Genomic DNA, 56806 nt, shown 5'->3' on the forward strand with positions numbered 1-56806 from the left:
AGAACATGTTCATGAGAACGGCGGCGACCTTCGCCGCCGTCGTGGCGACGTCGGCCGTGCTTTCCACGGCCGCCTTCGCTCAGCAGCAGGACGGCACCGCCGCTCACAGCCCGATCGACCTCGGCAAGACCACATTCGCGCAGAAATGCTCGCGTTGCCATGGCCCGAACATGGTGACCTCCGGCACGGTCACTCCCGACCTGCGCCGCTTTCCCGACGATCAGCCGCGTTTCGTCACCACGGTAAAGCAAGGCAAGAACGGCCGCATGCCCCCCTGGGGTGACATTCTCAGCGATGACGAGATCACCGCGCTTTGGGCCTATGTCTCGAGCCGGAGAGCGCAGTGATGCACCGTCTCGTCTATTGCGTGGCGGCATTCATGATGCTGACGGCATCGACAGCGGCCAAGGCCACTGACGATGTCCTCCGACTCTGCCTCGACGAAAATCTTCCGCCGCTGTCGCTCCATCATCGCGGCAAACCCGGCAGCGGCTTTGACGTCCTGCTGGGCCAGGCAATCGCTGACCGTCTCGGCAGGACGCTCGAAATCCAGTGGTTCGAGAGCAAGCTGGACGAGGACTCATCTCCGGCACTGGAAGCGAACGCGCTGCTGTCGGACGGACGCTGTTCACTGCTGGGGAGCTATCCCTTCACGCAGGACGGGCTGGTCGCGCCTGGGGTCAAAACGGCGAAGTTGCCGGATTTCGATGGCGCGACGCGCGACGATCGCCGGCGCCGCGTGGCGCTCGACAAGCTGATGCCGAGCAGGCCTTACCTGTTCTCGAGCTTGACCGTCGTTCTCGGCCCGGCCGCCAAAGCGCGTCGGATCAGTGATATCGGCGATCTGGCCGGGCTGCGGCTCGCGATCGAAAGCGGCACGTTGGCGGACGCGATCCTGATGACGTTCGACAAGGGCCGCCTGATCGACGACATCACTCATCTGATTCCGACGCGGGATGATCTGCTCGGCGCTCTGGAACAGGGAAAGTTCGAAGCAACGCTGCTTGATGGCAGACGCTTCGATGCCTACCGGGCCGCTCATCCCGACAGCAAGCTCGTCGCCTCCGGCTACAATTATCCGATCGGCGCCAACCGGGGTTATGTCGCACTGTCCGGTTCGGCGGAACTGCTGGCGGCGGTCAATAAGATCCTGGCGGAGTTGGAAGGGTCTGGAGAGCTTGCCAAGCTGGCAGGGACTGCCGGCCTGACCTATCTGCCGCCCCGCGCGCCAATCATTCTGGGTGATGCGTTCCAGAAAATCATCCGGAGCGGCGCACGCTAGAGCATGATCCGGAAAAGTGCGCAGCGGTTTTCCGAAAAGATCATGCGCAAGCAACAATCTAAAGCGCGATGACGATTCGTCCTGATCTCATCGCGCTTTAGCGCGGCTGCATATTCAATCCGCGCGCGCTGCCGTCTTGTGAACCGACGAAGGCACCACACCGAAATACTTCCGGAACACGCGACTGAAATGCGACGAGCTCGAAAAGCCCCATGAGAACGCGACGTCCGTGATGGTCTTGCCGGTCTGCGTCTCCAGCTCCTGGCGGCAATGCTGCAGCCGGGCGCGCCAGATATAGTCGCTCACGGTCATGCCACGGTCGCTGAAGACCATATGAAGATAGCGCTTGGTACAACCTAAGGCTGCCGAAATCTGATCGATGCAGAGGTCGGGATCGCGAAGGTGCTCGCGGATGAAAGCCTGTGCCCTGATGTAGACGGCCTCGGGTCCGGCACGATCCAGCATCCGATCGGCTTCGCGGAGCGGCAGCAGCAGCAGATCGATCAGCGACTCGGCGACGCTGGCCGCCGAGTTCGGAGACAGCCGGGTCGCCTCGTCGAAGGCGGCATGCGTCACGTCGTGCGCGATCCGGCCGGTGCCGCTGCGCGCCGACAGCTTGTAGGCCGGCATCTTCTCGGACCGGAAGCCGCGCTCCTGCAGCAGCTCCTTGGGCACGATCACGACGTCATGGCGCGTCAGCGCAGGGCTGATGATGGTGTGCGGCGACGAGACGTCATAGGCCAGGCAATCGCCGGGGCCGATCTCGATCTGGCGGCCATCCTGCTCGAAATAGGAGGTTCCGTAGGTCTGGAACAGAATCTTGATGTAGGGATGCGCAACCTTCTGCGCACGGGCATAGGTATGCGCAATGCGGTGCTGGCTGGCCTCGATCTGGCACAGCTTCAGCCGCGACACCGTGGTGAAATTGATACGGCCCTCGAACGAAGCCCCCTCGAGAGGGTCGACATCGAAACGTCCGCAGAGATCGGTCAGTGCATCTGACCAACGCTGTATCTGGCTCCTGGGCGAAAACCCCGAGGTAGTAAGCGAGCGGATCGTATCGGACATATTCATCCACCGATTCAAGATCGAGACGCAACGGGTCCGCCGCAGGACGGCGGATGAGAATGCTGCAAGATTACTCCGATTTTAAGGCCGCGATATCCCTCGCGACGCATCAGTTCCATAAAACGCCCGCAACGATCCTCCGCCTTCATCCCTGTAAGGTCAAGAAAAACATCAACCTTCGGTGGAACCCGCATGCTGTGAATTGATGCTCTGCAACAAGAATGCGCCCGATGTTGCGGACCAGCAAAGCAAAATCTCCTGCAAAAACTTCGATTCGCTTCACTCTTGAGCAAGCTCTTTTCTCTTTTGGGCAAGTTTCCCGATCGGGAAGTGGATAATCAATGATGCCGAAAACGAATACTGGGCCGCTTTCTGCGGAACCTCAGTTGAACCCGGGAGGAAAGACGATGCGAAGAGTGCTACTCGCAACATGTCTGACGTCAGTCGCGGCGCTCGCCGCGGGTGGCGCATGGGCCAGCGAAGAACTGGTCAAGATGTCGGCCAACCCGAAGGACTGGGTGATGCCGGCGGGAGACTACGCCAACACGCGTTACTCCAAGCTCAACCAGATCAACGCGCAGAACGTCGGCAAGCTGCAGGTCGCGTGGACCTTCTCCACGGGCGTGCTGCGCGGCCATGAAGGCGGACCGATCATCGTCGGCAACATGATGTATGTGCATACGCCGTTCCCGAACAAGGTCTACGCCATCGATCTGGCGAACGACAACAAGATCGTCTGGAAGTACGAGCCCAAGCAGGATCCGAACGTCATTCCGGTGATGTGCTGCGACACGGTGAATCGTGGCGTCGCTTATGGTGACGGCAAGATCTTCCTGCACCAGGCCGACGACAAGCTGGTGGCGATCGATGCCAAGAGCGGCCAGCAGGTCTGGACCGCCGTCAACGGCGATCCGAGCAAGGGCCAGACCGGCACCTCGGCGCCGCTCGTCGTCAAGGACAAGGTCCTGGTCGGCACCTCCGGCGGCGAGTTCGGCGTCAACTGCCACCTGACGGCGTACGATATCAAGACCGGCAAGCAGGCGTGGAGAGCACATTCTCAAGGTCCGGACGACCAGATCCTGTTCGATGCGAACACCACGTCGCTCGGCAAGCCGGTCGGCAAGGACTCGAGCCTGAAGACCTGGCAGGGCGACCAGTGGAAGACCGGTGGCGGCTGCACCTGGGGCTGGATCTCCTACGATCCGCAGCTCGACATGGTCTACTACGGATCGGGCAACCCCTCGACCTGGAATCCGAAGCAGCGTCCCGGCGACAACAAATGGTCGATGACGATCTTCGCGCGCGCGGCCGACACCGGCGTCGCGAAATGGGTCTATCAGATGACGCCGCACGACGAGTGGGACTATGACGGCGTCAACGAGATGATCCTGTCGGATCAGGCGGTCAACGGCCAGCCGCGCAAGCTGCTGACCCACTTCGACCGCAACGGTCTCGCCTATACGCTCGATCGGTCCAATGGCGAGCTCCTGGTCGCCGAGAAGTACGATCCGAAGGTCAATTGGACCACGGGCGTCGACATGGACAAGAACTCGGCGACCTATGGCCGCCCGAAGGTCGTCGACCAGTACTCGACCGACAAGCAGGGCGAGGACGTCAACACCAAGGGCATCTGTCCGGCGGCGCTCGGCACCAAGGATCAGCAGCCGGCCGCCTACTCGCCGGAGACGCAGTTGTTCTATGTACCGACCAACCATGTCTGCATGGACTACGAGCCCTTCAAGGTGAGCTACACCGCAGGTCAGCCCTATGTCGGCGCGACGCTGTCGATGTATCCGCCTGCGGGTGACACCCATATGGGCAACTTCATCGCTTGGGACGGCAAGACCGGCAAGATCGTCTGGTCGAACAAGGAGCCGTTCTCGGTGTGGTCGGGCGCGCTCGCAACGGCCGGCGGCGTGGTGTTCTACGGAACACTCGAAGGCTACCTCAAGGCTGTCGACGCCAAGACGGGCAAGGAGCTCTACAAGTTCAAGACTCCGTCCGGCATCATCGGCAACGTCACGACCTATGAGAATGGCGGCAAGCAGTACGTTGCCGTGCTCTCGGGTGTCGGCGGCTGGGCCGGTATCGGTCTTGCAGCGGGCCTGACGGATCCGACCGCCGGTCTCGGTGCCGTCGGCGGCTACGCGGCGCTGAGCAACTACACCGCGCTCGGCGGCACGCTCACCGTGTTCTCGCTCCCGCAGCAGTGAGCTGAGCAATCTGCTTCCGGCGCATGGATGTTGTCCATGCGCCGGTTCGCCTGCCTCGAAAATTTGGGGATGACGCCCTTGCGTAAGATTCTGATTGCGGTCGCCGCGGCCCTGTGCGCGGCAGCCGGCACCATGAGTGTGGCCGGGAACGCCTGGGCGGAAGGCCCGGGAGATCCAACGGCCGTCAAGTCCGAAGACGGGAAGTATTTCGATAAGGATGGCGATCCAACCTACAAGGTGGGCGCCGATGGATCGGTGGACTGGTACACCTACTCCGGATACCGCCGTTATCATTCCGAATGCCACGTCTGCCACGGCCCCGACGGCATGGGCTCGACCTACGCGCCGGCGCTCAAGGACTCGGTCAAGAACATGAGCTATGGCGACTTCATCGGCGTCATCGCCAGTGGCCGCAAGAATGTCAGCTCGTCCCAGGAAAACGTCATGCCGGCCTTCGGCGACAATCCGAACGTGGCCTGCTACATGGACGATCTCTACATCTACCTGCGCGCCCGCGGCAATGACGCGGTGGGACGCGTCCGCCCGGCCAAGCATGAGGGCAAGCCGCCTGCCTATACGGAAGCGGAGAACTCCTGCATGGGCAAGAAATGATCGACGATGGGGACCGCGAGCTGGGCAGCGTCGCGGGCCCGAGAGACTGAAACAGGAGTTTGAGACATGAAGACGCGCGCCGCGGTCGCTTTCGAAGCCAAGAAACCGCTGGAGATCGTCGAGGTGGACCTCGAAGGGCCGAAGGCCGGCGAGGTGCTGGTCGAGATCATGGCGACCGGCATCTGCCATACCGATGCCTATACGCTCGACGGTTTCGACAGTGAGGGTATCTTCCCCTCGATCCTCGGCCATGAGGGCGCCGGCATCGTGCGCGAGGTCGGCCCCGGCGTCACCTCGGTGAAGGCCGGCGATCACGTGATTCCGCTGTACACGCCGGAATGCCGGCAGTGCAAGAGCTGCCTCAGCCGCAAGACCAATCTCTGCACCGCGATCAGGGCGACGCAGGGCAAGGGCCTGATGCCCGACGGCACCTCGCGCTTCAGCTACAAGGGCCAGACGATCTACCACTACATGGGCTGCTCGACCTTCTCGAACTTCACGGTGTTGCCCGAGATTGCGGTGGCGAAGATCCGCGAGGACGCACCGTTCGACAAGAGCTGCTACATCGGTTGCGGCGTCACCACGGGCGTCGGCGCCGTGGTCAACACGGCCAAGGTCACGCCGGGTTCGAACGTGATCGTGTTCGGCCTCGGCGGCATCGGTCTCAACGTCATCCAGGGCGCCCGGATGGCGGGCGCCGACAAGATCATCGGCGTCGACCTGAACGACGGCAAGGAGGAATGGGGCCGTCGTTTCGGCATGACCCATTTCGTCAATCCCAAAAAGGTCACCGGCGACATCGTCCAACATCTGGTCGCGCTGACCGACGGCGGCGCCGACTACACCTTCGACTGCACCGGCAACACCACCGTCATGCGTCAGGCGCTGGAAGCCTGCCATCGCGGCTGGGGCGAATCGATCATCATCGGTGTCGCCGAAGCCGGCAAGGAAATCGCCACCCGCCCGTTCCAGCTCGTCACCGGACGCGTCTGGAAGGGCACGGCGTTCGGCGGCGCGCGCGGGCGCACCGACGTTCCCAAGATCGTCGATTGGTACATGAACGGAAAGATCGAAATCGATCCGATGATCACCCACACGCTCACGCTCGAAGAGATCAACAAGGGCTTCGACCTGATGCATGAGGGCAAATCGATCCGTTCCGTCGTCGTGTTCTGACCCCAAGCACGCAAACATGAGGAGGATTGCGCCATGACTGTCCACATCCATCCGTCCGTTGACAACGGCGTCAAACAGGGAAGCGGCCACTTCGCCGGCGGCACGCTGGTCTGCAAGTGCCACGATCGGCCGGTGAAGGTCGGCATCACCGGTGACGTGGCTCACAACCACGCCTGCGGCTGCACCAAGTGCTGGAAGCCATCCGGCGCGACCTTCTCCGTCGTGGCCGTCGTGCCGCGGCAGAACGTCGCGGTTCTGGAGAACGGCGACAAGCTGAAGATCGTCGATCCCTCCGCCGTCATCCAGCGCTATGCCTGCACCGGTTGCGGCACGCACATGTATGGCCGCATCGAGAATACCGGTCACCCGTTCTACGGCCTCGACTTCATTCACCCCGAGCTGTTCCAGGAGCAGGGCTCGGCCGCACCGGGCTTCGCCGCCTTCGTTTCCTCGGTGATCGAATCGGGCGTGAAGCCGGAGCAGATGGGAGAAATCCGGGCGCGGCTGAAGGAGCTGGGGCTGGAGCCCTATGACTGCCTCTCGCCGGCCCTCATGGATGCGATTGCCACCCATGTGGCGAAAGCAAAGGCGGCCTGACGGCCGCAACGTACCAAGCGTACCAACTGAAGCGTTCCTTCCTGAAGACTTGGTGCCTCGCCTGCCTATGTGCCGGCGAGGCATTCTTTCTTTTGGCCGGCCCTCCGTCGACGCCCTTGCCGACGTTGTATCCGGTCTCGCGATGCGCGAAGGCACGCCGCCAATGCCATCGCTTCGAATTGCACCGCACGGGACCGCGTACAGCTGGTGGCAGCGCCTGCAACACACGCGCCTGTGTAGACCGGCATCCCTCCCGGTCTGCTATCATGAGTGGCTTTCCGACAACTCAATTGATCCGGCGCGTGCACCAGGGACATGTGGTCCCGCGCGCGTCCACCAACGATCAGAACCAACGACCATTGGTCCGACAGAGCGAGGGCGAACATGATCAAGGTGAAAATCAACGGACAGGAGCAGAGCTGGGATGGCGATCCGAGCCTGCCGCTGCTGTGGTATCTGCGCGATGAGCTCGGGCTCACGGGGAGTAAATATGGCTGCGGCCAGGCGCTGTGCGGCGCCTGCACCGTGATGGTCGACAAGGAGGCCGCGCGCGCCTGCATCACCGCGGTGTCGGATGTCGCGGGCCGCGAGGTCACCACCATCGAAGGCCTGCATCCGACCGGCGACCACCCGGTGCAGAAGGCGTGGCGGCAGGTCAACGTCCCGCAATGCGGCTTCTGCCAGGCCGGGCAGATCATGCAGGCGGCGGCGCTGCTCAACCAGAATCCGAAGCCCTCGCATGATCAGATCCGCGACGCGATGGCCGGCAACATCTGCCGCTGCGGTTGCTATCAGCGCATCGAGAATGCGGTCCATCTGGCCTCGACGGGGGTGTGATCATGAGCATCATCGCAAATCCCGAGATCGCAAAGCCCGCATCGCGCCGCGGCTTCGAACGGCATCTCAAGGTGGAAAACGTTTCGCGTCGCGCAATTCTGCAGACGCTGGGACTGGCCGGCGGCTTCGTGCTCGCCGCCCCCTTGTTGTCGCGCCCGGCGTTCGCCGCCTATGAGACCGGCGCCGGCAAGATGCCGCATGGCACCGTGGTCGATTCCAAGATCTTCGTGTCGATCGCACCCGACGGCATCGTGTCGATCCTCGCCCATCGCTCTGAGATGGGCACGGGCGTGCGCACCAGCCTGCCGCTGATCGTCGCCGAGGAGATGGAGGCCGATTGGTCGCGCGTGCGCGTCGTGCAGGCGCCCGGCGACGAGGTGAAGTTCGGCAACCAGGATACCGACGGCTCGCGCAGCACGCGGCACTATCTCCTGCCGATGCGCCAGATCGGCGCGATGGCGCGGGCGATGCTGGAGGCGGCTGCCGCCAAGAAGCTCGGCGTGCCCGTGGGCGAGGTGAAGGCGGTCAACCATGAGGTCGTGCACAGCGCCAGCGGCAAGCGCCTCGGCTTCGGCGAGCTCGCGGCCGACGCCGCCAGCCAGCCGGTGCCCGCGGTCGACACCATCCAGCTCAAGTCGCCGAAAGACTTTCGCTATCTCGGCAAGGGCCAGGTCAGCATCGTCGACCTGCACGACATCACCGTCGGCAAGGCGCATTATGGGGCCGATGTCCGCCTGCCCGGCATGAAGTACGCGGTCATCGCCCGGCCGCCGGTCACCGGCGGCAAGGTGAAGTCGTTCGATCCGGCCGAGGCGCTCAAGGTGTCCGGCGTCGAGAAGGTGCTCGAGGTCAAGGGCTGGCCGTGGCCGTCGAAGTTCCAGCCGCTTGGCGGCGTCGCCGTGATCGCGCGCAACACCGGTGCGGCGATCAAGGGCCGCGACGCGTTGAAGGTCGAATGGGACGACGGCCCCAATGCAGCCTACGACTCCGTCGCCTACCGCGCCGAGCTCGAATCGGCCGCGCGCCAGCCCGGACTCGTCGTGCGCCAGGAAGGTGATGTCGAAGCGGCGCTGAAATCGGCCGACAAGGTCATCACCGGCGAGTACTATCTGCCGCATTTCGCCCATGCCAGCATGGAGCCGCCGGTCGCGGTGGCCGACGTCAAGGGCGACAAGGCCGAGATCTGGGCGCCGGTGCAGAGCCCCGGCGGCACCCGCGAGGATGTCGCCAAGACGCTGCAGATCCCGATCGAGAACGTGACGGTCAACGTCACCCTGCTCGGCGGCGGTTTCGGCCGCAAATCGAAATGCGACTTCGCGCTCGAAGCCGCCCTGCTCTCCAAGGAGCTGGGCGCGCCCGTGAAGGTGCAGTGGACGCGTGACGACGACATCCAGCACGACTTCCTGCACACCGTCTCGGTGGAAAGGATCGAGGCCGGGCTCGACAAGTCCGGCAAGGTGGTGGCGTGGCGTCACCGCAGCGTTGCGCCGACGATCCTGTCGACCTTTGCGGCGGGCGCTGATCACGCCGCGCCGTTCGAGCTCGGCATGGGCCTCGTCGACATGCCGTTCGAGATCGCCAACATCCAGTGCGAGAACCCCGCCGCCAAGGCGATGACCCGCATCGGCTGGTTCCGCTCGGTCTCGAACATCCCGCGCGCCTTCGCCGTGCAATCGATGATGGGAGAGATCGCCGCCGCCACCGGTCGCGACCAGAAGGACATGCTGCTCGAACTGATCGGCAGTCCGCGCATCGTCAAGCTCGCTTCGGTGAAGGATCTCTGGAACTATGGCGAGCCCTATGAGAGCTACCCGATCGATACCGGGCGGCTGCGCCGGGTCGTCGAGTTCGTCGCCGAGAAGGGCAATTGGGGCCGCAAGGTCGGCAAGGGCCGTGGCCTCGGCATCGCCGCGCATCGCAGCTTCGTCAGCTACATCGCCACCATCGTCGAGGTCGAGGTCGACGACAAGGGCAAGCTGACGGTGCACCAGGTCGACAGCGCGATCGATTGCGGTGTCTTCGTCAATCCCGAACGCATTGCCTCGCAGCTCGAAGGTGCCGCGATCATGGGACTGAGCCTCGCCAAATACGGCGAGGTCAGCTTCAAGAACGGCCGGGTGCAGCAGCGCAACTTCGACGACCATCCGGTGGTCCGGATCGACGAGGCGCCGCTCATCACCAACGTCCACATCGTGCCGGCTGATCCCGACACGCCGCCGAGCGGCGTCGGCGAGCCGGGCGTGCCGCCGTTTGCGCCGGCGCTCGCCAACGCGATCTTTGCCGCCACCGGCAAGCGTCTGCGCGCGCTGCCGATCGGCAAGCAGCTCGCGATCTAAGACGACGAGCCCGTCATCGGCCGGAGCGATCCGGCCGATGATCGCTTCAACAGAACGGCAACGAGCTATCGGCCGTAGCGCACCGAGGCATAACGGCCGATCACGGCGCCGCGGGCCTGTCCCGGCGCACCGGCCACGCCATGAGGCGTGCTGCCGCAATCCTGGCGCAGCGGTGCCGGCGCGACCTTCGGAGCAACGGTGGCATTCGGCTGCCCCTCGACGAGCTTGGTCACCAGCGAGCGCAGCCGCTGGTTCTCGATCTCCAGCTCCTTCAAATGGCGCAGGGCAGGACTGGTGAGACCGCCATAGCGCTGGCGCCAGCGATAAAAGGTGCGCAGCGACACGCCGGCCGTGCTGCAAATTTCGGCAATCGGAACACCCGACTCCGCCTCGCAAAGCAAAACCAAAATCTCGTGCTCGGTGTGCAGGGAACGTCGCATGCTCACAGACCCCTACGCGGCCAACGGGTCTATTCTCGCATGAATTCCATGAGCTTGGTAGTACCCCGGCGCATGGCCCTCGCGACCGCGCGTCGCCGATGCGCACGGCGGGAACGGTCAAGGGCGACGGCGTGGAATCGCCGGGGCCTGCCGGCGCCACGTCGCCGATTGGCAAAATTGACATCAGCGGAAGACGTCCCGTCGATCTGCCGGGGCCGTGAGCAAAGCTGACCAGTTTTTGGCATTGCCGCCCGCCGCATCCTGCCTTGTTATCAGCGCCGAGACCCGAGCCCGACGGAGACAGCCCATGTCCAAACGCCACGAGATTCCCGCGACGCATGAGAGCATGGTGTGGGGCTATCTCGACAGCACGACCCCACCGGTCCTCGAGGTCGCCTCCGGCGACACCGTGACGCTGCATTCGTTCCCGGCCGGCGGCAAGGAAACCCTCCCCGAAGACCGCAGCATCGTTCCGCCCGCCTATCTCACCGCGCTCGACACCATGATCCAGGGGCCGGGCCCGCATTTCATCACCGGGCCCGTCTATGTGAAGGGCGCGCAGCCCGGCGATACGCTGCAGGTCGACATCCTCAGCTGCAAGGTCAGCCAGGATTGGGGCTTCGTCTCGATCCTGCCTTTGCTCGGCACCCTGCCCGAGGAATTCACCGACTACGAGACCATCCACCCGAAGGTCGATCACGAGCGCCAGGTCTGCATCATGCCCTGGGGCACGGAGATCGCGCTCGATCCGTTCTTCGGCATCATCGCCACCGCGCCGCCGCCGGGGTGGGGGCGGTGCGGCTCACCGGTGCCGCGCAGCTTCGGCGGCAACATGGACAACAAGGAGCTGCGGCCCGGCACGACGCTGTATCTGCCCGTGTTCAACGAGGGCGCGCTGTTCTTCGCCGGCGACGGTCACGGCGTGCAGGGCGATGGCGAAGTCTGCATCACCGCGCTCGAGACCGGCGTCACCGGCAGCTTCCGGCTCACCGTGCGCAAGGACATGGATGTCACCTGGCCGTTCGCCGAGAATGCCACGCACCTGATGTCGATCGGCCTCGACGAGGATCTCGACGACGCCGCCAAGCAGGCGGTGCGCGAGATGGTCAAGCACGTCTGCGCCCGCACCAACCTGTCGCGCAACCAGGCCTACATGCTGTGCTCGCTGGCCGGCAATCTGCGCGTCACCCAGCTGGTCGACGGCAACAAGGGCATCCACATGCTGCTGCCGAAGGCGTATCTCTAGGCCCTCTCTACCGGTTGACGAAGTGGTCGTGCGCGCTCAGCACGACCTGCCCGGTGGCATCGACGGCCTGGAAGGTGACGTCCGCATCCACGGGCGCGGACATGGTCAGCGTCACGCGCAGCGTCTCCGAGCCGTCCGGCTCGACCTCGATGGCATCCGCGGCCACATGGCCGATGATGGCGAGCGCCGCTTCGACACCGCTGACGCCGAGCGTGAAGCTCTGCACCGCCGAAGACTTGTTGAGCAGCTTGACGGTGTAGGCGTTGCGCACCGAGCCGTCCGACAGCCGCACCGACAAGGGATCGCGATCGTGCTGGACCGACAGCACCGCGGTGGTCTTGGTCACGAACGACACCGCGATCACCGCCGCCAGCGTGACACAGGCGAGCGCAAGCCCGATGGTCTTCGGCCGGACCAGCCGCGAGACGCGGGGCTCGGCAGCGCGGCCACGTTCGATGTTGCGCCAGCTCTCGTAGTCGATCAGGCCGCGCGGCCGGTCGAGCTTGGCCATCACGCCGTCGCAGGCGTCGACGCACAGGCCGCAATTGATGCAGGCGAAGCTCGGCCCCTGGCGGATGTCGATGCCGATCGGGCAGACCGCGACGCAGGCGCCGCAATCGACGCAGTCGCCGGCCGGCTCGCCCAGCGCGCGCGCCTCGGCCGCCTTCTTTGCCGACATCCGGACCTCGCCGCGATAGTCGCGGTAATTCACGGTGAAGGCCTCGGGATCCCAGATCGCGCCCTGCAGCCGGGGCCACGGGCACATGAAGGTGCAGACCTGCTCGCGCGCAAAGCCGGCGAGACCGTAGGTCGTGCCCGCGAACACCAGCGTCCAGGTCAGCGCCGTCGCCGACATCTCGCCATGCAGGACATCGCGCACCAGTTCCGGCGCATCGGTGAAGTAGAAGATCAACGTGCCGCCGGTGCCGAGCGCGATCATGATCCATAACGCGTGCTTGGTCGCGATCTGCGCGATCCGCTTCGCCGTCAGCGGCGCGCCGATGTTCTTCAGCCGCTGCCGCCGGTCGCCCTCGACGAGGCGTTCGACCAGCAGGAACAGGTCGGTCCAGACCGTCTGTGGGCAGGCGAAACCGCACCACAGGCGGCCGGCCAGCGCGTTGACCAGGACGAGGATGAAGGTCGCGAGCAGCATCGCCGCGGTGATGAGATAGAGGTCCTGCGGCCAGATCTCGGCGGGGCCCAGATAGAGCCGTCCATGGGCGAAATCGAGCAGCACCGCCTGCTCCGGCGCGTTCGGGCCGCGGTCCCAGCGCAGGAACGGCGTGACGTAATAGACGCCGAGCGTCAGCACCAGGATCAGCCATTTGAGCCGACGGATCGGTCCCTTGACGCCTTGCGGAGCCACGGGACCGCCGACCTGGCGTGGCGACCGTGCCGGCTTGCGCACGGGCGCCGGGCGGTGAGCCGGGGACTGGCTTTGGCCCTTCTCCTGCGCCATGCGGCGCGTCCTGGCGTGATCGATCTCGATGGTGATGGCCACGTCTGCCCTCGTTCGCTTGCCTGTTGCAGGCGACGATAAAGGGCGGTGCCCGACGGCTCTTTGTCGGCCCACAAACTTGCGAACGGCTGGCAGCGGCTGTTTGCGCGGGAACAACGATGACCGGTGGCCGGCAGGCGATGAGGGGCACGGCGCCGCGAGCGCCACGGCGGCAGGCGCGGCATCCGGAGGGATGATGGCGGCTGCCGCCCTTTGGGATAACAGCACGCACGGCGACGCTCGCTGCACGCCTCTCCCCGCGTGCGGGGAGAGGCCGGATTGCATCGAGAGGTGCAATCCGGGTGAGGGGGGCTCTCCGCAGGGCCGGTGCGCGTGGCTGCCCCTCACCCCAACCCTCCCCGTGAAGGACGGGGAGAGGGAGCGCACCATCCGTCGCGGCGACCAGCTTCATCTGATTTGACAGGAGTAGATGCGCAGCAGGTTGACCTCGTATCCTCCTCCCCTCAAACGATCTTGATCGACATGTCCGGCAGGCCCTCGAGCTTGCACAGCAGCACGTCACCCTTGACCACCGGGCCGACATTTTCCGGCGTGCCGGAATAGATGATATCGCCCGCCTTCAATTCGAACGCTTCCGACAGCTTCGCGATCTGCTCGGCGACGCTCCAGATCATCTTGGTGAGATCGGAGTTCTGCCGGACCGTGCCGTTGACCGCGAGCGAGATCGCGCCCTTGGTGAAATGGCCGACCTTCGCCACCGGATGGATCGGTCCGAGCACGGCGGCATGATCAAAACTCTTGCCGATCTCCCACGGCTTCTTCTCGGCCGCCATCCCGTTCTGCAGGTCGCGCCGCGTCATGTCGAGGCCGAGCGCGTAGCCATAGACGTGATCGAGCGCCTGCTCGGCGGGGATGTTGGTGCCGCCGGATTTGAGCGCCGCGACCAGCTCGACCTCGTGGTGATAGTTCTTGGTCAGCGACGGATACGGATGCTCGGCGACCTCGCCGATGCTGACGTTCTGGATCGCGTCGGTCGGCTTCTGGAAGAAGAACGGCGGCTCGCGATTCGGATCAGAGCCGCGCTCGATCGCATGCGCCGCGTAGTTGCGGCCGATGCAATAGATGCGCCGTACCGGAAATACGCCTTGCTCGCCGACGATCGGAATCGTGGTCGCCGGCACGGCAAAGATCGGCTTCGGTCCCGCCTGTGCAGCAGCCGGTTGTGTCTCCGCCATGATCGCGGCCGCCGCAGCCATGCTGCCGGCGCCAGCAAGAAGATTGCGGCGTGAGGTGGGTGCCATCTGGGTTCCTCCTGGATTCAGCCGTTGAGACCGGCCGAGATGCTCGTGGTGAGGCGTCCGCTTCGACGCCCGCGAACTAATAAGCATATCCAGTATGCCAGCGCTACCGGGCGCGCAGGCGTCATTGCTCTCGCGGCGCAACACGCGCCCGAAGGGATGATCGAGACCCTCACGGACAACGCGAGGGCGCAGGGAAGGCCGGACCTCGACTGAGGCCCGTGGCCCGCCTGCGAAAAAAATGCAGGCGGCAGGTACCACAGGTCCAGCCGGACAGACCCGGCCCTCCCTGCGCGATGGCTTTACGGCTTACTCCGCGCTCTCCCCAGGGACCGGCTGTCTTGCCCCTGTCATCCGCACCATCGTCGGCGCGAACTTGATCTCAGCACCGGGAGACCAGGACCACACGGCTTGACCGTGCGCATCGAACCGTTCGTCGGCGCGATTGCTCACGCTGCGGCCCGACACGCCCATCGCATCCCGCATCAACGCTCGTGACGACCGCGATACGCCCCTTAATCGAGGCGGGATGGTTGCATACAATCATACTTTCTATAAAAAAGAAATACTTTTCGTATAAGGCGACGACATTTCCTTTGAGCCCGCCGCGACGGTCGCGGTTAACGGGGGTGCTCGCGAGAGGCCGTAGGGTAGGCAAAGCAGCCGCCCGCAGGGCGGTCGCGTGCCCACCCGTCCATCTACGAACGCGCAGACACAATGGTGGGCACGGCCCGCGAGACAAAGGCGAAAGATGCAGACACGGCACGGACGCGCCTTTGCCCACCCTCCGGCTATCAAGTATCGCCGCGCACTGCACCCGGATGACCGAGGTCATGCCGAGACGCCATCGCAAGCCCACCTCGACAAAGCTCGCGCTTTGCGTCACTTTAAATCAACCCATGGTAGATTGAGACTCATTATGACGACCGCTAAAGACGAGATCAGCAGGTTTCGCTACATAGATGGCAGCTTCAAGAATGAGTTCGAACAGGAGGAGGAAGCGAGAAAATTCGCTAGCGATCAGCGAATGCGTTGGATCATAGTAATCGATCAGCTTATCAGCGTCGGAATTTTTGATTCCAACCTGCTCGCGCCGTATCGAGATTTTGTGAACACACAATCGCACGAACAATTTCTAGTAACGCAGGGTCGAGACGGCTCTTACGCGGTAACGTCTAGCCTTCCCTTGCTCGGCGAAATGCACCTTCCGCAAATTCATGAGGACAAATGGAGCTGGCTTGCGGCTTTATTGGCTTGGTTCAGCCCGTTTGCTTCCATCAATCGCCCTAGGTTCTGTACTCATAAATGGATTCCGTTAGCTGACGGACGGTGATTCACTCCCCTTAGGTGATTTGGGGGGTGAAATGGCGCGGTTTGACCTGAGCGATCGAGAATGGGCTTTGATCAAGCCCTTGCTGCCGAATAAGCCGCGCGGTGTCGGTCGGGTCGACGACCGGCGGGTTCTCAACGGCATCTTCTATGTGCTGCGGACAGGCTCGCCCTGGCGAGATCTTCCGGAACGCTATGGCCCTTACACGACGGTCTATAACCGCTTTAACCGCTGGGCCAAGGCAGGCGTTTGGGTCCAGATCTTCGAGGTGTTGGCAGCTCGCTCGCCGCAGTCGATGGCGCTGATCGACAGTTCTATCGTCCGCGCCCATCAGCACGCCGCTGGGGGTAAAAAGGGGGCGAGGATCACGCCATTGGCCGTTCTCGTGGAGGACTGAGCACCAAGATCAATGCGGTCGTCGACGAGAACGGACTGCCGGTCCGGCTGATGCTAACCCCGGGGCAGGCCCACGATCTGCGTGCTGCGCCATTTCTGCTCCAAGGGCTCAAATGCCGTGATGTTGTGGCCGACCGTGGTTACGACGCCGATGCCCTCCTGCACATGATCAGAGCCCACGGAGCTAGGGCTCATATTCCCTCCACCAGCCAGCGAGTGGTCCAACGCTCCGTCAGCCGCCGCATCTATCGCAAGCGAAATCTGGTTGAGCGCTTCTTCTGCAAGCTCAAGCATTTCAGGCGCATCGCGACCCGTTTCGACAAGCTCGCTCGCAACTTTCTCGCGGCTGTCGCACTCGGCTCAACCCGCCTCTGGGCCAGGGCTTATGAGTCCACGCCCTAGTCCAGCCTTTGCAGACCCTCGATTGATTCGAGCCATGGTCGAACTTCTCGGCCCACCACGCGAGCCATTCGACAGGCTTTTGGCAACTGTAAGCGTAAAATCAAAAAACGCAAAAGAACTACTTGATCACATTACTCGTCGTTCTGAAGAAGCAGACGCGCTGCTTTCGGGACTTCGCCTAAAAACAACTTTCTCCGTGGCGAGCAGTGTATGGCAGGAAAAGTCCCGTCAACACCGACTGCAATATCTTGCAGGCTTTGTCGCTGCCTCCGCGTGCGCGGTCTTGATTGCGACTTGTCTCGTCGTGTTCGGCTCTCACATTTGGACCAGCCTTCCTCGGACCAAGGAAACCGGAGAGTTTACCTATCTCGCCACACTGATCGTCGCCTTGTCGTTCGTCGCGCTGGCCTGGATTTTCCGGATGATCGGGCGCTTCATTACCGAGAACTTCTATTTGGCCGAGGACGCGCGACAGCGCCAGACAATCTTGCAAACGTTTTTGAATCTCATCGGCACCCCGGAGACGCAGATGCGAGATAGCGAGCGCGTGGTGATCTTGAGCGCTCTATTCCGACCTGCACCCGGCCAATCAGCGGACGATCCTGCACCGTCCAGTCTTGCTGAACTCATCAAAGAGGGAATCAATAAGAAGTAACAAGACACCATCCGAATTCATCTTTATCGGTGTTACCCCGAGCACACGGACGACGGGACGAGGCTTGCGCCCCTCGACCTCGCGCGCCGACAGATAGGGCAAGCGGATCACGCAGCCGGTGCGAAGCAGATCGAAGCTCACCGATCCTCAACCTCACCCTCGTAGGCGGCAACGGCCTTATCGACCTCGTCGAACAATTCGTCCGTCATGGTCTCGATACGGCCGACACTGCGCGTCTGGGCCCTGGCGACGAGCTCGCGATAGTCTTCAATGCTGAGAATGACCAGCCGCGGCTTGTTGCGTTGGGTGATCGTCACGGGACGGCGCAGGGCCTCCGCAATGATGTCACCCGACTTTCGCGACAGGTCGCTGGTCGAAAATTCCGCCATACCGCACCTCCATCAATGATGGAAAATACAGCAATGCTGTATACGCTGCAATCCTGAAGCGCTCGGCGAGAAGGTTCTCGACGCCTCTTATGACCATGGATCACCGCGTTTCGGCGGGATGACCGCACCGCGGTGGCATAGTCTCGGCCTGGAATGTCTGCCCATCCCCGCGCAGGCGGCCCGAGTTCTTGTCAGCGATCTCGAAGCGGAATTTGCAGATGAACCCCGAGCATTGCCGCTGCTCAGACGCCGCTCACGGCGTCACCCGCATTATCCGCAACACGACAATGACGTGGAACCGCAGGGCCACAGAACTGTTGCTCCGCTGTTCCACCCAGCAAAGCGAGAATAAGTTGAACCGCCGTCAGTTCATTCAATCTGCGGCTGCGATTCCGGTCGCCGCATCACTCGTGCCGAGCGCGGGAGCCGCAGCGCCAGCTGCTCAGCCGTTCAATGCGGCCTATGTGCGCGATCTCGCGCGCAATCTCGCCGCCAAGCCATATGCCGCGCCGGACAATCAGCTGCCGGACGCGCTGGCCAAGCTCGACTACGACGCCTATCGCTCGATCCGCTTCCTGCCGGATCACGCGCTGTGGCGCGGCGAGAACCTGCCGTTTCAGGCGCAGTTCTTCCATCGCGGCTCGATCTACAAGGACCGCGTCGACATCTACGAGGTCACGGACGGACAGGCCAAGCCAGTGGCCTATCGCCCCGAGGACTTCGCGTTCGGTCCGCAGGTGGCCGCGTTCGCGGCGGCGGATCTCGGCTTTGCCGGCTTTCGCATTCACGCGCCGATGAACCGGCCCGACTATTACGACGAGGTCTGCGTGTTCCTGGGCGCGAGCTATTTCCGCGCCGTGTCCAAGGGCGAGCTCTACGGGCTGTCCGCGCGCGGGCTGTCGATCGACACCGGCGAAGCGAAGGGCGAGGAGTTTCCGGTCTTCAAGGCGTTCTGGCTGGAGAAGCCGACGGGCGGCGCCACCGCGATGGTCGTGCATGCGCTGCTCGACAGCAAGAGCGCCACAGGCTCGTACCGCTTCACCATCCGTCCAGGCGAAACCACAGTGTTCGACGTCGAGGCCTCACTCTATCCCCGCGTCGAGATCGGTCACGCCGGACTGGCGCCGATGACCAGCATGTTCTTCTTCGGTCCGAACGACCGCAACGAGGCCGATGACTTCCGGCCCGCGGTGCACGATTCCGACGGACTCGCGATGTTCAACGGCAAGGGCGAGCAGCTCTGGCGTCCGCTGAGCAATCCGCGCGACCTTCAGGTCAGCGTCTTCAACGATCTCAATCCGCGCGGCTTCGGCCTGATGCAGCGGGAACGAAAATACACCGCCTACCAGGATCTCGAGTCGCATTTCGAGCAGCGGCCGAGCCTGTGGATCGAGCCGATCGGCGATTGGGGCGAAGGCGCCGTGGTGCTGTTCGAGATCCCGACCAAGCAGGAGATCCACGACAACATCGCCGCATTCTGGCGGCCGAAGACGCCGCTCGCCGCCAAGGGCGAGCACAACATGACCTATCGGCTGCATTGGGGGCCGGACAGGCCGAAGCCACACGCGCTGGCGCGCTTCACGCGCACCGGCGTCGGCGCCCGCGGCGAAGGCCGGCTGTTCGTGCTCGAGCTGGAGGGCGACGCCTTGAAGGGCATCGATCCGGCGACGGTCAAGGGCGTGGTCAGCGCGGCGAAGTCCGAGGTGACGAACGTCGTAGCGCAGCCCAACCCCGAAACGGGAGGCTGGCGGCTCAGCTTCCAGTGCGCGGTCAGCGACGCTCCGGTCGAGCTCAGGGCGGAGCTGGTCGCCAACGACAAGCTCATCTCAGAGAGCTGGATCTATCGGTGGACGCCATGACCGCCACCCAGCTGCTGCGCTCCGATCAGGCCGCGGGTTCGGGCTTTCTCCCGGCCGAGGCGCCGCTCGCGATGGTGCCGAAGCCGCTCAACGATCGCGCGCCCCCCAGGCGCGATGTCACGAGCGGGCCGCGCATCGCCTTCCGTCGCAGTCTCGTGTTTCTTGGTACCGCCGCCCTGACGCTTGCGGGCTGCACCAAGATGTATGAGGTCGTCGAGGTTGGCGGCGTGACGGTGCTCGAGAGTCTGGTGCTCGTGCTGTTCTCGATCCTGCTCGCCTGGATCGCATTTGCCTTTGTGTCGGCGCTGGCCGGCTTCGGCGCGATGTTCGCACGGCGGCGCGACACGATCGCGATCGACGTCGACGGTCCCCTGCCCGCCCTCGCAAGCCGTACGGCGATGCTACTGCCGACCTACAACGAGGATCCGCACGCGGTGATGGTGCGGCTGCGCGCCATGATCGAGTCGATCGCCGAGACCGGCCAGGCCGAGCGCTTCGACTGGTTTCTGCTCAGCGACACCACCGATCCGGACATCTGGATCGGCGAGGAGGCAGCGTTCCTGGCTTTGCGCCAAGTCTGCAGCAGTGCCCGCGTGTTCTACCGGCACCGCGCCGACAATGTCGCGCGCAAGGCCGGCAACATTGCCGAATGGGTCCAGCGCTTCGGCGCCGCCTATGACCACATGCTGATCCTCGATGCGGACAGCCTGATGAGCGGCGCGACCGTGGTGCGGCTGGCGCATGCCATGGAGCAGGCACCTCAGGCGGCGCTGATCCAGACCCTGCCCGTGATCGTCAACGGCACCAGCCTGTTCGCGCGGCTGCAGCAATTCGCCGGGCGGCTCTACGGACCGCTGATCGCCGCCGGCAATGCCTGGTGGTACGGCGCCGAGGGCAACTACTGGGGCCACAATGCGATCATTCGCGTCGAAGCATTCGCGCAGGACGCGGCGCTACCGGAGTTGCGCGGGCGGAAGCCGTTCGGCGGCCATATTCTCAGCCACGACTTCATCGAGGCCGCGCTGATGCGCCGGGCTGGTTGGGGCATCTACATGACCGTCGACCTCGACGGCAGCTACGAGGAGGTGCCGCCCTCGTTGATCGACCATGCCGCGCGCGACCGGCGCTGGTGCCAGGGCAATCTGCAGCATCTGGCGGTGCTGCCGGCACGCGGCCTGCATTGGGTATCGCGGCTGCATCTGTTGATCGGCATCGGCGCCTATGTCACTGCGCCGCTGTGGTTCGCCTTCCTCGTGCTCGGCATTCTCATCTCGCTGCAGGCCAACTTCGTCCGCCCAGAATACTTCCCCAAGGGCTTTGCGCTGTTTCCGACCTGGCCGGCCCAGGATCCCGTGCTCGCCGCCCAGGTTTTCGCTGCGACGCTCGGCCTGCTGATGATTCCGAAGCTGCTGGCCTGTATCGCAACGCTGTTCCGCCGTCACAGGCGCCGCGGCTTCGGCGGCGGGTTGCGGTTATGCGCTGCCGTGCTCGCCGAATCGGTGCTTGCAGCGTTGATCGCACCTTCGATGATGATCTTCCAGTCGATCGCGGTGATCGAGATCCTCCTCGGCCGCGACGCCGGCTGGCAGGTGCAGCGCCGCAGCGACGGCGGGGTCAGCCGGCGGGAGATCTATCGCAAGTTCGCGCTGCCGACATTGTGCGGCCTCGCGATGGCCGCCAGCGCCTATGCGGTGTCGTTGCCTCTGCTGGCGTGGATGTCGCCGGTGATCGCCGGCCTCGTGCTGTCGATTCCGATCGGCCTCCTCACCGGCGGACGCAGCACCGGCGCGGGCCTGTTCACCACGCCCGAGGACCGCTCTCCTCCCGCGGTACTGGTCCGCGCCCGACAGCTTGCGGATGAGCCGGAGCCGCGCCGCGCCCCCGCGCTGGTCGCGTTGCAGCGGAATGCCGAACTGCGACGGCAGCACGTCGACGCCTTGCCTGCCACGCCGCGGCGCAAGCCGGGCGACATCAATGTCGAACTGGCGACGGCGAAAGCCCGGATTGCCGACGCGACCAGCTTCGACGAAGCGACAGGCTTCCTCTCCCGCCGAGAAACGCTCGCCGTGCTCAACGACCGCGCGACGCTGGAACGGCTGGTTGCGCTGCCTGCCGCAAAGGCCTGAGCCTCCGCCCTACTTCGTCAGATGCGCCGAGGCGATGGCCTGCTGGAACAGCGCCGTCAGCGCCGTGCCGATGCTTCCGCTCGAATCGACCTCGTAGTAGTAGCCGGGGCTGGCGCAGGACTTCATGATGCCGCCGATCGAGTCGCGCCACGGCGCGATGTAGGTCGTGTACCAGCTGTTGTTGGTGATCGCGAGATAGGTGGTGTAGAGCACTGCGATCTTGATGCCGCGAGCCTTCAGCGCGGTGCAGGTCGTGGTGTTGAGCGGCTCCTGGCAGCGTCCGCCGGACAGCACGGTCTTGCTGCACGTGGTCGGATAGGAATAATCCGCGACGCCGTCGGAGACGAAGAACAGCCATTTCTGCGGCTTCGACGACGAGCCGTCGCCCTGGGTCGGGATCACCCCGTTCATGGCCGACATGGTGCCGTCGAAATCGGTGCACATGTCGTTGTTGTAGCCGCTATAGGGAATGGTCATCAGGTCGAGCGAGCTGACCGACGACTTCACCGAGGACATGCTCGAGGACAGGCTGGCGATGGTCGTCAGCCCCAGCGAGCCGCAATCGCTGCCCAGGCTGTAGACCGCCATCCGATACTGATTGCTGACGACCTGGCTTGCGGTCGCAGTGTCCGTCAGCGACTGGGTCGCGGACCTCACGACGTCGATCCGCATCGTCACGCCCTTGTTCTTGGCGATCTGATAGTAGCTGTTGGTCTGCAGCGTCTTCTTCGAGCTCGACGTATAGGTGTCGTGGCAGGCGAAGGCGCATTTGTCGGAGGTCGCGTTCTGCAGCTTGGTCATGTCGGCCGTGGTCGCGCCGAGGCCCTGCGACGGCGAATTGTCGACCAGCACGTAGAAGTCCATGTAGGTCGGGAACGAGGCCGAGGCCGACGAGGACGTGGAGATCGTCATGGTCGGATAGCCGAACATGTACATGAATACCGTCTTCACCACCACGTTGGCGGTGCCCGTCACGGTTCGCGCGGTCACGCTATCTGCGATGTCGATGTTCAGCGCGTTCGATGACAGGTTGTGCGCCGACATCTGGCCGTTGAACATGTTGGTCGCCGCCGTCTTGGCGTCGGACGCACTGCCGCGCATCGCCGTATAGCCGGTCGCCGCCAGCATGGCGGCATCGAGCGAGGCAGCCAGCTTGGCCTTGGCCCGCACGGCCATCGAATAGTCGATGGCCGAGCCGACGAAGGCCAGGATCGGCAGCAGCGCCAGCGCGAAGATGATGGCGATATTACCGCTGTCGTTGCGCTGGAACCGCGACAGAAGCGTGAGGTACTGATGTCCGGCCGACAAGGCTCAAAACTCCGACAAACAAGATCCGTTGCGGACGATGTTGCGGACCAACCGTTGCGTTGGAATTGATGGAATTGCAGAGAGTCGGTTACATCCTGTTTCCGATTGTCCTAAACGGTGCCTTCGCACCATCGCCCCCCGCATGACTGACATGCAGCGGCCCTCGCGAGGCCCCTTCGGGGCGTGAGCGGTGATGGATGCGACGGCTCCTGCACGCCTCCGATTGGGACGGCGCCCCTCCTCTGGTACCCCGATTGCAAAGTGGCGACGCGGATAGCATAGTCCGCGCGTTTTTCGGCGCCCGACGCGCTGATTCTCGAGGGGGTTTTGGGGACGACGATGGCAGATGCCGATCTTGATGCCGTGATCCGGCAACTGGCCAAGCAGCAGAACAAGACCATTCTGGCGGCGGCCAAGAAGCGGCGGGACCGTTTCAACGGCATGGCGGTCAAGGCCAAGGACAAGGACGCCAAGGAGCGCTTCAAGATGCTCTCCCGTGAGGCGGTCGAGCAGGCCAATGCCGCCGCGCGCCGGCTGCTGATCTCGGCCGACAACGTTGCCGACAGCTATGCCCGCGCGATGCGGCAGGCCGCCGCGGCCGAGCTGCCCAAGGTCCCCGACAAGAAGGCGCCGGAGAGGAAGGCCGACAAGCCGTCCGATGCCGCGCCGGCCAAGGCTTCCCGCGGCAAGGCGAGCAAGACGCCTCCCACGAAGACCGGGCCGAAGAAGCCTGCCAAGACGAAGGCCTGAGCTGACCCCGAACGTGAGCCGGGCGACGAGCGGCCACACCTGCCAGCGCCTCGTCGTCTGATCTCGGAACGTGCCGCACCACGCGTGGCACGGTGAAAATTCGCGCGCTCATAGCAACCATCGTCGCGGCTCAGACTTGCTCCGGAGGTCTTGGTGACGCGGAGATGGGAATGAAGGCGCTGGTCTGGCATGGCAAGGAGGACATCCGCTGCGACACGGTCAGCGATCCCGAGATCGAGCATCCGCGCGACGCGATCATCAAGGTGACGAGCTGCGCGATCTGCGGCTCGGACCTGCATCTGTTCCACAACTACATCCCGGCGATGATGCCGGGCGACATCATGGGCCACGAGACCATGGGCGAGGTCGTCGAGGTCGGCTCCGGCGTCAACGGCAAGCTCAAGAAGGGCGACCGCATCGTCGTGCCCTTCACCATCATCTGCGGCGAGTGCGAGCAGTGCAAGCGCGGCAATTTCTCGGTCTGCGAGACCACCAACCGCAACAAGCATCTCGCCGAGAAGGTGTTCGGCCATACCACGGCGGGCCTGTTCGGCTACACGCATCTGACCGGCGGCTATCCGGGCGGCCAGGCCGAATATCTGCGCGTGCCTTATGCCGACGCCACCCACATCAAGGTGCCCGACGGCATCACGGACGAGCAGGCGCTGTTTCTCAGCGACATCTTCCCGACGGGCTGGCAGGGCGCGGCGCAATGCGACATCGAGCCCGACGATACGGTCGCGGTGTGGGGCTGCGGCCCGGTCGGACAGATGGCGATCCGCAGCGCCATCCTGCTCGGGGCCAAGCAGGTGGTCGCGATCGACCGCATCCCGGAGCGGCTGGCAATGGCCGAGGCCGGCGGCGCCATCACCATCAACTTCGACAGGGAGAGCGTGGTCGAAAGGCTGAACGAGCTGACCGACAACAAGGGCCCGGAGAAATGCATCGACTGCGTCGGCTTCGAGAGCCATATCAGCATGGCGCAGCCCGACAGCGTGCTCGATCGCGCCAAGCAGATGTTCATGCTCGAGAACGATCGTCCGCACGCACTGCGCGAGATCATCTATGTCTGCCGGCCTGGCGGCATCGTCTCGATCCCCGGCGTCTACTCGGGCTTCTCGGACATGGTGCCGATGGGCGCGCTGATGAACAAGGGGCTGACGATCCGCACCGGTCAGACCCACGTCAACCGCTGGACCGAGGATCTGAAGCAGCGCATCGCCGAAGGCCAGATCGACCCGTCCTTCGTCATCACCCACACCGTGCCGCTGGCGCAGGGCCCCGAGATGTATCGCGCGTTCCGCGACAAGCAGGACAGCTGCGTCAAGGTCGTGTTGAAGCCGTAAGGGAAGCGCAAAGCATGTTTCATTTTTCCAATCTCGTCAGGTCCAAGGGCGACCCCAAGATCATCGCGACCGGCCCGAGCTCGCTGACTGCGGCCGACCGGCTGGCGCGGGGGCTCGGCTGGTTCTCGATCGCGCTCGGCACGCTCGAGCTGCTGGCCCCGCATCGGGTGACGCGCGCGCTCGGCATGGACGGCCGCGAGGGCCTGGTCCGCGCCTATGGCGTCCGCGAGCTGCTCGCCGGCGTCATGACGCTGTCGGTCGAGAAGAAGGCCGGCCTGTGGAGCCGCGTGGCCGGCGACGGGCTCGACATGGCGACGCTGCTCGGCGAGGTCAGGCCGAGCAACCCGCGCGTCGGCACCGTCATGGCTGCGCTGGTGATGGTCGGCGGCATCACGGTGCTGGACTATGTCGCGGCCCAGGACGTCGCACGGCAGCATGATGCGCGGCGCGGCCGCAAGCGGCTCTACTTCGATCGCAGCGGCTTCCCGAAGGGCGTCACAGCTGCGCGCGGCGCGGCAGCACTGCCGCGTCCGACGAGCACCCCCGCGGCGACCTGAGCTGGCCTTGCAGCTAAGGCTTCAGGGCGACCGTGAACAGGCGGAAACCCGCGATCTTCGGAAACGCCTCGGCGGCTTCCGGCGAGGCCAGTGCGACCACGGCCGCGTTCACCTCGCCGTTGCTGAGCCGGGTGATCGCGGTCGCCTGCCCTTCCAGCAGCAGCACCTCGGATGCACCGGCGGCATTCATGGCCGTCGTGATCCTCGCATTGGATTTGGCATAGCGTTCATCGATCGCGATCACCTTGCCGCTGAGATCCGCCAGGCCCCGCACGGTCGGGCGCGCCAGCACCACGGCCACGAGATGGCTGTCGGCAGGCCCCTCCGGGACACGTAGCGCGGTCATGCGCTCGGCCAGCTCGGCCGCCACCGTGACCGCTGCGACCATGACCTCGCTCTGAACCTTGCCCGGGGCGGGCGGGGTATCCTTCGCGGGCGACGGAATCTTGACGACCGGCGCGGAGGCGCCGTCGGCCGGCGGGACCGGCTCGGGCGACGGCTTGTCGGAAGATGACTTGTCGGAGAATGATCTGGGCGCCGGCGCGGCGGGCGGCTTTTCAGGCGGCCTTGCGGTGGCGACCTGCGGAGGCAAGCGTCGCTTGGCCACGCGGGCGTGCTTGCGTTGCAGGGCCGCACGACGCGCAACGGCGGAGGTCTTCTTCGCTTTGGCCACCTTCTCGGAGGGCGCCAGCGACGCCGGCTGACCGGCGGCAGCATTGTCCGCGCAGGCGTTGCCGCTCAGATCCACGCAAGGCGCCGCGACCTGCGGCATGACCGGACGGCTGCATCCTGCCAGAGCCAAGACTGATACGACGGCCAACGCGCCAATACAAAGCGCTCTCACTTTCCCGCTCCTGACGACTCTCCTGCGCGCCCCACGCGCCCCTCGTTGGCCTCCTATTTCCACGGAGATGCGTTAAACTCAGGCTTAAGCGCCGGTCCGGGCCGGTGGTCTCAGCGCGGCGTGGTTAATGTCCAGCGCATGAAGCGGCAGCGTCGGCCGAGCAGGTTCTTCGTAGCGCGATCAAACAAGTCGCGGGGAACAGCAGCCGGACCGGGCGCGATCTGTGGTAGTGTTTGTACGGCATGGAAAGGCGGGGGCGAGCAGATGTACTTCTCCAGGACGGCGTCGGCCGCGTGCGTCGCGATGGGGCTCTGCCTCGGAACCGCGAGCGCCGACACCATCGCCCGCTACGACTGCACGATCGTCGGCACGATGGGCCTCGAGCCGATCGGCGACCGTCCCGGTCACATGCTGGTCAGCTTCCAATATTCGTGCATCGGCACCGACGGGTTGATGAAAGGGGCGACCTACACCGCCAACGTCGCCTCCGAATGGGAGAACCAGAAGGGCCGATATCTGTACGGCGCCGGCATTCACCGCAGCACGGACGGCTATGCCGTGGCCGTGCTGAGCGAAGGTGCGGGCTCGGTGGTGATGAAGGACGGCACGCCGGCCATCTCCGAGGCCACAGGCAAGGTCGTGTTCAAGCTGGCCTCGGGGCGTTTCGCGGCGCTGGCCGGACGCACGGTGAATTTCACCGCGCGGCTGGTCGGGCCTGGGCACCTCGTCTACGAATTGACGGATTGACCGGCGCACGGCCCCCGCGAAGGCGGCACGAATTTCCGTTGATCGGATCAGCGCACGCCGCCATGTTGGACCGCCTGCTGTCGGGGCGGAACGAACCGCCGCGGCCGATGTTTTCGAACTTGCGAAGGATGCTCCATGGCCAAGACAGACCCCGCTGCCGGCAAGCCGATCGCCAACGCCGCGCTCGCCAACATTCCGCGGCTGATCACGGCCTACTATGCGCTGAAGCCCGACCCGCACGAGCCCACCCAGCGGGTCGCCTTCGGCACCTCGGGCCATCGCGGCTCATCGCTGAAGACCGGCTTCAACGAGAACCACATTCTCGCCACCACGCAGGCGCTGTGCGACTACCGGCGCCAGCAGGGTCTCGACGGTCCCCTCTTCGTCGGCATCGACACCCATGCGCTGGCCGAGCCGGCGCTCGCCAGCGCGCTGGAGGTGTTCGGCGCCAACGGCGTCGAGGTGATGATCGACAAGGACGGCGGCTACACGCCGACGCCGGTGATCTCGCACGCCATCATCTCCTACAACAAGGGCCGCACGGCGCATCTCGCCGACGGCGTCGTCATCACGCCGTCACATAATCCGCCCGACGACGGCGGCTACAAATACAATCCGCCGCATGGCGGCCCGGCTGATACCGACGCCACGGGCGAGATCGAGCGCCAGGCCAATGTCTATCTCGCCAACGACCTCGATGGCGTGTCGCGCATCAGCTACAATCAGGCCAAGCAGCGCGGCTCGGTGCATCCGCACGACTACATCACGCCCTATGTCGCCGATCTCGCCAACACGGTCGATCTCGACGCGGTGAAAGCCTCCGGCGTCAAGATCGGCATCGATCCGCTCGGTGGTGCCGCCATCGCCTATTGGGCGCCGATCATCGAGCGCTACGGCCTCAACGCCACGATCGTCAACGATGTCGTCGATCCGACCTTTCGCTTCATGACTGCGGATTGGGACGGCAAGATCCGCATGGATTGCTCATCGCCCTATGCGATGGCGAGCCTGATCGCGATGCGCGAGCGCTTCGACGTCGCTTTCGCCAACGACACCGATGCCGATCGCCATGGCATCGTGACGCGCACCGGCGGGCTGATGAACCCGAACCATTATCTGGCGACCGCGATCTCCTATCTGTTCGCGCACAGGCCGGACTGGCGCAGCGACGCCGCGATCGGCAAGACCATCGTGTCGAGCTCCCTGATCGATCGCGTTGCCCGGAAGCTCGGCCGCAAGCTGGTCGAGACGCCCGTCGGCTTCAAATGGTTCGTCGAGGGCCTCGGCACCGGCAGCTTCGGCTTCGCCGGCGAAGAGAGCGCGGGGGCCTCGTTCCTCAAGCGCGACGGCACGGTGTGGACCACCGACAAGGACGGCCTCATCCTCGGCCTGCTCGCCGCCGAGATCATGGCCAAGCGCGGCCGCGACCCGAGCGAGCTCTACAAGGAGCTCACGGCGGAGCTCGGCGCCCCCGTCTATGAACGCATCGACGTGCCGGCCAGCCCGCCGCAGAAGGCGGCGCTGAAGGCGTTGACGCCGGAGACGCTGAACCTGAAGGAGCTCGCCGGCGACCCCGTCCGCGTCATGCACACCAAGGCGCCCGGCAACGGCCAGTCGTTCGGCGGCATCAAGGTCGAAACCGAGTATGGCTGGTTCGCCGCCCGCCCCTCCGGCACCGAGGACGTCAACAAGCTCTACGCCGAAAGTTTTCGCGACGCCGAGCATCTCAAGCGCATCCAGAGCGAGGCGCAGGCCGCGCTGGCGAAGGTCGCGTAGCAACGGCCATCATGCGGGTTCGAAGCGTGTGTGACGACATGCACATTCGCTTCGGCCACGTTGCATCATGATCCCCGTCACAGGCTGCATCGGGCAGCCGAGATCACAGGGACCAACAATCATGAACCGTCTGATCGCTCTGCTTGCCGCCGCTGCCGCCCTCTCCGTCAGCCTGCTTGCGAGCTCGGCGACACCGTCGGCCGCGCTCGATCTCAGCTGGGTGAGCAACAAGCCGTATGTGAATTGCCTTACGAACGCGCACAAAGTGGCCATGACCTATCCGCCCGCGCAGCGCGGCTATTGGGACGACAAGCTGCGCCGGGCCTGCAACCGCGGCTATTATCCGAACCGCCCGGGCGTCCAATATTGAGGGCCGCACAATGATGCGCGCGGCGGCTGACGAGCCGACGCGAAACGACCGGCCCGCACGGCAAGCGCCTTGCGGGCCTTGACATCTTGGATGGCCTCGCGCGGCCAACGCCGGTTGCGTTCCCGCCGTTTCCCTTTTTGCCGCGGTTCGGATATCGATGGGCGCACAAGGGATTAGACAGCCATCGGTGAGACCGGATGCGAAGCTCTTCGACTGCCTTGCGCGTCACCTTCAGCGCGCTTGCAACCTCGTTCATGCTGGTTGTCAGCGCCGCCGCACAAATGGCGCCGGAGGCCACAGCGCCGCGGCCGAAGCCCGCGCCGTCGATGCGGGCGGCAGCCTGCCATAACGGCCAGAGCTTCGACCGCTTTCTCGCCGAGCTGAAGCAGCGTGCGATCGCCGAGGGCGTGTCGCAGCGCGCGATTGCCGCCGCCTCGCCCTACCTCACCTATGATCAGGGGATCGTCAACCGCGACCGCGGCCAGCGCGTGTTCGGCCAGCTGTTCACCGAGTTCGCCGGCCGGATGGCGGCGGCCTACCGGATGCAGAACGGCCAGCAGCACATCAGGATGCACGCGGCGGCGTTCGCACGCGCCGAAAAGGACTACGGCGTGCCGCCCGCGGTCATTGCAGCGTTCTGGGGCCTGGAGAGTGATTTCGGCGCCAACATGGGCAATCTGCCGGTGCTGCCCTCGCTGGTGTCGCTGGCCTATGACTGCCGCCGCAGCGAGCGTTTTCAGAACGAGACGATCGCCGCGCTCAAGGTCATCGACCGCGGCGATCTCACGCCCCCCGAGATGATCGGCTCCTGGGCCGGCGAGTTGGGCCAGACCCAGTTCCTGCCGACGCATTACGTCACCTACGCCGTCGACTATGACGGCGACGGCCGCCGCGACCTGCTGCGCAGCGCGCCCGACGTGATCGGCTCCACCGCGAACTACATCGCGACCGGGCTGAAGTGGCGCCGCGGCGAGCCGTGGCTGGAGGAAATCCGCGTCCCCCAGACATTCCCGTGGGAGCAGGCCGATCTCACCGTCAAGGCGCCGCGCAGCAAATGGGCCGGCCTAGGAGTGACCTATGCCGACGGCCGGCCGCTGCCCAACGATGCGCTGGAAGCCTCGGTGCTGCTGCCGATGGGCCGCAACGGCCCGGCTTTCCTCGCCTACCCCAATTTCGCCGCCTACACCGAGTGGAACAACTCGCTGATCTATTCGACCACCGCCGCCTACCTCGCCACCCGCATCGCCGGCGCCGCGCCGATGCGCAAGCCGACTGCGCCGGTCGCGCAGCTGCCGTTCAACGAAATCAAGGAGCTGCAGACGCTGCTGGTGAAAGCCGGCTTCGATGTCGGCAAGGTGGACGGCGTGCTGGGCCAGCAGAGCCGCATCGCGGTCAAGACCATGCAGCAGCGGCTCGGTCTGCCCGCCGACTCCTGGCCGACGGCGGAGCTGCTGGCGCGGATGCGAGGTGGCTCGCCGCGGGCGGCGGCAGCGACATCACCGAGGTGAATCGGACGGCGGACGCAAAACCGCAAGAAGATGCAGTTGCATTCTTTTGGATGCCACCCCATCTCGGGAACACGCATCGTTTGCGCCGTCTCCTCCCTCAGCGAGAGCATCATGTCCTTCTTCGATTCGACCGTGCCGGCCTACCTCCCGATCCTCGGCAGCCTGTCCGGCCTGCTCAGCAAGGCGGAGGCCCATTGCGAGGCCAAGAAGATTGCTCCGGAGGTGATGCTCGGGGCCCGGCTGTATCCGGACATGCTGCCGCTCTCCAGGCAGATCCAGCTCGCCTGCGACTTCGCCGCCAAGGGCTGCGCACGGCTGACCCACAGCGAGATCCCGAGCACTCCCGACACCGAGATGAGCTTTGCCGAGCTGCGCCAGCGGCTTGCCAAGACCATCGACTATCTGAAGACGTTCACGCCGGCGCAGTTCGAAGGTGCTGATAGCCGCGACGTGACCTTCCCGGCTGCGGGCGGCGTCAGCATGACGCTGAAGGGCCAGGACTTCGTCAACCGGGTCTCGTTTCCGAACTTCTATTTTCACGCCGCGATCGCGCACGGCATCCTGCGCCACAACGGGGTGGAGATCGGCAAGCGGGACTTCCTGGGCGTCGCCTGACACGGCGTTCTCTGTTTGATCGCCGGCTTCGCCACGCGGACATGTCCGGCCGGCAAGGTCGCGGTTCTCGTCTGCGCCCGGCGGATACCTCGCGGCATTGCGGCGCCCGCGGCAATGCACAATTGACCACAACCCCTTCTCTCTTGCTGGAAAGATCCCGATGAGCACATCGAAACTGTTCGAACCGTACGAGCTTGGTCCGATCACCCTGGCCAATCGCGTCGTGATGGCGCCGCTGACGCGCAACCGCGCCATCGAAGGCCTTGTCGCCGGCCCACTGACGGCCACCTACTATGCCCAGCGCGCCAGCGCAGGGCTGTTGATCACCGAAGCGAGCCAGGTGTCGCAGCAGGGCCAGGGCTACCAGGACACGCCCGGAATCTATTCGAAGGAGCAGATCGCCGGCTGGCGCAAGGTGACCGACGCCGTGCACGCGAAGGGCGGCCGCATCTACGTCCAGCTCTGGCATGTCGGGCGCATCTCTCACGTCTCGCTGCAGCCGAATGGCGGCGCACCGGTTGCGCCCTCCGCCATCCCCGCCAAGACCAAGACCTTCGTCGGCGGCGCCTTCACCGACGTCTCGACACCACGCGCGCTGGAGCTGAGCGAAATTCCGGGCATCGTCGAGGCCTTCAAGCAGGCCGCACTCAACGCGATCGAAGCCGGCTTCGACGGCGTCGAGATCCATGGCGCCAACGGCTATCTCCTCGACCAGTTCGCCAAGGACGGCGCCAACAAGCGCACCGACGCCTATGGCGGATCGATCGAGAACCGGGCCCGGCTGATGCTCGAGGTTGCCAGGGCCGTCGCCGGTGCCATCGGCGCCGAGAAGACCGGCATCCGCCTGTCGCCGGTGACTCCCGCCAACGACATCTCGGATTCCAACCCGCAGGCCCTGTTCGACTACATCGTCGACCAGCTCGACGCACTCAACCTCGTCTACATCCACGTCATCGAGGGCGCCACCGGCGGGCCGCGCGACAATGCGCCATTCGACTACGCGTCGTTGCGCAAGCGCTTCAAGGGCACCTATATCGCCAACAATGGCTATGGCCGCGCCCTCGCCGACAAGCAGCTCGACGCCGGCTCCGCCGACCTGATCGCCTTCGGCAAGCCGTTCATCTCCAATCCCGATCTGGTCGAACGCCTCAAGACCGGAGCCCCGCTCAACGAGCTGGACCGCGCCACGCTGTATGGCGGCGGCGAGAAGGGCTACACGGACTATCCGACGCTCGGCACGGCGCAGGCGGCGGAGTAGTCATACTCTTGCGGGATGGATAAAGCGCCGCCATCAGGCGGCACGTGTCTCCTCCTGCATCCACACTGGCAGTGGTGGGCCCGGCGCAAGGCGAGACCGCGTCTGACGCGATATCTCGCCCGCGCCTTTGCCCACCCTACCGTGCTCACGACCTGTCGTTCCAACTACGTCATGCTTCCCGGCAGGAAGCAGCGCACATCGATGCGCAGGCCGGTATTGAGCTCGCGATAATATACCGGCCACACCATGGTCCGCCCGGCACGATTGGGCTCGGTCACCACGGCTTCGTCCGGAACGATCCACCACTGACCTTCGATGCGAACGCGGTAGCGTCCGTCCTTCATGTCCCAGTCCATGTCCGACAGCGCCGTGCCGTCGGCATCCGAGCAGCACGGCCCCTTCGCCGAGCGCAACTTCTCGAACCAGCTCTTGAGCGGCGAGTTGGCATAGCGTCCATCGACATCGCGCGCCATCGCGGCGGGGAGCAGCCACGAACACGACGCGAGGCCGATCGCGAGCGCCGCTGCGGAAACAACAGCTAGGGACCTCGATGACTGGCCGCTCATATCCATCACCTCATTGTTCGATGCGAGAGATGGGCAATAGCTCGTCGATCTTCGTGGCATAAGTTCGCAGTCATCAACGACGATCCATGGCGATCGCGTCGATCTCCCAATTTTCTGGATGCAGGGCAGATTCATTCACCGGGAAGCCGGGACGTATTCCTGCATCTCCATGCTCATGCGTCCGTGCTCGATCGATGGCGTTCGATGGGACTCGCACATCGGGAACGTTTTGCGCATGAGAACGCATATGCGTAGGAGACCGTCATCTGCGTACGCCACCTTCCGCCGTCGTCGCCGGCTTGACCGCGGCGATCCAGCGCGCCGAGGCAGTCGTGATCACATCGATGGCCGTGGCGTACTGCGCCAAAGCACCGGGTTGCGAGCGCAGGCAGCAGAGCGGACTGAGCAGCACGGTCTTAGGTGGCGACACGCGCGCAAAGGGCCGGGATCGCTCCCGGCCCTCGTGCCTATCTACACACGGCGCAAACGCCGCTGATCAAAACTCCGCGCGCACCTTCAGCACGGCGGACTGTTCGAGATACTGGCTGCCCATGACGGCATTGTAGCCGAGCGAGATGGACTGGCGCTCTCCGAAGGCCACCAGCTTCAGCGCGGCGCCGAGCTCGGCGAGGTTGCGTTCGGGCGACGGACCGGCGGCGACGAAGCTCGCACCGCCACCGGCGAAGCTCGCCGTCACGTTCTGGGCGGTGTTGCCGAACTCGTGCCGCCAGGCGGCCAGCGTCTCCAGTCCGAAGCCGTAGGTGGATGTGACCAGCAGTGGCACGGTCGAGCGGACGCCGAGATTGGAGCGCACCGAATTGGTGGTCTGCTTGGCGACCGTCAGCGCAGCGCCGGCGGCGCTGGTCTCCGTATAGGCCTGCTGATCGAGACGGGCGTAGGTCACGCCTGCGAACGGCGTCAGCACGGCCTCGCCGAGCTTGACCGGAACGCCGAACTCGCCGCGCACCAAGCTCAGCCAGCCCTTGTGGCTGCCCGACGCGGCGTCGGTGAAGCCCGCGAAATTGATGCGGCGCGTGGTCGTGTAGTCGACCAGAGCGAGGCCGGCAGAGCCATTGACGTACCAGGACGGCTGGACATAGGCGCCGTAGACCGTGCCCTGATAGTGCTGCATCCCCACCGCATCGCCCGCAGCGGTGCGATCGTCCATGCTGCTGGTGGCGTAGCCGAACGCGGCGCCGACGCGGAACGCACTGTCGATCCGCTGATCGATGCCCGCGACGAGACCGCCGGTGTTGCCCGAATAGCCGGCGACTCCGGCCACGTCGTGCTGCGACACGTTGGTGCCGATCAGGCTTCCCCATACGCTGCGCTCGGGCTCTGGGGCGATGGCCGGGGCCTTCAGAGCCGGACGAGCCTTGGTGGCGCCATACGCCATCAGCATCGACGTCAATGGATCGGTCTCGGACGCGAAGGCCGAGGCGACGCGCGAATTGGCGGACGGCCCCACGGCTGCGGCCGTGAGGCGATTGTCGATCTGCCCCTGGAACAGCGCTGCGGTGCTGAGCGGCACCTGGACCTGCGCGCCGTTCACGAACGGACGGAGTTGATCGCCGGCGTTGCGCACCTCGCGGTCGGAGCCGAGGCTCTGGACGGCGCCGCCCAGCGCCTGCACCTGCGCATTGCTGCCGGCATAGCCGAACAGGCCATTCAGCGCAGCGAGACTGCTTGGCGAAATGCCGGCAATGGTGGACGGCGACCGCACCGTTGCGTTCAGCAGCAGAGCGCCCGTCGCCGTATCGGCGGTGAATCCCACGAGCGCGCTGGAGAAGTCGACGTCGAGCGGCGTCGCCGACACCGAGGTCGCCACCCGGTACACATCGCCATTGCGCACGATACCCTGTAGCGTCGGGGCAACCGTGCCCGCGCCGGCAAAGGTCACCGTACCCGTGATACTGCCGAGCTTCGCCGAGGGCGAGACGGCGGTGCCGCCGGGTCCGAAGATCGTCGTCCTCAGCACCGCACCGTCGACCAGCTGGACTCCGGCCACACCATTGACCGTGACCTGCGACTTCATCAGGTCGAGCATGCCGAAATTGACGACGCTGGCGAGACTTGTCACGCCGTCGAGCGTCAGCGCGTTCGTGCCAAGTCCATTCTGGGCGATGACGTTGCCGCTGAAGCCCGTGCCCTTGAGCAGGATGGTGTTGGTGGCGTCATCCTGATCGTTGATCACGATGTCGCCGCCGAGCTTGCCCGTGTTGACCAGGTTGAAGACGCGCTCGCCGAAGAAGGTGGCGGCGACATTGGTGGTGGCGGCGCACAGCGGATCGGTGGTGTTGGTGCCCGCGGTCGGACAGGCGTTGCCGTTGGCGTCGGTCCCGGCGCCGGAGCTGGCGAAGGTTCCGGCGACCGTACCCGCCGTCCCCTTGGCGAATGATCCGCGCGAGGCGCTCTGATCGACCGAGATCGACCCCGAGATCGTGCCGCTGTTGGTCACCTCATGCTCGCCCGAGCCGAGATAGATGTTGCCCTGGATCAGACCGGCATTGGCGATGACGCTGTCACGCGGGCCCGAGTTCGAGCCGCTGCCCGTCAGCGGGAAGGTCGAGCCTGCGGCAAGACCTGCGGCCGTGGTCAGCGGGTTGGTGTCCAGCGCGAGAATATCGCCCTTGATGACGCCGCTGGCGTTGTTGGTCAGGGTCAGCGCCTTGGTTTCGGCGACGGTGACGTTGCCGTTCGAGTCGAACTTGTAGAGCGGCGAGTCAGGGTTGCTGCCGGGAATGGTCTCGAACTCGGCGCCGGCGAAGGCTGCGATCGCCCAATGGCCATCATAGAACCGGCTCGCCGCGGTCCAGCTGGTGTTGGCGATCGTGCCCGAGTTGGCAATCGTCGTGTCGGCACGGCCGTAATAGCCCGCCGCGAAATTGCCCGTTGCCGAGATCGTGCCACCGGCCCGGTTGTTGACCACGAAGCTGTTGGTGTTGTCGTCCGAAAACAGCGCCGAGATGATCGGCAGGTTCGTGCTGTTGTAGCGTCCCGTCGCGGTCGTGCCGATCGAGACGTTCAGATTCGCCGCATTGAAGGTGCCGAACGAATTCTGGGTGACGGCGAGCGTTCCGGTGTTGTTGACCGTGAATCTGTTGACCTGGCTGTCGGCGACGATGACGTGCAGCCGTCCAGCGCTGAGCTGGGTGACGGTGAGCCCGAGCCAACCGGCATTGTTGATGACGACGTTGTTGACCGCCGGATCTTCATCATTGGAGAAATTAGCTACGATCATGCCGCGGTTGGCAAGACCGGTCTGATTGCTGGTGGTGAGATTGCGAATCGCCGTCGCATCCAGGGTGATGGTGGTCGTCGGCGGATTCGGATTGTAACCAGTGGCGGGAAAGGCCGGGTTGGCCGGAGTGTAGGCATTGCTGCCGTTCGTCGGCGCCGTTGCAGCGGCCGCGTCATACACCGTGACCGCGGAGGTGATGGCCCCGCTGCAGGTCACCGTCAGGCCGGGCGTCGTACACTCGGCCCTTGCTTCGCCCGCGACCATCCATGTCGACAACAAAACGAAACTCGCGGCCGCCGCTTCGCTGCGCTTCCTGCTCTTTGATTTCACCTGACGCCCCAACTTTACGCATTACATGCACTTTCTTGTTGGTTCCAAATTGTATCGAAATATTGACGTGAGTCAGCGCGGCGAAAGTTTCTCGAAATGCCAGGGACATTTTCCAACCGACTTATTAGTAATCACTTCGACAAACAACTAATGAAGACAAATCATCTTGCGACCGGCCGATTTCGCGTCAGAGATGCAGTCCACCGAAGGCATGCGCAAAAACAAAGAGGGCCGGGATTTCTCCCGACCCTCTTGCCACGGCGGGGGGCTTCCGTGGCACGGCGCGATGCGCCTATGGTCATTGGCGGTTCGTTCCGAACGCTCAGAACTTCGCCCGGATGCCCGCATAGGCAGCCAGCGGCATGCCCGGCACCATGCTGCGCGGATCGTTGAACGCGAATGCGTTGCCGCCACCGGCCGTGTTGAAGCCGGCGACATCGAACACGGCACCCGCCGAATAGTAGCGCTGATTGAACAGGTTCTGCACCAGCCCGAACACCTCGACGTTCTTCGTCACCTGATAGGACGTATTGAGATTCACGACCCAATAGGACGGAACCTTCGGATAGACGTTGGTCTCGTCGCGCAGCAGATACTGACTGCCGACATAGTTGAGGCTCGCACCGACCTTCCAGGCATCGGTCACCGCATATTCGGCGCCGAGCTTCAGGCGATGCGCCGGAATGCCGGGGATGTGATTGCCGGAGACCACGCCCACGGGCACGCCCAGGAACGGGTCGTTGACGTCGAAGGCGCTGCGGAAGGTGGCGTCGATGAAGGTGTAGTTGGCGTAGGCGGTCCACCGGTTCCAGGCGAGATCGACCTTGGCCTCGACGCCCTGCCGCAGGGTGGTCCCGGCGTTCTTGAAATAACCGCGCACGGGATTGGCGGGGTCGACGACGTTGATGATGTCGTCCGAATTCTCGGTGCGGAACACGCTGAGGCCCCAGCGCAGTCGCCAGCCGTCATCGACGGAGACCGCCTTGATCGGCGCCTTGCGATAGGCCGGCAGATCGGCCGCCATCGCCGAGCGGCCGCCGGAGATCTCGCCACGCAGGCCGCCTTCGATGGTGCGCGACACCACCTGCTTGAGCGGCGGATCGGCGATCAGGAAGTTGTCGATCAGGCAGGGATTGGCGGGATCGGAGCAGCCGAGCTCGAGCGGCGTCGGCGCGCGGTTGGCCTCCGAGTAGCCGGCATAGGCGGTCATGTTCGGCGTGATCTTGTAGGTCAGGCCGACCACCGGATTGAAGCGCTGGAAATTGTTGTTGGTGTTCAGGAGCGGCGCAAAGCCGGTCTGGTCGCGCAGGTTGATCTGGGCCCAGTTGAAGCGGCCACCCGCCGTCAGCGCCAGTTGCGAGGTGATGTCGAAGGTGTTGGTGGCGTAGATGCCGAGATAGGTGTTCTTGGCATTCAGGTTGACCGGCGCGAGGCCGGCATTCGGCTGATCGATGTAGACGCCGAGGCCGGTGACGAACAGGTTCTGGTCGATGGTTCCGAGCTCGGAGGTCGCCTGGAAGTTGGTGTTGCCGTGATCGACGCTGGCGCCGACCACGAAATGATTGTCGTGACCGAACAGCTGCGTCGTCGAGGTCGCCTGCAGCGAGCCGCCATAGCTGGCGGTCTGGACGGTGTTACGGTCGATCTGGCCGAGCGCCGCGTCCGCAGCCAGCGTGTTGGCAGTCGGACCGTTGCGGTTGATGTCCCACGGCGTGCCGGCGGCGTCCTCAAGGACGAACACGCCACCATCGTCCGCCACCTCGGTGCCGTTGCCGTCGATACGCTTTGATCTGTAGTTGCGGTAGTAGCCGTTGGCCTGGACCGACAGCGTATCGGTCGGCGCCCATTTCAGGCTGGCCTGCACCATCTGCATCTGCAGATGCAGCGACTGCGGCCAGGTGTAGACGCTGGACCAGCGCCGGTTCAGCATCTCGATCGGGGTGGCCGCCACCGAGCCGAGCTTGTTGTCGGCCCCGGTGAAGGAGAGATGGAATTCGGTGTTGTCGCCGCGCGCGCCGAAATCGGCATACATGCGCCGGATCTGCGAGGCCGACGAGTAGTCGCGCCAGCCGCGGTCATAGGCACCTTCAGCGGCGATATAGGCCGAATAGGTGCCGTTGTTCCAGCCGTATTGCGCGCCCGACTGGATGCGGCCGAACGAGCCGCCGAACAGCTGGGTCTCGGCGCCCTGGTAGTTGAAGCCGTTCTTCATTTCGATGGACATCGCGCCGCCGGTGGCGTTGAGGCCGAACAGCGGATTGTTCGGCATCAGGGTCATGCGCGCGATCGCCATCTCCGGGATCAGGTCCCAGTTCACGATGTCGCCGAAGGCCTCGTTGATGCGGGTGCCGTTCTGGTAGACGGCGATGCCCTGCGGCGTGCCGAGCACGGGCGAGGCGGTCTGGCCGCGATAGTCGAGGTCACGCTGGAACGGGTTGCCGGTCTGGTCGCTCAGCGAGACGCCGGGCACCGATTGCAGGATGCCGTCGAGCAGCGACGGCGTCCGGGTGCGATCGAGATCCCTCGCGGTGATCGTCTGCACGTTGGAAGGGATCTTGTCCTTCGCCATTTCGCTGCCCTGGACGGGCGAGACGCCGACCACCTCGATGGTCTCCAATGTCTGCTGCGCGAAGGCAGCCGTAGGCAGCAACGCGCACGTCGCGAGAAGAGCGCTCTTCAGCGCCGAGAGTCTGGTCAAGACGTCCCCCAGTTTCTTGTCGACCGATCCCGGCAACAGCTCACGCCCCTGAGCCTCACACGTGCCGAAACCAGTCAATTCCAACAGAATATGAACGGTAACATTCGTAAACAGCGGCCAATACTGCCGCAATGGGGATTATTCTTCCCGCTTTAGGGACATTTTTCCCGGATCCGGAAACTCGCAACGATTTCGCCAAGCTTACTCCTCGGCTCGGCCGCATTGTCGCACTCGGTTCTGGTTTGCAAGGGAACTCGCATGACAAGGGACGTCGGCGCAGCCGGCGCTAGGGGCGAGACCTTCATCGGATGTACCGCGTTCTGCTCGTCGATGACCACCCGGTCGTGATCACGGCCTGCCGCTGGCTGCTGAACGAGGCCGGGATCGGCGCGCTGACCGCGGCGCATGACGCCGAGAGCGCGTACGCGGCCTATCTCCGCGATCCGCCGGACGTCGCCATCGTCGATCTGCGCCTGCGGGGCGATGACCTCGGCGGCATCGGCCTGATCGAGCGAATGCGATCCCACGACCCGCGCCCGCGGATCCTGGTCTTCAGCATGTTGGGCGATCCGCGCATCGTCCGCTCCGCCATCGAGGCCGGCGCCAGCGGCTACCTGCTGAAGGATGCACCGCCGCAGGAGCTGCCAAAAGCGCTGGAGCAGGTGCGGGCCGGCGGCACCTATCTCGATCCGCAACTGGCCATGCGCATCGCGCTGCTGCGCAAGGAGGCCGATGGAACGGAGGCGACGTCACTGACGCCGCGTGAGCGTCAGGCGCTCGCGCTGCTGGCTGAGGCGAAATCCTACCAGGCGATCGCCGATCATCTCGGGATCAGCTACAAGACGGTAATCAACCTGACCTACCGGTTGCGGCAGAAGCTCGGCGCGCGCAGCCTGCCCGACCTGGTTCGTCTGGCCGTGGAGATGTCCCGACCGGGCCTGTGAGCGCTTGCCCAGCGTTGATGGCTGGATCCGCTCAGCCTGTGATGCGGATGCGCTCAAAGTCGGAGGGCCCGCAACGATCGCGTCGTCGCGGGCCCTCGGCATCGATTGCAACAGCTCACGCAGAACGCGCGCTCACTTCAGCAGCTTGGCCACCGACTTCAGTTCCTTCGAATCGAGCGTGCCGTCATTGTCCGGGTCGGCTGCCTTGAAACGGCCGGCCACCAGCGCGAGATACTCGTCCTTGGTCAGCGTGCCGTCATTGTCCGGATCAGCGGCCTTCAGGTCCTTGGCCGAGACGCGGCCGCGCAACTCCTTGGCATCGAGCGTGCCGTCATGGTCGCGATCGAGCTTGTCGAACAGCGCACCGGCGGCCGCGCGGATCTCGTTCATGTCGGCGGTGCCGTCCTTGTCGGGATCGATCGAGGTCAGCAGCTTGGAGGGAGCGGGCGCACTGGCCGCGATCGTCGCCGTGCCGACGATCGCGGCCATGCCAACCGCGGCCGCCGTCGTCATCAGTTTCCAATTCATCGAATTGATCCTTTGTCTCCGCCGCCCGGTCGGGGCGGCGATGAAGGGGTGCAGAAACAACGTATGCGAGCGTCGCTGGTTCTCCGGCGACACGACATGCACTCCATGGAACTAAGTGAGGTTCCGCTCTTTCGCAAGTGCAAGAAACCGACGCGCGGGAAAATACGCCGGACGTGTCGGGACTAGAACCTGGGACCGTGCAGGAAGTATCTCCCGGGACGATCGCGGCGGGGCCTCGTGTCCGAGCTGTCGGCGTTATCTCGCGCCTCGGCCCGGGCGTTGGCGGTCATGCCACGTTCATGCCTGCTCGTTCGGGAACGGTGCGGCGTGGCGTGGGCAGAGGCGTTCCTTTGAGGCATCGCTTCTGCGCCACCGTTCCGAGACCGCGCGGTCTGACGGCGGCCGCAGCCCGGCGCGGTGGACTCGGCACATGTTTTCCTGGCCGCGTCCTTCCTGGCCTGCAGCTGGCTCCACCAGGCTTCGAGGTCTTCGCGCAGCAGCTTCTCCCGCGCAAGACCGGGTTCGGACAGGCTCATCAAGGCGAACAGCGTCACGGTGATCACCACAGCAAGCCGCCGGGCGGGCCGCGTGGACGTGCGGCGACGTTGATCGTGGGCGTGAATCACGGGCGTATCCGATCCCTGGCTGATCCGATCATCAGCAACGCGTGCTGCAATGCATGTCTTCCATCGCTCTATGACCTGAATGTGTTTGCAACGCGCCACATTCATCACCGAGCTGAGATTCACTCGCGACTCCAGCGCCATATTCGATCGGTCAAAAACTCCCGATCGACTTGCCAAAACATCCCTATTGCCGCTGACGCCTGCAACCGGACGACAAAATGCGGCGATACGCAACTGATCGTTTCCCGATTGTGTCACCTTTCAGCCGGGACCGCCGCATGTTTTCGCCGTGCCGACTCGTTAGTTCGTCAGCGAGGGGAGTGCGGGGACAATGGCGTCGACGGATCAGACAAGGGTAGGCCGGGCGAGACGATGGGTCTGCCGCGCCATCACCTGTGCTGTCCTGCTGTCACCCGTCGCCGCCGCGGCCGAGGAGATTCAGGGCAACGATCCTGCCTCGCCCGGACATTTTCAGGTCGAGCAACGCTTCGGCTATCTCACGACGTTTAATCCGCAGCAGAACGGCGGACGGCGCGTGCCGCAGCGCGCGCTCACCGGCGAGACCGAGATCGGCTACTCGCCGACCGAATGGTACGAGATCGCGCTGACCTCGCCCTATGCGTTCGCGCGCGCCAACGTGCCGATGGCGCTGGGCAACGTCATGGACAACGGCGTGCCCGGCTACTCATTCCAGTCCGGCGGCGTCACGATTCGCCAGACCTTCATCCAGGGCGACCGGCTCGAGCGCACGGTATTCGTCGGCCTCGTCTCGCGCACCATCCTGGCGCCGCAGGGCGGGCTCACGCCGGATCTGTGGGTTGCCAACAAGGCCGGCGCCGGCCAGCCCGGTGCGCCGCGCTTCGTGCAGGAGGCAACGCCGCGCGTGGCGCAGATGATCACGCCGATCGTCGGCGTCAACCTGCCCAACGACTATCAGCTGATCTTCAACGCCAACATGACCTTCGGCGTCGTCGGTGCCGGCTCGGCCTTCGAGCCCTCGATCCGTTTCGTCAAGCGCCTGAACGACCGCTGGACCGTCGGCATCGAGCATTTCGCCAACCTCGGACCGCTCGGCCACGTCCTGCCGTGGCATCAGCAGATGCAGACGCTTTATGCCGTTGCCGACACCAGATTCAGGGGCTTCGAGTTCAGCTTCGGCGTCGGCTACGGCCTGACCAACAACTCGCGCGGCCTCGCGGTCAAGACCAGCATCGGCAAGGATTTCTGACCTCGGCCCCGCTGTCGGCCCCTCATCTCATCCTCAATCATAAGAAAAGGACACTCCTCATGCGTCGCCTCGTCACCGCCTGCGCCATGCTCGCACTGGCAGGCTCTGCCGCTTACGCCGAAGACGGTCCGCGCTTTCTCAACCGCACCGGCCAGACCATCGTGAAGATGTATCTGGCGGCCGCCGGCACCAAGAACTGGGGCGCCGATCAGTGCAAGAACGACGACGAAGGCATGGTCGACCACAACGAGCGCATGACCTTGGTCGGCGTGAAATCGGGCCGCTACGACATCAAGCTGTCCGAACAAGGCGGCCGTACCTGCATCGCCAAGAACATCGAGCTCAAGGAAGGCGCGCAGTTCGTCGTGCGCGATACCGATCTCACCGAATGCTCGAAGTAGACTGCACGCGATGAGGCCGCTCAGCGCGGCCTCATGTTGAGCGGCACCGTCCGCGACTCCTGCGCCTGCCTCATGACGGGAGGAAAGCGCGGAAACGGCGCGGCGCGATCGATGATGGACAGCGCCGCGCGATCCAGCGCCGGAGAGCCCGAACTGCGGCTGAGCCGGCGCGACAGCAGCCGGCCGTTGCGATCGATGACGATGCTGACCGTCACCGTGCCGCTGGCGCCGTTGCCGTCAGATGGATAGGCAACATAACGGCGGATATGCGCCACCACTTCCGCGTTCCAGGACGCCTGTCCCTCACGCGAGCCGACGCTGTCCTCGCCGGGATTTGGCGCAGACGCCACGCGTGACGGCCGGCTCGGCGCCGCGGCAGCGGGCTTCGGCGGCGCGGGCTTCTTCTCGGCCTTCTCCCTCGCCTCTTTCTTCTCGACCGGCTTGCGCTCGACGCGCTCGGGCGGCGGAGCAGGTTTCGTCTCAGGCGGCTTCGCCTCGATCGGCTTGGGCGGCGGCGGGGGCGGCAGCACGACGTCATCCGCGCGCGGCGGCTCGGGCGCAAGCGCGACCTGCGGCATCGGCTCTGGCGAGGCAATCACCTCCGGCACCGGCTCCGGCTGGGCCGCCACCTGCGGCTCCGGGTCAGGTTGAGGTTGCGGCGACGGCTCGGCGACGGCCTCTCGGGCAACCGGCTCTTGCTTGAGCGGCTCCTCCTGCGGCGGCTCCACCGGAGGGGCCGGCTCCGCCGCCGGTGCTTCTTGCGCCGGGGCCGCCGGCTCGCTCACGACTGCCGGGGTGAACACCACATCGAACGCCGGCGCCTCGGCACGTCCCAGCGGCGCGGCACGCAGCAACAAATAGCCCGCGGCGAGCCCGACATGCAGCCCAGCCACCACCAGTGCAGCGACGGTCCACAGCGTCCGCTCGCGGCGCTCCTCATGGTCGAACGGATCGAGCGTCAGGACGCTCACGGCGCGCCCCGGTCTTCCAAGGCGACCAGCGCCACCTTCGTATAGCCGGCGCGGCGCAGCGTGTTCATCAGCGCCATCACCTCGCCATAAGGCAGCGTCTGGTCGGCACGCAGCAGCACGCGCTGGCCATGATCGGACTTGGTCGCCGCGTCGAGGGAGGCCGCGATGTCGGCCTGCGCGACGCCCTGATCGCCGACCGCGAGCGAGCGGTCAGCCTTGAAGGTCACGAAGACGGGTGTCTCCGCGCGCGGCTGCGGCTCGGCCGAAATCGCCGGCAGATTGACGGGGATGTCGACGGTGGCGAGCGGCGCGGCCACCATGAAGATGATCAGCAGCACCAGCATGACGTCGATGAACGGCGTCACGTTGATGTCGTGCGTCTCCTCGAACTCGTCGGTGCGCCGGGCAAGCTTGACGGCCATGGCTCACTCCGCGGGATTGGCGATCGACAGCATCGGCGCGTCCACGGCGCGGATGGCGCTGCGCCGCGCTTCGGCTGGCCCGGAATGCTGCCGATCGAGATCGCGGCTGAGCAGGCGCATCACCGCCACGGAGGCATCGGCGATCACAGCGCGATAGCCGCCGGTCGCACGCGCGAACAGGTTGTAGATGACGACGGCAGGAATCGCCGCGGCGAGGCCGAAGGCGGTGGCGAGCAGCGCCTCCGCAATGCCCGGCGCGACCACCGCGAGGTTGGTCGTGTGAGCATGCGAGATGCCGATGAAGCTGTTCATGATGCCCCAGACGGTGCCGAACAGGCCGACGAACGGTCCGACGGCACCGACGGTCGCGAGAATGCCGATGCCGCGCCCGATCCGCGCGACCGCTGCCGCCTCGATCCGCTCGAACTGCCAGGAGACGCGCTCCTTGATGCCGTCGGCGGGCAGTCCACGCGACTTGTCGATCTCGTCGTCGGCCACGGCCAGCAGCCGGCCGACGACACCATCCGCGGCGGAAATCCGACCCGACGCATCCGACAAGGCGCGCGCCGCCATCGCGATGCCGAGCGCATTGCGGGCCGCGCGCAACGCCGAGCGAAGCTGAATGGTCTTCACCACCAGCACGGTCCAGGTCGCCACCGACGCCAGCGCAAGCCCGATCATGACGGCCTTCACGACGACGTCGGCCTGCATGAACATGGTCCAGGGCGACAACGCTTCCGGCAGCGTGCTCGCGATATTGGCGATGTGCGCCTGATCCATGGCCGTACTCCCTCGATGGCCCCGTGATTTCTGATCGCGATGCCGGCGCCTGATCGCATGACGCAGCGCCGGATCGTGTCGAGGCCTTGTTGTTTCGCGTCGTTGGGGCAAAGTCGCGGCGAAATGGCAACGATGCCGGTGAAGAAAGAGTGCCGCCTGTCGTCATCGCCTTCAAGGCACTTGGCACGTGGAATATGCCCCAGGCGATCCGGGAATAATTCCCGGACGAGACGGGCACGCGGCTCAAATCGCCGGCAATAGACCGGCAATAGAAAAGGCCGGGATTGCTCCCGGCCTCAGGTGACTGGATCGCCCGGTCAAGCCGGGCGATCGCTGTTGTCAGGCGCTTACTTGGCCTCGGCGCGCTTCGGCGGGGTCGCCGGCCACGACTTGATCAGCGTGTCGTAGTCGACGGTCTCGCCCTTCGGCTTCTCGTTCGCGAGCTTGCGCTGCGGAGCGATGTTGCCGTCCTTGGCCGACTTGTTGAACCAGAACTCGGCCGATTCCTTCTTGTTCAGCTTCGGACCGCACTCACCCTGCACCTTGGACTTCTCCAGACGCTCGAGGACGGAGTCCTGAGCGGCCGCGAGCGCGTCCATCGCCTGCTGCGGGGTCTTCGCACCGGACGACGCATCGCCGATGTTCTGCCACCACAGCTGCGCCAGCTTCGGATAGTCGGGCACGTTGTTCCCGGTCGGGGTCCACTGCACGCGCGCGGGCGAGCGGTAGAACTCGATCAGGCCGCCGAGCTTCGGCGCACGCTCGGTGAACGACTTGTCCCAGATGTCGGATTCACGGATGAAGGTGAGGCCGACATGGCTCTTCTTGAGAGACACCGTCTTCGAGACGATGAACTGCAGGTACAGCCAGGCGGCCTTGCGGCGATCCGGCGGGGTCGACTTCAGGAGCGTCGCAGAACCGGCGTCCTGGTAGCCGAGCTTCATGCCTTCCTTCCAGTAGGAGCCGTGCGGCGACGGAGCCATGCGCCACTTCGGCGTGCCGTCCGCATTCACGACCGGCAGGCCGGGCTTCACCATGTCGGCGGTGAAGGCGGTGTACCAGAAGATCTGCTGGGCGACGTTGCCCTGCGCCGGGACGGGACCGGCCTCGGAGAAGGTCATGCCCTGCGCCTGCGGCGGCGCATACTTCTTCATCCAGTCGAGGTACTTCGCGATCGAGTAGACCGCGGCCGGACCGTTGGTGTCGCCGCCGCGCTCGACCGAGGAGCCGACCGGACGGCAGCCTTCCATGCGGATGCCCCATTCGTCGACCGGCAGGCCGTTCGGGATGCCCTTGTCGCCGTTGCCGGCCATCGACAGCCAGGCGTCGGTGAAGCGCCAGCCGAGCGAGGGATCCTTCTTGCCGTAGTCCATGTGGCCATAGACCTTGACGCCGTTGATCTCCTTGACGTCGTTGGTGAAGAACTCGGCGATGTCCTCATAGGCCGACCAGTTCACGGGCACGCCGAGATCGTAGCCATACTTGGCCTTGAACTTGGCCTTGTAGTCCGGGTTGGTGAACCAGTCGTAGCGGAACCAATACAGGTTCGCGAACTGCTGGACCGGCAACTGATAGAGCTTGCCGTCGGGGCCGGTCGTGAACGACTTGCCGATGAAGTCGTTGACGTCCAGACCGGGATTGGTGACGTCCTTGCCTTCGCCCTTCATGTAGTCCGACAGCGCGACGGTCTGGCCGTAGCGGAAGTGGGTGCCGATCAGGTCGGAATCGTTGATCCAGCCGTCATAGACGTTCTTGCCGGACTGCATCTGGGTCTGCAGCTTCTCGACCACGTCGCCTTCCTGGATCAGGTCGTGCTTCAGCTTGATGCCGGTGATCTCGCTGAACGCCTTGGCCAGGGTCTTGGCCTCGTACTCGTGCGTCGTGATGGTCTCGGAGACGACGTTGATCTCCATGCCCTTGAAGGGCTCGGCCGCCTTGGCGAACCACTCGAGCTCCTTCTTCTGCTCTTCCTTCGACAGGGTCGACGGCTGGAACTCGCTGTCGATCCACTTCTGGATGGTGGCGTCGTCGGCTCGCGCCGGAATGGACAACGTCATGGTCGCGGCGAACAGCGCAACGGCGCTGGTCATCGCAAGATAACTGGCCTTGCTCAGGTGATGCTTCCGTTTCAAGTGTCGCATGGTTTCCTCCTTGCAGCGACAGACGTATTCCAGGTCCGGGTTGGCCCCGGATCTGCCCTTCTTCGCTCGCGTCAGACGGTGCGAAAGATCGCAACGGCAGACGCAAGCGAAATTGCGGTCGCGAGCCACAGGCTCGAGACCTCAAGACCTTCCTCGCCGATCGGCAAGGTCGCAATCGTATCTGTCCCGACCAGCCCGATCCATGCCAGATGGATAACGGCGGCAGATATCAGCGAGATGAACAGCCGGTCGCCGCGCGTGGTCGGAATGCGCAGCACGCCGACGCGCTCGGCTTCCGGATAGCGCGCGGCGAGCAGCGTCATGATGACGAGCGTGCAGGCCAGCGCGGCGAAGAAGATCGCGGTCGGCGCCGTCCAGGCCATCCATGCGATGCTGTCCATGGCTAGTAGCTCCAGGCGATGACGAGCCCCCTCCCCCGCTTGCGGGGGAGGATCGGGATGAGGGCGCCACGAGTCGGACTGCCCGAGAGGATGGAGGCCCCCACCCGCATCGCATCTGACGATGCGATGCGACCTTCCCCGCAAGCGGGAGAGGTGCGGCAGCGGCCCTGGAGATACGTGCGCTCGATCATCACACCCGTCCCAGCGCGAAGCCGCGCGCGATGTAGTTGCGGACGAACCAGATGACGAGCGCACCGGGGATGATGGTCAGCACGCCGGCGGCGGCGAGCAGGCCCCAATCCATGCCGGCGGCCGAAACCGTGCGCGTCATCACCGCCGAGATCGGCTTGGCGTCGACCGACGTCAGCGTGCGCGCGAGCAGCAGCTCGACCCAGGAGAACATGAAGCAGAAGAACGCGGCGACGCCGATACCGCTCGCGATCAAGGGCACCAGGATCTTCACGAAGAAGCGCGGGAACGAATAGCCGTCGAGGAACGCGGTTTCGTCGATCTCGCGCGGTACCGAGGACACGAAGCCCTCGAGGATCCAGACCGCCAGCGGAATGTTGAAGATGCAGTGCGCCAGCGCCACCGCCCAGGGCGTATCGAACAGGCCGATCGCCGAATAGAGGTTGAAGAAGGGCAGCGCGTAGACCGCGGCGGGCGCCATGCGGTTCGACAACAGCCAGAAGAACAGGTGCTTGTCGCCGAGGAAGCGGTATCGCGAGAACGCATAGGCCGCCGGCAGCGCCACCAGAATCGAGATCACCGTGTTGATGATCACGTATTTCAGCGAGTTGATATAGCCGGAGTACCAGCTCTCGTCGGTAAAGATCCTGACGTAGTTGGCCAGCGTCGGCTGATGCGGCCAGAGCGTCATCGTCGTGACGATCTCGTTGTTGGTCTTGAAGCTCATGTTGACGAGCCAGTAGATCGGCAGCAGCAGGAAGACCAGGAACAGCGAGATGATGATGCGGCGGCCCGGAATGGTGTTCATCACGCGCCCCCCTCCACCGGCCGGCGCTCGGCGCCGGCATTGGTCATGATGGTGTAGAACACCCAGCACACGATCAGGATGATCAGATTGTAGACCAGCGACAGCGCAGCCGCCTTGCCGAGGTCGAACTGGCCGAGCGCGATCTTGACGAGCTCGATCGAGATGAAGGTGGTGGAATTGCCCGGCCCGCCGCCGGTGACCACGAACGGCTCGGTGTAGATCATGAAGCTGTCCATGAAGCGCAGCAGCACGGCAATCAACAGCACGCGATGCATCTTCGGCAGCTGGATCGCGGTGAACACCGCCCAGCGCGAGGCGCCGTCGATCTGCGCGGCCTGATAATAGGCATCGGGAATCGACTTCAGGCCCGCATAGCACAGCAGCGCCACCAGACTGGTCCAATGCCAGACGTCCATGACGATGACGGTCGCCCAGGCATCGAACTCGTTCGAGACGTAATTATAGTCGATGCCGAGGCCGTTCAGGGTGTAGCCGAGCAGCCCGATGTCGGGCCGGCCGAAGATCTGCCAGATCGTACCGACCACGTTCCACGGAATCAGCAGGGGCAGCGCCAGCACGACGAGGCAGAACGCCACCGTCCAGCCGCCCCGCGGCATCGACAGCGCCACGACGATGCCGAGCGGCACCTCGATGGCGAGGATCGCGGCGGAGAACATCAGGTTGCGGCCCAGCGAGGCGAGGAAGCGGCCGCCGAGATCCGTCGAGGGATCGAGCAGCTCCTTGAACCAGCCGACGCCGTTCCAGAAAAACTGGTTGTTGCCGAAGGTGTCCTGCATCGAATAGTTCACCACCGTCATCAGCGGCAGGATCGCCGAGAACGCAACCAGCAGGAATACCGGCAGCACCAGGAACCAGGCCTTGTTGTTGATGGTCTTGTCCATCGCTCAGGCTCCCTCGACCAGACGGCTGTCGGCATAGACGTGGACATTGGCCGGATTGAACTTCAGCCCGACCGCCGACCCCGACGGCGAGAAACCGGCCGGCAGGCGCGCGGCAAACTTGACGTCGCCGACGCGGACGCGTGCGAAGCGGATGCGGCCGAGATCGTCGACGCGCTCGATATTGGCATCGAGCAGGCCCGGTCCGGGCTGCGCGACATCGACGAACTCAGGGCGCACGCCGATCTCGATCTTCGCGCCCGCCGGCAGCGCATCGTAGCTGCGCGCCAGCGTCAACGTGTGGCCGTCGATCCGCGCCTCGCGTCCCTTCACCTCGGCGGCGAGGATGTTCATGCCGGGCGAACCGATGAAATAGCCGACGAAGGTATGCGCCGGCTTGTCGAACAGCTCGGCCGGCGTGCCGCTCTGCACGACGCGGCCGTCATGCATGACGACGACGGTGTCGGCGAAGGTCAGCGCCTCCGTCTGATCGTGGGTGACGTAGATCATCGTCAAGTCGAGCTCGCGATGCAGCGCCTTCAGCTTCGAGCGCAGCTGCCATTTCAGCTCGGGATCGATCACCGTCAGCGGCTCGTCGAACAGCACCGCGGCGACGTCGGAGCGCACCAGGCCGCGGCCGAGCGAGATCTTCTGCTTGGCATCGGCCGTAAGTCGGGTGGCCTTGCGGTTCAGGTGCGGCGTGAGATCCAGCAGACGCGCGATCTCCGCGACCCGCCTGTCGATCTCGGCCCTGGGCACGCCGCGGTTCTTCAGCGGAAAAGCGAGATTCTCGCCGACCGTCATCGTGTCGTAGATCACCGGGAATTGGAACACCTGCGCGATGTTGCGCTCGCGGGTCGAGCGTTGCGTGATGTCGGTGCCGTCGAACAGGATCTTGCCGTGCGAGGGCGTAAGGATGCCGGAGATCAGGTTGAGCAGCGTGGTCTTGCCGCAGCCGGAGGGGCCGAGCAGCGCATAGGCGCCGCCCTGCCGCCAGGTCATCGTGACCGGCTTCAGCGCGTAGCTCTCGACATCGCTGCCGTTGCCGTAGGAGTGGGCGAGACCTTCGAGGTCAATGCGGGCCATGCGGCATCTCCCTCAAGTCGCCGGCGCCGCGACCAGGCGGTCGCTGGCATCGAACACGAACACGTTGGATGGATCGAGCACGGCATCGAGGATCTCGCCGGGCTCATATTCATGGACGCCATGGAGCACGGCGACCCAGTTCATGCCGTCGCGCGTCAGATGCACGAAGCTCTCCGAGCCCGTGATCTCGGTGACCGAGACGGTCGCCGGAAAAGCATGGCGGCCGTGGTTGCCCTCTCCCTTGGCCAGCCCGAGCTGATGCGGACGGAAGCCGACGCGGTAGGAGCCATCCGGCAAATTGGCATAGAGCCCGACGGCCGGCGCATTGACGCTGTCGGAATAATGCACGCTGTCGCCGCGCTTCTGAATCTCGACCGTGTTCATCGGCGGATCCGAGAACACCTGGCCGACGCGCAGCGTGTCTGGACGGCGATACACCGCCGTGGTGTCGCCCACCTGCAGGGCCTGGCCTTCCCACATGCACACGGTGCGGCCGCCGAGCAGCAGCGCTTCCGACGGCTCGGTGGTGGCGTAGACGAAGATTGCGCCCGACGCCTCGAAGATGCGCGGCAGCTCGGTGCGCAATTCCTCGCGCAGCTTGTAATCGAGATTGGCGAGGGGTTCGTCGAGCAGCACCAGATCGGCGCCCTTGACCAAAGCGCGCGCAATCGCCGTGCGCTGCTGCTGGCCGCCGGAGAGCTGCAGCGGCGTGCGCTTCAGATAGGGCTCGAGCCGCAGCAGCCGGGCCGCTTCGGCGACGCGCTTCTCGATCTCCTCGCGCGACTTGCCCTGCACCCGCAACGGCGAGGCAATGTTCTCATAGACCGTCAGCGACGGATAGTTGATGAACTGCTGATAGACCATCGCGACCGAGCGCTGCCGCACGTCGGCGCCGGTGACGTCCTTGCCGTCGACCAGCACACGCCCCGTCGTCGGCTTGTCCAAGCCGGCGAGCAGCCGCATGATCGAGGTCTTGCCGGACAGCGTCGGCCCAAGCAGCACGCTCAGCGTGCCGCGCTGCAAGGTCAGCGAGACGTCGCGAATGGTCGTGACGCCGTCGACGATGCGCGAGACGTGATCGAGCGTCACGCTCATGCGCGTCCCCCGGCTTCACGCGGCGTCACGGCCTTCTGCTCCCGGTTGGCAATGATCCACGCGTCCAGCGCGGCAATCTCAGCCGCCGACATCCGCAACCCCAGCTTCGATCGCCGCCACACGATGTCCTCGGCCGTCAACGCCCACTCATTCGTCATCAGGTACCTGACTTCGCGCTCCGTCAAGGTGCCACCAAAATCCTGGCCGAGATCGGCCGAAGATGTCGCACCCGCCAGCATGGTCTTGGCCCGCGTGCCATAGGCATGCGCGATGCGCTTCGCATGTGCATCCGACAGGAACGGGCAGGCCTTGCGGAGATCGGCGATCAGCGGCGCGACGGCCGAAACCTTCATGTCGCCACCGGGCAGCGACGCCTTGCCGGTCCAGCCTTCCTCCGCCTTGGCGCCGTTCAGATAGGGCGCAAGCCGCTCCAGCGCCTCTTCGGACAACCGCCGATAGGTGGTGATCTTGCCGCCATAGATCGACAGCAGCGGCAGGCCGCCGGGCGTGTCGAGCTCGAACACGTAGTCGCGCGTTGCCGCCTTGGCCTCGCTGGCGCCGTCGTCATACAGCGGACGCACGCCCGAATAGCTCCATACCACGTCGGCGGGCGCCACCGGCTTGGCAATGTACTCGCCGACCGCGGCGCAGAGATAGGCAATCTCCTCGTCGGTCGCCTTCACCTTGGCAGGGTCGCCCTGATAGTCGCGATCGGTGGTGCCGATCAGCGTGAAATCCTGCTGATAGGGAATCGCGAAGATGATGCGGCCGTCGGCGTTCTGGAAGATGTAGGCGCGGTCGTGGTCGTAGAGCTTGCGCACCACGATATGCGACCCCTGCACCAGCCGCACTTTCGCTTTCGCATTGACGCCGGCGCCGGTCGCCAGAACCTGCTCGACCCAGGGACCGGCGGCATTGACCAGCGCGCGCGCCTTGATCGTCTCGCGCTCGCCTGTCTGGGTGTTCTCGGTGGTGACCAGCCAATGGCTGCCGTCCTGGCGGATCTCGGTCGCACGGGTGCGGGTGCGGATCACGGCCCCCCGATCGGCGGCGTCGCGCGCGGTCAGCACGACCAGGCGGGCATCGTCGACGAAGCAGTCGGAATATTCGAAGCCGGTGGCATAGCGCCCCGGGATCAGCGGCCGGCCGACCTCGTCGCTGCGCAGGTTGACCGATCGCGTCGGCGGCAGCAGCTTGCGGCCGCCAAGATGGTCATAGAGAAACAGGCCGAGGCGCAGCAGCCAGGCCGGGCGCAGGCCGGAATGATGCGGCAGCACGAAGCGCAGCGGGCGAATGATGTGGGGCGCGATCTGCCAGAGGATCTCGCGCTCGATCAGCGCCTCGCGGACCAGCCGGAACTCGTAATACTCGAGATAGCGCAAGCCGCCGTGAACGAGCTTGGTCGACCAGGACGAGGTTCCGCTCGCCAGATCGTTCATTTCGCAAAGGAAAACGGAGTTTCCGCGCCCGGCCGCATCGCGTGCGATGCCGCAGCCATTCACGCCGCCTCCGATGATGGCGAGGTCGTAGATTCGCTCCAACAGACGCATCCCCCGGCAATCGCCTTGACCACAGCGATTTCACTTTCGGTTTCGAGTTAAACACAAACGAAAGTGAAAGCAAATCGAAATTCGCATGTTGGGCCGAGATTGGGCAGAACCTGCCCAATCCGGGATCAAACAGCCTTTGAGGGTGTCGGAAAGTCAGGCGCGGCGAAGCACAGCCGACGAGCTGGTTTCGGTTGGCTCCGCGGTGTCATCCGTCTCGTCCACGGGCATGGCCGAGACGACCTCGATGCCGCGGCTATGGCAAAGGGCAGCGAGCCCATCCGGCAAGGGACGGTCGGTGACGAAAGTCTGGATCTGGCTGAGATGGGCGATACGCACCGGCGCGCTGCGGTGGAGCTTGGTGGAATCGGCGACCAGCATCACGCTGCGGGCATTGGCGATGATCGCCTGGGCCACCTGCACCTCGCGATAGTCGAAGTCGAGCAGCGCGCCCTCCTCGTCGATCGCGGAGGCGCCGATGATGGCATAGTCGACCTTGAACTGGCCGATCAGCTGCGTCGCGGTCGAGCCAACGACGCCGCCGTCGGAGCGCCGCACGCTGCCGCCGGCAACGATCACTTCGATGCGCGGATGCGGATAGAGCAGCATCGCGACATTGAGATTGTTGGTGATGACCAGCAGGTCCTGATGCGAGGTGAGTGCGCTCGCCACCTCCTCGGTCGTGGTGCCGATATTGATGAACAGCGAGGAGCCGTTCGGGATGCGCGCGGCCGCGATCGCGCCGATCGCCTTCTTCTCGTCGGCAGCGACGAAGCGCCGCGCCTCATAGGCCAGATTCTCGACTCCCGAGGCGATGATCGCGCCGCCGTGAATGCGCGTCAGCGCGCGCTGCTCGCACAGGTCGTTGAGGTCCTTGCGGATCGTCTGGGCCGACACTTCGAACCGGCGCGCAAGATCCTCGACCATGACGCGGCCCGAGGCGCGGGCGATGTTGAGAATGTCGGTCTGACGTTGAGAAAGGACGGCCATGGCAAGCTTTCGAAACGAGCTGCACCATGGTGATGCTGAACGAGTCCAGGGTCAATGCACGAGGCGCCTGAACGCACCGCAGCAATCGCCGGACCGTCAGAGAGGCAGCACCACATCCTGAGGCAGTGGCGATCGCCCTCGTCCCGAGATCGGCTCAGGCCGCTGCGCTCAGCTCGCCCGTGACGATCCGAAGCGCGGCGCGCTCGGCCTCGCGCGCGTTGCGAAACACCTGGCCCTCGAGCGCATTGAAGCGATGCGACGCCGCGAAGAAGCGGAAGCCGCCGCGGTCGCGCACGACGATTCCCGCCGCCTGGGAGCTGACCTCGATGATGTAGGTGTCGGACATTGCGAAATCCCGTCGTTCATTCCGGGGCTTATAACCGAGCGCCGAGAGGAATGTTCCCTGCGGCGCCCGCAGCTTCGGTCCATGCGGAATGTCAACAGGCGATTTTGTCCATGGTGTGTTTGACCGATGCCCGGTTGATGATGAGGTGTTGTCGTTTGCATTGTGCCGCAGCGCAAACGAATTGCAGCGGACGGCACGGACGAAGCGACCCGACACGCGGATCGTGACCTTGCCATCGGCGGCACCGGCCCGGGCAGCGCCAGATCAGTGCGGATCATCCGGGACCAGAGTGGCCTTGCGATGCGACGCGTCGGCGCCGCTCAAGCGGTCGTGGTGATGGCCGAGCAGTTGATAGATCGTGCGAAGATCCTGCAGCACCTCGACATGATGCTGGCGGAACGCACTGAGCTGAATCTCATACACCCCGATCTTCCGTTCGGCATGGAGAAGGCGCTGCTGCAACTTCTTGAGCACCTCCAAGGTCAGCTTCTCTTCGACATCCGACATGGATTCTCTCCCACCCTGTTCGCGCAAGATGCCCCCGATCGTTTCCCGCGCATCGGCCATTTCTTCCGGCCTGTTTGTCGCCGCCCCAAGCGAGCATTCGATCGCGTACGAACTCTCTACGGAGACCCGCAATGCGGCGGACACACGGCATCGCCGCCATCGCGCAACCTCAACTTGCAATCATCGTAAACGTGCCCGGCCTCGGTCTGCCTTCCACGGCAGCGAATGCATGCTTGCGGGCTTTCGCGCACGCGATCTCGGTGAACGCGAGCCGCCGGAGCGTGGTTCCCCGATCAAGGTCGCGTCAGGAGCCTCACGCATTAACGGAGGTTATTGACGCCGCAGCGGAGCCATCCGCGTGATCAGGTCGCGATCACGCCGTCGCGCTTGATCGGCTGCGGGCGGCCGTCATCGTCGATCGAGACGTAGGTGAAGTTGCCGTCGGTGACCAGGATCGGCTGCTCCTCCTTCCGGCGCAGCACCCAGGCCTCGAGCCGCACCGTCATCGAGGTGCGGCCGATGCGCACCAGATGCGCATACACCGAGACGAGATCGCCGACATACACGGCCTTGCGGAAGTTCATCGCCTCGATCGCCACCGTCACGGTGCGCGACTTCGCGACCTTGGCTGCGAACACGCCGCCGCCGACATCCATCTGGCTGAGCAGCCAGCCGCCGAAAATGTCGCCATTGGCGTTGGTGTCGGCCGGCATCGCCAGGGTGCGGATGCAGAGATCGCCGCGCGGCTCGGTCGGCGCGGCATGAGCGGCAGATGCTTGGGCGGCAGATTCGGTCACGTCAGTCGGTCTCCAATTCGCGGCGCTCGGCGAGAGGCGCTCAGTCCGGCCGGATCATCTCGAACATGTCTTCGGCCTTGATCTCGAAATAGTCGCCGCGGCGGCCGGCGCGCACGATCGGATGCGCCAGCGCGGTCTGGTAGACGCCGTCCTTGATCAGCGCCTTGTCGATGTGCACGGCGACGACCTCGCCGAGCGTCAGCCAGGCCTGGGCCTTCCTGCCATCCGCACCCTGCAGCTGGATGATCTGCGTGACCTTGCACTCGAATGCCACCGGGCTCTCGCCGACACGGGGCACGTCGACGAACTTGCACGGCACCGGCGTGACGCCGGCCAGCGCGAACTCGTCGACATCGCGCGCGACATGCGCGGCCGAGGCATTCATGTGCTTGGCGAGATCGCGCGTCACCAGATTCCAGACGAACTCGCCGGTGTCCTGGATGTTGGCGACCGAGTCCTTCCACT

53 protein-coding genes (1 of these 53 only partly in view) are annotated in these 56806 nt (G+C 64.8%); 26 read left to right on the forward strand and 27 right to left on the reverse strand.

From position 1 onward, the window contains the following. The first annotated feature begins 5 nt into the window (after positions 1-5). Positions 6-347, forward strand: a complete 342-nt coding sequence (locus QXZ94_RS17000) for a cytochrome c (protein WP_315721367.1) — start codon at positions 6-8, stop codon at positions 345-347. Further along, complete coding sequence (locus tag QXZ94_RS17005; RefSeq protein ID WP_315721368.1) at positions 347-1282, forward strand: transporter substrate-binding domain-containing protein; 936 nt, start codon at positions 347-349, stop codon at positions 1280-1282. The genes QXZ94_RS17000 and QXZ94_RS17005 overlap by 1 nt, the downstream gene beginning before the upstream one ends. 114 nt (positions 1283-1396) lie before the next feature. Here the strand turns inward: QXZ94_RS17005 and QXZ94_RS17010 are convergent, their stop codons facing one another. Then, entirely contained in the window at positions 1397-2350 is a 954-nt protein-coding gene (locus tag QXZ94_RS17010; protein WP_315721369.1) for a helix-turn-helix domain-containing protein, read from the reverse strand. Positions 2351-2757: 407 nt separating this feature from the next. Between QXZ94_RS17010 and xoxF5 the strand changes: the two genes are divergently transcribed. The 6 genes from xoxF5 to QXZ94_RS17040 all read left to right on the forward strand — a co-directional run bounded on the left by xoxF5 (position 2758) and on the right by QXZ94_RS17040 (position 10121). After that, positions 2758-4563 carry a lanthanide-dependent methanol dehydrogenase XoxF5 gene (gene xoxF5 / locus QXZ94_RS17015; protein ID WP_315721370.1) on the forward strand — a complete coding sequence of 602 codons (1806 nt, stop codon included), beginning with the start codon at positions 2758-2760 and terminating at the stop codon, positions 4561-4563. A 132-nt stretch (positions 4564-4695) separates the two neighbouring features. Continuing rightward, positions 4696-5175, forward strand: coding sequence for a c-type cytochrome, methanol metabolism-related (locus QXZ94_RS17020; protein ID WP_315726319.1), 480 nt, complete (start codon positions 4696-4698; stop codon positions 5173-5175). A gap of 66 nt (positions 5176-5241) precedes the next feature. Further along, a complete protein-coding gene (locus tag QXZ94_RS17025; RefSeq protein ID WP_315721371.1) occupies positions 5242-6351 on the forward strand; it encodes an S-(hydroxymethyl)glutathione dehydrogenase/class III alcohol dehydrogenase in 1110 nt (369 codons plus the stop codon). A gap of 33 nt (positions 6352-6384) precedes the next feature. Continuing rightward, a complete protein-coding gene (gene gfa / locus QXZ94_RS17030; protein WP_172114152.1) occupies positions 6385-6948 on the forward strand; it encodes an S-(hydroxymethyl)glutathione synthase in 564 nt (187 codons plus the stop codon). 384 nt (positions 6949-7332) lie between these two features. Next, the gene (locus QXZ94_RS17035) at positions 7333-7785 is read left to right on the forward strand and encodes a (2Fe-2S)-binding protein (protein WP_315721372.1); all 453 of its coding nucleotides are present in this window, start codon (positions 7333-7335) and stop codon (positions 7783-7785) included. A 2-nt stretch (positions 7786-7787) separates the two neighbouring features. Continuing rightward, positions 7788-10121, forward strand: coding sequence for a xanthine dehydrogenase family protein molybdopterin-binding subunit (locus QXZ94_RS17040; RefSeq protein ID WP_315721373.1), 2334 nt, complete (start codon positions 7788-7790; stop codon positions 10119-10121). 65 nt (positions 10122-10186) lie between these two features. Here the strand turns inward: QXZ94_RS17040 and QXZ94_RS17045 are convergent, their stop codons facing one another. Further along, on the reverse strand, positions 10187-10561 hold the full coding sequence (locus QXZ94_RS17045; RefSeq protein WP_172114149.1) for a transposase: 375 nt from the start codon (positions 10559-10561) through the stop codon (positions 10187-10189). Positions 10562-10868: 307 nt separating this feature from the next. Here QXZ94_RS17045 and QXZ94_RS17050 point away from each other — a divergent pair, with 307 nt between their 5' ends. Further along, entirely contained in the window at positions 10869-11807 is a 939-nt protein-coding gene (locus QXZ94_RS17050) for an acetamidase/formamidase family protein (RefSeq protein ID WP_315721374.1), read from the forward strand. 7 nt (positions 11808-11814) lie between these two features. On the opposite strand, the gene ccoG is transcribed toward QXZ94_RS17050, so the two are convergent. Together ccoG and QXZ94_RS17060 are read right to left on the reverse strand one after the other, a co-directional pair. Further along, the gene (ccoG, locus tag QXZ94_RS17055) at positions 11815-13308 is read right to left on the reverse strand and encodes a cytochrome c oxidase accessory protein CcoG (RefSeq protein ID WP_315721375.1); all 1494 of its coding nucleotides are present in this window, start codon (positions 13306-13308) and stop codon (positions 11815-11817) included. Between the two features lie 461 nt (positions 13309-13769). Further along, positions 13770-14567: a fumarylacetoacetate hydrolase family protein gene (locus tag QXZ94_RS17060; protein WP_315721376.1), complete on the reverse strand. Its 798-nt coding sequence runs from the start codon at positions 14565-14567 to the stop codon at positions 13770-13772. 916 nt (positions 14568-15483) lie between these two features. Here QXZ94_RS17060 and QXZ94_RS17065 point away from each other — a divergent pair. The 3 genes from QXZ94_RS17065 to QXZ94_RS17075 all read left to right on the forward strand — a co-directional run bounded on the left by QXZ94_RS17065 (position 15484) and on the right by QXZ94_RS17075 (position 17347). After that, on the forward strand, positions 15484-15897 hold the full coding sequence (locus QXZ94_RS17065; protein ID WP_315721377.1) for a hypothetical protein: 414 nt from the start codon (positions 15484-15486) through the stop codon (positions 15895-15897). Between the two features lie 31 nt (positions 15898-15928). Then, positions 15929-16692, forward strand: a protein-coding gene (locus QXZ94_RS17070; RefSeq protein ID WP_315719298.1) for an IS5 family transposase whose coding sequence is annotated in 2 segments (ribosomal slippage) — positions 15929-16264 and positions 16267-16692 — 762 coding nt in all. Because the reading frame shifts where the segments join, the coding sequence is not laid out codon by codon here. A 34-nt stretch (positions 16693-16726) separates the two neighbouring features. Next, on the forward strand, positions 16727-17347 hold the full coding sequence (locus QXZ94_RS17075) for a DUF6161 domain-containing protein (RefSeq protein WP_315721378.1): 621 nt from the start codon (positions 16727-16729) through the stop codon (positions 17345-17347). Positions 17348-17484: 137 nt separating this feature from the next. Here the strand turns inward: QXZ94_RS17075 and QXZ94_RS17080 are convergent, their stop codons facing one another. After that, positions 17485-17736 (reverse strand): type II toxin-antitoxin system prevent-host-death family antitoxin, encoded by a 252-nt coding sequence (locus QXZ94_RS17080; protein WP_315721379.1) that lies wholly within the window; start codon positions 17734-17736, stop codon positions 17485-17487. Between the two features lie 353 nt (positions 17737-18089). On the opposite strand from QXZ94_RS17080, the gene QXZ94_RS17085 reads away from it, so the two are divergent. Together QXZ94_RS17085 and mdoH are read left to right on the forward strand one after the other, a co-directional pair. After that, positions 18090-19595 (forward strand): glucan biosynthesis protein G, encoded by a 1506-nt coding sequence (locus QXZ94_RS17085; RefSeq protein ID WP_315721380.1) that lies wholly within the window; start codon positions 18090-18092, stop codon positions 19593-19595. Next, entirely contained in the window at positions 19592-21721 is a 2130-nt protein-coding gene (gene mdoH, locus QXZ94_RS17090; RefSeq protein ID WP_315721381.1) for a glucans biosynthesis glucosyltransferase MdoH, read from the forward strand. Before QXZ94_RS17085 ends, mdoH begins: the two co-directional genes overlap by 4 nt. Positions 21722-21730: 9 nt before the next feature. Here the strand turns inward: mdoH and QXZ94_RS17095 are convergent, their stop codons facing one another. Further along, complete coding sequence (locus QXZ94_RS17095) at positions 21731-23029, reverse strand: TadE/TadG family type IV pilus assembly protein (RefSeq protein WP_315721382.1); 1299 nt, start codon at positions 23027-23029, stop codon at positions 21731-21733. A gap of 339 nt (positions 23030-23368) precedes the next feature. Here QXZ94_RS17095 and QXZ94_RS17100 point away from each other — a divergent pair, with 339 nt between their 5' ends. The 3 genes from QXZ94_RS17100 to QXZ94_RS17110 all read left to right on the forward strand — a co-directional run bounded on the left by QXZ94_RS17100 (position 23369) and on the right by QXZ94_RS17110 (position 25682). Beyond that, on the forward strand, positions 23369-23779 hold the full coding sequence (locus QXZ94_RS17100; protein ID WP_315721383.1) for a hypothetical protein: 411 nt from the start codon (positions 23369-23371) through the stop codon (positions 23777-23779). 170 nt (positions 23780-23949) lie between these two features. After that, positions 23950-25125: a zinc-dependent alcohol dehydrogenase gene (locus tag QXZ94_RS17105; RefSeq protein WP_315721384.1), complete on the forward strand. Its 1176-nt coding sequence runs from the start codon at positions 23950-23952 to the stop codon at positions 25123-25125. A 14-nt stretch (positions 25126-25139) separates the two neighbouring features. Next, positions 25140-25682 (forward strand): hypothetical protein, encoded by a 543-nt coding sequence (locus QXZ94_RS17110; protein WP_315721385.1) that lies wholly within the window; start codon positions 25140-25142, stop codon positions 25680-25682. Positions 25683-25695: 13 nt separating this feature from the next. Here QXZ94_RS17110 and QXZ94_RS17115 read toward each other — a convergent pair whose 3' ends face one another. Further along, on the reverse strand, positions 25696-26454 hold the full coding sequence (locus tag QXZ94_RS17115) for a hypothetical protein (protein WP_315721386.1): 759 nt from the start codon (positions 26452-26454) through the stop codon (positions 25696-25698). Positions 26455-26790: 336 nt separating this feature from the next. Here QXZ94_RS17115 and QXZ94_RS17120 point away from each other — a divergent pair, with 336 nt between their 5' ends. The 6 genes from QXZ94_RS17120 (at position 26791) to QXZ94_RS17145 (ending at position 32800) form a co-directional block, all read left to right on the forward strand. After that, entirely contained in the window at positions 26791-27273 is a 483-nt protein-coding gene (locus QXZ94_RS17120; RefSeq protein ID WP_315721387.1) for a hypothetical protein, read from the forward strand. 135 nt (positions 27274-27408) lie between these two features. Beyond that, complete coding sequence (gene pgm, locus QXZ94_RS17125) at positions 27409-29049, forward strand: phosphoglucomutase (alpha-D-glucose-1,6-bisphosphate-dependent) (protein ID WP_315721388.1); 1641 nt, start codon at positions 27409-27411, stop codon at positions 29047-29049. A 121-nt stretch (positions 29050-29170) separates the two neighbouring features. Continuing rightward, positions 29171-29419 (forward strand): hypothetical protein, encoded by a 249-nt coding sequence (locus QXZ94_RS17130; protein WP_172133565.1) that lies wholly within the window; start codon positions 29171-29173, stop codon positions 29417-29419. A gap of 281 nt (positions 29420-29700) precedes the next feature. Beyond that, entirely contained in the window at positions 29701-30927 is a 1227-nt protein-coding gene (locus QXZ94_RS17135) for a lytic murein transglycosylase (protein ID WP_315726321.1), read from the forward strand. A gap of 111 nt (positions 30928-31038) precedes the next feature. Next, positions 31039-31542, forward strand: coding sequence for a DUF1993 domain-containing protein (locus QXZ94_RS17140; protein ID WP_315721389.1), 504 nt, complete (start codon positions 31039-31041; stop codon positions 31540-31542). Positions 31543-31702: 160 nt separating this feature from the next. Beyond that, positions 31703-32800, forward strand: a complete 1098-nt coding sequence (locus tag QXZ94_RS17145) for an alkene reductase (protein ID WP_315721390.1) — start codon at positions 31703-31705, stop codon at positions 32798-32800. A 164-nt stretch (positions 32801-32964) separates the two neighbouring features. On the opposite strand, the gene QXZ94_RS17150 is transcribed toward QXZ94_RS17145, so the two are convergent. From QXZ94_RS17150 to QXZ94_RS17160, 3 genes are all read right to left on the reverse strand, one after another. Further along, positions 32965-33366, reverse strand: a complete 402-nt coding sequence (locus tag QXZ94_RS17150; RefSeq protein WP_409998493.1) for a hypothetical protein — start codon at positions 33364-33366, stop codon at positions 32965-32967. Between the two features lie 496 nt (positions 33367-33862). Then, the gene (locus tag QXZ94_RS17155) at positions 33863-36883 is read right to left on the reverse strand and encodes an autotransporter domain-containing protein (protein WP_315721391.1); all 3021 of its coding nucleotides are present in this window, start codon (positions 36881-36883) and stop codon (positions 33863-33865) included. A gap of 376 nt (positions 36884-37259) precedes the next feature. Next, a complete protein-coding gene (locus QXZ94_RS17160; protein WP_315721392.1) occupies positions 37260-39635 on the reverse strand; it encodes a TonB-dependent receptor in 2376 nt (791 codons plus the stop codon). A 308-nt stretch (positions 39636-39943) separates the two neighbouring features. Here QXZ94_RS17160 and QXZ94_RS17165 point away from each other — a divergent pair, with 308 nt between their 5' ends. Then, positions 39944-40579, forward strand: a complete 636-nt coding sequence (locus QXZ94_RS17165) for a response regulator transcription factor (protein WP_172114130.1) — start codon at positions 39944-39946, stop codon at positions 40577-40579. 132 nt (positions 40580-40711) lie between these two features. Here the strand turns inward: QXZ94_RS17165 and QXZ94_RS17170 are convergent, their stop codons facing one another. Together QXZ94_RS17170 and QXZ94_RS17175 are read right to left on the reverse strand one after the other, a co-directional pair. Further along, positions 40712-41068 (reverse strand): EF-hand domain-containing protein, encoded by a 357-nt coding sequence (locus tag QXZ94_RS17170; protein ID WP_315726324.1) that lies wholly within the window; start codon positions 41066-41068, stop codon positions 40712-40714. A gap of 221 nt (positions 41069-41289) precedes the next feature. Next, entirely contained in the window at positions 41290-41967 is a 678-nt protein-coding gene (locus QXZ94_RS17175; protein WP_315721393.1) for a hypothetical protein, read from the reverse strand. Between the two features lie 97 nt (positions 41968-42064). Here QXZ94_RS17175 and QXZ94_RS17180 point away from each other — a divergent pair, with 97 nt between their 5' ends. Next, positions 42065-42961, forward strand: a complete 897-nt coding sequence (locus tag QXZ94_RS17180) for a hypothetical protein (RefSeq protein ID WP_315721394.1) — start codon at positions 42065-42067, stop codon at positions 42959-42961. Between the two features lie 59 nt (positions 42962-43020). Then, on the forward strand, positions 43021-43362 hold the full coding sequence (locus QXZ94_RS17185) for a hypothetical protein (protein WP_315721395.1): 342 nt from the start codon (positions 43021-43023) through the stop codon (positions 43360-43362). 20 nt (positions 43363-43382) lie between these two features. Here the strand turns inward: QXZ94_RS17185 and QXZ94_RS17190 are convergent, their stop codons facing one another. From QXZ94_RS17190 to QXZ94_RS17260, 15 genes are all read right to left on the reverse strand, one after another. Next, positions 43383-44333: a TonB family protein gene (locus QXZ94_RS17190; RefSeq protein WP_315721396.1), complete on the reverse strand. Its 951-nt coding sequence runs from the start codon at positions 44331-44333 to the stop codon at positions 43383-43385. Then, the gene (exbD, locus tag QXZ94_RS17195) at positions 44330-44755 is read right to left on the reverse strand and encodes a TonB system transport protein ExbD (RefSeq protein ID WP_315721397.1); all 426 of its coding nucleotides are present in this window, start codon (positions 44753-44755) and stop codon (positions 44330-44332) included. The genes QXZ94_RS17190 and exbD overlap by 4 nt, the downstream gene beginning before the upstream one ends. A gap of 3 nt (positions 44756-44758) precedes the next feature. Further along, a complete protein-coding gene (exbB, locus tag QXZ94_RS17200) occupies positions 44759-45535 on the reverse strand; it encodes a tonB-system energizer ExbB (RefSeq protein WP_315721398.1) in 777 nt (258 codons plus the stop codon). A 347-nt stretch (positions 45536-45882) separates the two neighbouring features. Beyond that, positions 45883-47625: an ABC transporter substrate-binding protein gene (locus QXZ94_RS17205; RefSeq protein ID WP_315726326.1), complete on the reverse strand. Its 1743-nt coding sequence runs from the start codon at positions 47623-47625 to the stop codon at positions 45883-45885. 122 nt (positions 47626-47747) lie between these two features. Beyond that, positions 47748-48077 (reverse strand): DUF2160 domain-containing protein, encoded by a 330-nt coding sequence (locus QXZ94_RS17210; RefSeq protein WP_315721399.1) that lies wholly within the window; start codon positions 48075-48077, stop codon positions 47748-47750. 190 nt (positions 48078-48267) lie between these two features. Then, positions 48268-49074 (reverse strand): carbohydrate ABC transporter permease, encoded by an 807-nt coding sequence (locus tag QXZ94_RS17215; protein WP_315721400.1) that lies wholly within the window; start codon positions 49072-49074, stop codon positions 48268-48270. Next, entirely contained in the window at positions 49074-49976 is a 903-nt protein-coding gene (locus QXZ94_RS17220) for a sugar ABC transporter permease (RefSeq protein ID WP_315721401.1), read from the reverse strand. Before QXZ94_RS17220 ends, QXZ94_RS17215 begins: the two co-directional genes overlap by 1 nt. Before the next feature lie 3 nt (positions 49977-49979). Beyond that, positions 49980-51059 carry an ABC transporter ATP-binding protein gene (locus tag QXZ94_RS17225; RefSeq protein ID WP_315721402.1) on the reverse strand — a complete coding sequence of 360 codons (1080 nt, stop codon included), beginning with the start codon at positions 51057-51059 and terminating at the stop codon, positions 49980-49982. A 12-nt stretch (positions 51060-51071) separates the two neighbouring features. Next, the gene (locus QXZ94_RS17230) at positions 51072-52154 is read right to left on the reverse strand and encodes an ABC transporter ATP-binding protein (protein WP_315721403.1); all 1083 of its coding nucleotides are present in this window, start codon (positions 52152-52154) and stop codon (positions 51072-51074) included. Further along, on the reverse strand, positions 52151-53704 hold the full coding sequence (gene glpD, locus QXZ94_RS17235; RefSeq protein ID WP_315721404.1) for a glycerol-3-phosphate dehydrogenase: 1554 nt from the start codon (positions 53702-53704) through the stop codon (positions 52151-52153). Before glpD ends, QXZ94_RS17230 begins: the two co-directional genes overlap by 4 nt. 153 nt (positions 53705-53857) lie before the next feature. Next, complete coding sequence (locus QXZ94_RS17240) at positions 53858-54691, reverse strand: DeoR/GlpR family DNA-binding transcription regulator (RefSeq protein WP_315721405.1); 834 nt, start codon at positions 54689-54691, stop codon at positions 53858-53860. A 154-nt stretch (positions 54692-54845) separates the two neighbouring features. Next, positions 54846-55037 (reverse strand): hypothetical protein, encoded by a 192-nt coding sequence (locus QXZ94_RS17245; RefSeq protein WP_006612520.1) that lies wholly within the window; start codon positions 55035-55037, stop codon positions 54846-54848. 264 nt (positions 55038-55301) lie between these two features. Then, entirely contained in the window at positions 55302-55688 is a 387-nt protein-coding gene (locus QXZ94_RS17250; RefSeq protein WP_315721406.1) for a hypothetical protein, read from the reverse strand. A gap of 218 nt (positions 55689-55906) precedes the next feature. After that, positions 55907-56257, reverse strand: coding sequence for an acyl-CoA thioesterase (locus tag QXZ94_RS17255; RefSeq protein WP_210261894.1), 351 nt, complete (start codon positions 56255-56257; stop codon positions 55907-55909). A gap of 124 nt (positions 56258-56381) precedes the next feature. After that, positions 56382-56806, reverse strand: partial view of a flavin reductase family protein gene (locus tag QXZ94_RS17260; RefSeq protein ID WP_315721407.1) — the 3' portion only. The gene runs 199 nt beyond the window's last position; only the last 425 of its 624 coding nucleotides appear in the window; its start codon lies off the right edge, out of view; the stop codon is at positions 56382-56384.

This window comes from Bradyrhizobium sp. SZCCHNS2022 (assembly GCF_032377575.1).
GTDB classification, from domain to species: domain Bacteria; phylum Pseudomonadota; class Alphaproteobacteria; order Rhizobiales; family Xanthobacteraceae; genus Bradyrhizobium; species Bradyrhizobium aeschynomenes.

Excerpts from the sequence above, each read along its gene's own strand:
- exbB (WP_315721398.1), bottom strand. The coding sequence starts at position 45,535 with ATGGATCAGGCGCACATCGCCAATATCGCGAGCACGCTGCCGGAAGCG.
- QXZ94_RS17000 (WP_315721367.1), top strand. The coding sequence starts at position 6 with ATGTTCATGAGAACGGCGGCGACCTTCGCCGCCGTCGTGGCGACGTCG.
- QXZ94_RS17255 (WP_210261894.1), bottom strand. The coding sequence starts at position 56,257 with ATGCCGGCCGACACCAACGCCAATGGCGACATTTTCGGCGGCTGGCTG.
- QXZ94_RS17100 (WP_315721383.1), top strand. The coding sequence starts at position 23,369 with ATGGCAGATGCCGATCTTGATGCCGTGATCCGGCAACTGGCCAAGCAG.
- QXZ94_RS17150 (WP_409998493.1), bottom strand. The coding sequence starts at position 33,366 with ATGAGCGGCCAGTCATCGAGGTCCCTAGCTGTTGTTTCCGCAGCGGCG.
- QXZ94_RS17225 (WP_315721402.1), bottom strand. The coding sequence starts at position 51,059 with ATGGCCCGCATTGACCTCGAAGGTCTCGCCCACTCCTACGGCAACGGC.
- QXZ94_RS17140 (WP_315721389.1), top strand. The coding sequence starts at position 31,039 with ATGTCCTTCTTCGATTCGACCGTGCCGGCCTACCTCCCGATCCTCGGC.
- QXZ94_RS17060 (WP_315721376.1), bottom strand. The coding sequence starts at position 14,567 with ATGGCACCCACCTCACGCCGCAATCTTCTTGCTGGCGCCGGCAGCATG.
- QXZ94_RS17005 (WP_315721368.1), top strand. The coding sequence starts at position 347 with ATGCACCGTCTCGTCTATTGCGTGGCGGCATTCATGATGCTGACGGCA.
- QXZ94_RS17240 (WP_315721405.1), bottom strand. The coding sequence starts at position 54,691 with ATGGCCGTCCTTTCTCAACGTCAGACCGACATTCTCAACATCGCCCGC.
- QXZ94_RS17010 (WP_315721369.1), bottom strand. The coding sequence starts at position 2,350 with ATGTCCGATACGATCCGCTCGCTTACTACCTCGGGGTTTTCGCCCAGG.
- QXZ94_RS17170 (WP_315726324.1), bottom strand. The coding sequence starts at position 41,068 with ATGGCCGCGATCGTCGGCACGGCGACGATCGCGGCCAGTGCGCCCGCT.
- QXZ94_RS17215 (WP_315721400.1), bottom strand. The coding sequence starts at position 49,074 with ATGAACACCATTCCGGGCCGCCGCATCATCATCTCGCTGTTCCTGGTC.
- QXZ94_RS17220 (WP_315721401.1), bottom strand. The coding sequence starts at position 49,976 with ATGGACAAGACCATCAACAACAAGGCCTGGTTCCTGGTGCTGCCGGTA.
- QXZ94_RS17205 (WP_315726326.1), bottom strand. The coding sequence starts at position 47,625 with ATGACCAGCGCCGTTGCGCTGTTCGCCGCGACCATGACGTTGTCCATT.
- QXZ94_RS17110 (WP_315721385.1), top strand. The coding sequence starts at position 25,140 with ATGTTTCATTTTTCCAATCTCGTCAGGTCCAAGGGCGACCCCAAGATC.
- glpD (WP_315721404.1), bottom strand. The coding sequence starts at position 53,704 with ATGCGTCTGTTGGAGCGAATCTACGACCTCGCCATCATCGGAGGCGGC.
- QXZ94_RS17145 (WP_315721390.1), top strand. The coding sequence starts at position 31,703 with ATGAGCACATCGAAACTGTTCGAACCGTACGAGCTTGGTCCGATCACC.
- pgm (WP_315721388.1), top strand. The coding sequence starts at position 27,409 with ATGGCCAAGACAGACCCCGCTGCCGGCAAGCCGATCGCCAACGCCGCG.
- QXZ94_RS17165 (WP_172114130.1), top strand. The coding sequence starts at position 39,944 with ATGTACCGCGTTCTGCTCGTCGATGACCACCCGGTCGTGATCACGGCC.
- mdoH (WP_315721381.1), top strand. The coding sequence starts at position 19,592 with ATGACCGCCACCCAGCTGCTGCGCTCCGATCAGGCCGCGGGTTCGGGC.
- QXZ94_RS17075 (WP_315721378.1), top strand. The coding sequence starts at position 16,727 with ATGGTCGAACTTCTCGGCCCACCACGCGAGCCATTCGACAGGCTTTTG.
- QXZ94_RS17135 (WP_315726321.1), top strand. The coding sequence starts at position 29,701 with ATGGCGCCGGAGGCCACAGCGCCGCGGCCGAAGCCCGCGCCGTCGATG.
- QXZ94_RS17045 (WP_172114149.1), bottom strand. The coding sequence starts at position 10,561 with ATGCGACGTTCCCTGCACACCGAGCACGAGATTTTGGTTTTGCTTTGC.
- QXZ94_RS17080 (WP_315721379.1), bottom strand. The coding sequence starts at position 17,736 with ATGGCGGAATTTTCGACCAGCGACCTGTCGCGAAAGTCGGGTGACATC.
- QXZ94_RS17105 (WP_315721384.1), top strand. The coding sequence starts at position 23,950 with ATGAAGGCGCTGGTCTGGCATGGCAAGGAGGACATCCGCTGCGACACG.
- QXZ94_RS17180 (WP_315721394.1), top strand. The coding sequence starts at position 42,065 with ATGGCGTCGACGGATCAGACAAGGGTAGGCCGGGCGAGACGATGGGTC.
- QXZ94_RS17065 (WP_315721377.1), top strand. The coding sequence starts at position 15,484 with ATGACGACCGCTAAAGACGAGATCAGCAGGTTTCGCTACATAGATGGC.
- QXZ94_RS17245 (WP_006612520.1), bottom strand. The coding sequence starts at position 55,037 with ATGTCCGACACCTACATCATCGAGGTCAGCTCCCAGGCGGCGGGAATC.
- QXZ94_RS17050 (WP_315721374.1), top strand. The coding sequence starts at position 10,869 with ATGTCCAAACGCCACGAGATTCCCGCGACGCATGAGAGCATGGTGTGG.
- QXZ94_RS17115 (WP_315721386.1), bottom strand. The coding sequence starts at position 26,454 with ATGCCGCAGGTCGCGGCGCCTTGCGTGGATCTGAGCGGCAACGCCTGC.
- QXZ94_RS17035 (WP_315721372.1), top strand. The coding sequence starts at position 7,333 with ATGATCAAGGTGAAAATCAACGGACAGGAGCAGAGCTGGGATGGCGAT.
- gfa (WP_172114152.1), top strand. The coding sequence starts at position 6,385 with ATGACTGTCCACATCCATCCGTCCGTTGACAACGGCGTCAAACAGGGA.
- QXZ94_RS17025 (WP_315721371.1), top strand. The coding sequence starts at position 5,242 with ATGAAGACGCGCGCCGCGGTCGCTTTCGAAGCCAAGAAACCGCTGGAG.
- QXZ94_RS17230 (WP_315721403.1), bottom strand. The coding sequence starts at position 52,154 with ATGAGCGTGACGCTCGATCACGTCTCGCGCATCGTCGACGGCGTCACG.
- QXZ94_RS17130 (WP_172133565.1), top strand. The coding sequence starts at position 29,171 with ATGAACCGTCTGATCGCTCTGCTTGCCGCCGCTGCCGCCCTCTCCGTC.
- QXZ94_RS17210 (WP_315721399.1), bottom strand. The coding sequence starts at position 48,077 with ATGGACAGCATCGCATGGATGGCCTGGACGGCGCCGACCGCGATCTTC.
- exbD (WP_315721397.1), bottom strand. The coding sequence starts at position 44,755 with ATGGCCGTCAAGCTTGCCCGGCGCACCGACGAGTTCGAGGAGACGCAC.
- QXZ94_RS17120 (WP_315721387.1), top strand. The coding sequence starts at position 26,791 with ATGTACTTCTCCAGGACGGCGTCGGCCGCGTGCGTCGCGATGGGGCTC.
- QXZ94_RS17020 (WP_315726319.1), top strand. The coding sequence starts at position 4,696 with ATGAGTGTGGCCGGGAACGCCTGGGCGGAAGGCCCGGGAGATCCAACG.
- QXZ94_RS17040 (WP_315721373.1), top strand. The coding sequence starts at position 7,788 with ATGAGCATCATCGCAAATCCCGAGATCGCAAAGCCCGCATCGCGCCGC.
- QXZ94_RS17185 (WP_315721395.1), top strand. The coding sequence starts at position 43,021 with ATGCGTCGCCTCGTCACCGCCTGCGCCATGCTCGCACTGGCAGGCTCT.
- xoxF5 (WP_315721370.1), top strand. The coding sequence starts at position 2,758 with ATGCGAAGAGTGCTACTCGCAACATGTCTGACGTCAGTCGCGGCGCTC.